The organism is Sorangium sp. KYC3313 (assembly GCF_052075895.1).
Taxonomy (GTDB): domain Bacteria; phylum Myxococcota_A; class Polyangia; order Polyangiales; family Polyangiaceae; genus Sorangium; species Sorangium cellulosum_B.
Map to the genome: position 1 here is coordinate 9,232,253 of NZ_CP197255.1, position 57,671 is coordinate 9,289,923.

41 protein-coding genes and 1 pseudogene (2 of these 42 running past the window's edge) are annotated in these 57,671 nt (G+C 70.7%); 20 read left to right on the forward strand and 22 right to left on the reverse strand.

Translation table 11 applies throughout. From position 1 onward, the window contains the following. On the reverse strand, positions 1 to 307 hold the 5' portion of the coding sequence (locus ACSRUE_RS34925) for a TetR/AcrR family transcriptional regulator (RefSeq protein ID WP_441287375.1). The gene continues 479 nt to the left of window position 1, outside the view; only the first 307 of its 786 coding nucleotides appear in the window; the start codon lies at positions 305 to 307; its stop codon lies off the left edge, out of view. A 287-nt stretch (positions 308 to 594) separates the two neighbouring features. On the opposite strand from ACSRUE_RS34925, the gene ACSRUE_RS34930 reads away from it, so the two are divergent. The 6 genes from ACSRUE_RS34930 to ACSRUE_RS34955 all read left to right on the forward strand — a co-directional run bounded on the left by ACSRUE_RS34930 (position 595) and on the right by ACSRUE_RS34955 (position 9,639). Then, a complete protein-coding gene (locus tag ACSRUE_RS34930; protein WP_441287376.1) occupies positions 595 to 843 on the forward strand; it encodes a hypothetical protein in 249 nt (82 codons plus the stop codon). Continuing rightward, positions 840 to 1,439, forward strand: a complete 600-nt coding sequence (locus ACSRUE_RS34935; protein WP_441287377.1) for a 6-bladed beta-propeller — start codon at positions 840 to 842, stop codon at positions 1,437 to 1,439. Before ACSRUE_RS34930 ends, ACSRUE_RS34935 begins: the two co-directional genes overlap by 4 nt. Next, complete coding sequence (locus ACSRUE_RS34940) at positions 1,436 to 2,308, forward strand: hypothetical protein (protein ID WP_441287378.1); 873 nt, start codon at positions 1,436 to 1,438, stop codon at positions 2,306 to 2,308. Before ACSRUE_RS34935 ends, ACSRUE_RS34940 begins: the two co-directional genes overlap by 4 nt. 278 nt (positions 2,309 to 2,586) lie before the next feature. After that, entirely contained in the window at positions 2,587 to 3,510 is a 924-nt protein-coding gene (locus ACSRUE_RS34945; protein WP_441287379.1) for a transposase, read from the forward strand. 459 nt (positions 3,511 to 3,969) lie between these two features. Beyond that, on the forward strand, positions 3,970 to 7,785 hold the full coding sequence (mfd, locus tag ACSRUE_RS34950; RefSeq protein ID WP_441287380.1) for a transcription-repair coupling factor: 3,816 nt from the start codon (positions 3,970 to 3,972) through the stop codon (positions 7,783 to 7,785). A 96-nt stretch (positions 7,786 to 7,881) separates the two neighbouring features. Next, entirely contained in the window at positions 7,882 to 9,639 is a 1,758-nt protein-coding gene (locus ACSRUE_RS34955) for a metallophosphoesterase (protein ID WP_441287381.1), read from the forward strand. A 225-nt stretch (positions 9,640 to 9,864) separates the two neighbouring features. Here the strand turns inward: ACSRUE_RS34955 and ACSRUE_RS34960 are convergent, their stop codons facing one another. Continuing rightward, complete coding sequence (locus tag ACSRUE_RS34960) at positions 9,865 to 10,131, reverse strand: hypothetical protein (protein ID WP_441287382.1); 267 nt, start codon at positions 10,129 to 10,131, stop codon at positions 9,865 to 9,867. 311 nt (positions 10,132 to 10,442) lie between these two features. On the opposite strand from ACSRUE_RS34960, the gene ACSRUE_RS34965 reads away from it, so the two are divergent. Together ACSRUE_RS34965 and ACSRUE_RS34970 are read left to right on the forward strand one after the other, a co-directional pair. Continuing rightward, entirely contained in the window at positions 10,443 to 10,886 is a 444-nt protein-coding gene (locus tag ACSRUE_RS34965) for a ferritin-like domain-containing protein (protein ID WP_441287383.1), read from the forward strand. Positions 10,887 to 10,949: 63 nt separating this feature from the next. After that, positions 10,950 to 11,777 carry a hypothetical protein gene (locus ACSRUE_RS34970; RefSeq protein ID WP_441287384.1) on the forward strand — a complete coding sequence of 276 codons (828 nt, stop codon included), beginning with the start codon at positions 10,950 to 10,952 and terminating at the stop codon, positions 11,775 to 11,777. An 87-nt stretch (positions 11,778 to 11,864) separates the two neighbouring features. On the opposite strand, the gene ACSRUE_RS34975 is transcribed toward ACSRUE_RS34970, so the two are convergent. From ACSRUE_RS34975 to ACSRUE_RS35015, 9 genes are all read right to left on the reverse strand, one after another. Next, positions 11,865 to 12,593, reverse strand: a complete 729-nt coding sequence (locus tag ACSRUE_RS34975; RefSeq protein ID WP_441287385.1) for a hypothetical protein — start codon at positions 12,591 to 12,593, stop codon at positions 11,865 to 11,867. 552 nt (positions 12,594 to 13,145) lie between these two features. Further along, positions 13,146 to 13,625, reverse strand: coding sequence for a single-stranded DNA-binding protein (locus ACSRUE_RS34980; protein ID WP_441287386.1), 480 nt, complete (start codon positions 13,623 to 13,625; stop codon positions 13,146 to 13,148). A 166-nt stretch (positions 13,626 to 13,791) separates the two neighbouring features. After that, the gene (gene recA / locus ACSRUE_RS34985) at positions 13,792 to 14,820 is read right to left on the reverse strand and encodes a recombinase RecA (RefSeq protein WP_441287387.1); all 1,029 of its coding nucleotides are present in this window, start codon (positions 14,818 to 14,820) and stop codon (positions 13,792 to 13,794) included. A gap of 170 nt (positions 14,821 to 14,990) precedes the next feature. Beyond that, positions 14,991 to 16,583 carry a YifB family Mg chelatase-like AAA ATPase gene (locus ACSRUE_RS34990; protein WP_437768549.1) on the reverse strand — a complete coding sequence of 531 codons (1,593 nt, stop codon included), beginning with the start codon at positions 16,581 to 16,583 and terminating at the stop codon, positions 14,991 to 14,993. A 493-nt stretch (positions 16,584 to 17,076) separates the two neighbouring features. Further along, complete coding sequence (locus tag ACSRUE_RS34995; RefSeq protein ID WP_441287388.1) at positions 17,077 to 19,536, reverse strand: SpoIIE family protein phosphatase; 2,460 nt, start codon at positions 19,534 to 19,536, stop codon at positions 17,077 to 17,079. A gap of 16 nt (positions 19,537 to 19,552) precedes the next feature. After that, a complete protein-coding gene (locus ACSRUE_RS35000) occupies positions 19,553 to 19,930 on the reverse strand; it encodes a hypothetical protein (protein ID WP_441287389.1) in 378 nt (125 codons plus the stop codon). Between the two features lie 436 nt (positions 19,931 to 20,366). Then, positions 20,367 to 20,951: a hypothetical protein gene (locus tag ACSRUE_RS35005; RefSeq protein ID WP_441287390.1), complete on the reverse strand. Its 585-nt coding sequence runs from the start codon at positions 20,949 to 20,951 to the stop codon at positions 20,367 to 20,369. Continuing rightward, positions 20,948 to 23,023, reverse strand: coding sequence for a hypothetical protein (locus ACSRUE_RS35010; RefSeq protein WP_441287391.1), 2,076 nt, complete (start codon positions 23,021 to 23,023; stop codon positions 20,948 to 20,950). The genes ACSRUE_RS35005 and ACSRUE_RS35010 overlap by 4 nt, the downstream gene beginning before the upstream one ends. 370 nt (positions 23,024 to 23,393) lie before the next feature. Beyond that, positions 23,394 to 23,939, reverse strand: a complete 546-nt coding sequence (locus ACSRUE_RS35015; protein WP_441287392.1) for an SPW repeat domain-containing protein — start codon at positions 23,937 to 23,939, stop codon at positions 23,394 to 23,396. A 180-nt stretch (positions 23,940 to 24,119) separates the two neighbouring features. Between ACSRUE_RS35015 and ACSRUE_RS35020 the strand changes: the two genes are divergently transcribed. Beyond that, positions 24,120 to 25,763 carry a ribonuclease J gene (locus tag ACSRUE_RS35020; protein ID WP_441287393.1) on the forward strand — a complete coding sequence of 548 codons (1,644 nt, stop codon included), beginning with the start codon at positions 24,120 to 24,122 and terminating at the stop codon, positions 25,761 to 25,763. A gap of 246 nt (positions 25,764 to 26,009) precedes the next feature. Next, positions 26,010 to 27,410, forward strand: a complete 1,401-nt coding sequence (locus tag ACSRUE_RS35025; protein ID WP_441287394.1) for a sigma-70 family RNA polymerase sigma factor — start codon at positions 26,010 to 26,012, stop codon at positions 27,408 to 27,410. Between the two features lie 37 nt (positions 27,411 to 27,447). Here ACSRUE_RS35025 and ACSRUE_RS35030 read toward each other — a convergent pair whose 3' ends face one another. From ACSRUE_RS35030 to ACSRUE_RS35045, 4 genes and pseudogenes are all read right to left on the reverse strand, one after another. Continuing rightward, on the reverse strand, positions 27,448 to 28,443 hold the full coding sequence (locus ACSRUE_RS35030; RefSeq protein WP_441287395.1) for an aldo/keto reductase: 996 nt from the start codon (positions 28,441 to 28,443) through the stop codon (positions 27,448 to 27,450). Between the two features lie 98 nt (positions 28,444 to 28,541). Next, positions 28,542 to 28,937, reverse strand: a pseudogene (locus tag ACSRUE_RS35035) (SDR family NAD(P)-dependent oxidoreductase); the annotation flags it as partial. A 363-nt stretch (positions 28,938 to 29,300) separates the two neighbouring features. Next, positions 29,301 to 29,540, reverse strand: coding sequence for a hypothetical protein (locus tag ACSRUE_RS35040; protein ID WP_441287396.1), 240 nt, complete (start codon positions 29,538 to 29,540; stop codon positions 29,301 to 29,303). Continuing rightward, entirely contained in the window at positions 29,537 to 30,778 is a 1,242-nt protein-coding gene (locus ACSRUE_RS35045) for a linalool dehydratase/isomerase domain-containing protein (protein ID WP_441287397.1), read from the reverse strand. Before ACSRUE_RS35045 ends, ACSRUE_RS35040 begins: the two co-directional genes overlap by 4 nt. Positions 30,779 to 31,132: 354 nt before the next feature. On the opposite strand from ACSRUE_RS35045, the gene ACSRUE_RS35050 reads away from it, so the two are divergent. Further along, positions 31,133 to 33,538, forward strand: a complete 2,406-nt coding sequence (locus tag ACSRUE_RS35050) for a hypothetical protein (protein WP_441287398.1) — start codon at positions 31,133 to 31,135, stop codon at positions 33,536 to 33,538. A 236-nt stretch (positions 33,539 to 33,774) separates the two neighbouring features. On the opposite strand, the gene ACSRUE_RS35055 is transcribed toward ACSRUE_RS35050, so the two are convergent. Next, complete coding sequence (locus tag ACSRUE_RS35055) at positions 33,775 to 34,605, reverse strand: hypothetical protein (protein ID WP_441287399.1); 831 nt, start codon at positions 34,603 to 34,605, stop codon at positions 33,775 to 33,777. Between the two features lie 664 nt (positions 34,606 to 35,269). On the opposite strand from ACSRUE_RS35055, the gene ACSRUE_RS35060 reads away from it, so the two are divergent. Continuing rightward, complete coding sequence (locus ACSRUE_RS35060; RefSeq protein ID WP_441287400.1) at positions 35,270 to 36,673, forward strand: hypothetical protein; 1,404 nt, start codon at positions 35,270 to 35,272, stop codon at positions 36,671 to 36,673. Between the two features lie 206 nt (positions 36,674 to 36,879). On the opposite strand, the gene ACSRUE_RS35065 is transcribed toward ACSRUE_RS35060, so the two are convergent. Continuing rightward, on the reverse strand, positions 36,880 to 37,737 hold the full coding sequence (locus tag ACSRUE_RS35065; RefSeq protein ID WP_441287401.1) for an SDR family NAD(P)-dependent oxidoreductase: 858 nt from the start codon (positions 37,735 to 37,737) through the stop codon (positions 36,880 to 36,882). A gap of 424 nt (positions 37,738 to 38,161) precedes the next feature. On the opposite strand from ACSRUE_RS35065, the gene tssI reads away from it, so the two are divergent. After that, positions 38,162 to 41,098, forward strand: a complete 2,937-nt coding sequence (gene tssI / locus ACSRUE_RS35070) for a type VI secretion system tip protein TssI/VgrG (protein WP_441287402.1) — start codon at positions 38,162 to 38,164, stop codon at positions 41,096 to 41,098. A gap of 281 nt (positions 41,099 to 41,379) precedes the next feature. Here tssI and ACSRUE_RS35075 read toward each other — a convergent pair whose 3' ends face one another. Next, a complete protein-coding gene (locus ACSRUE_RS35075) occupies positions 41,380 to 42,174 on the reverse strand; it encodes a TPM domain-containing protein (RefSeq protein WP_441287403.1) in 795 nt (264 codons plus the stop codon). Between the two features lie 269 nt (positions 42,175 to 42,443). On the opposite strand from ACSRUE_RS35075, the gene ACSRUE_RS35080 reads away from it, so the two are divergent. Genes ACSRUE_RS35080 through ACSRUE_RS35090 form a run of 3 tightly spaced genes read left to right on the forward strand, consistent with a single transcriptional unit; the run spans position 42,444 to position 45,692 of the window. Further along, positions 42,444 to 44,381: a pentapeptide repeat-containing protein gene (locus ACSRUE_RS35080; RefSeq protein WP_441287404.1), complete on the forward strand. Its 1,938-nt coding sequence runs from the start codon at positions 42,444 to 42,446 to the stop codon at positions 44,379 to 44,381. After that, positions 44,378 to 45,253, forward strand: a complete 876-nt coding sequence (locus ACSRUE_RS35085) for a DUF3540 domain-containing protein (protein ID WP_441287405.1) — start codon at positions 44,378 to 44,380, stop codon at positions 45,251 to 45,253. Before ACSRUE_RS35080 ends, ACSRUE_RS35085 begins: the two co-directional genes overlap by 4 nt. 28 nt (positions 45,254 to 45,281) lie before the next feature. Then, a complete protein-coding gene (locus ACSRUE_RS35090; protein ID WP_441287406.1) occupies positions 45,282 to 45,692 on the forward strand; it encodes a PAAR-like domain-containing protein in 411 nt (136 codons plus the stop codon). Between the two features lie 10 nt (positions 45,693 to 45,702). Here the strand turns inward: ACSRUE_RS35090 and ACSRUE_RS35095 are convergent, their stop codons facing one another. The 3 genes from ACSRUE_RS35095 to ACSRUE_RS35105 form a co-directional block, all read right to left on the reverse strand. Beyond that, positions 45,703 to 49,569: a DUF2169 domain-containing protein gene (locus ACSRUE_RS35095; RefSeq protein WP_441287407.1), complete on the reverse strand. Its 3,867-nt coding sequence runs from the start codon at positions 49,567 to 49,569 to the stop codon at positions 45,703 to 45,705. 212 nt (positions 49,570 to 49,781) lie between these two features. Continuing rightward, on the reverse strand, positions 49,782 to 51,968 hold the full coding sequence (locus ACSRUE_RS35100) for a glycoside hydrolase family 3 N-terminal domain-containing protein (RefSeq protein ID WP_441287408.1): 2,187 nt from the start codon (positions 51,966 to 51,968) through the stop codon (positions 49,782 to 49,784). A 179-nt stretch (positions 51,969 to 52,147) separates the two neighbouring features. Then, a complete protein-coding gene (locus tag ACSRUE_RS35105) occupies positions 52,148 to 53,149 on the reverse strand; it encodes a beta-ketoacyl-ACP synthase 3 (protein WP_441287409.1) in 1,002 nt (333 codons plus the stop codon). Between the two features lie 112 nt (positions 53,150 to 53,261). Here ACSRUE_RS35105 and ACSRUE_RS35110 point away from each other — a divergent pair, with 112 nt between their 5' ends. Both ACSRUE_RS35110 and ACSRUE_RS35115 read left to right on the forward strand, forming a co-directional pair. After that, positions 53,262 to 53,987, forward strand: coding sequence for a hypothetical protein (locus ACSRUE_RS35110; protein WP_437768565.1), 726 nt, complete (start codon positions 53,262 to 53,264; stop codon positions 53,985 to 53,987). Between the two features lie 229 nt (positions 53,988 to 54,216). Beyond that, on the forward strand, positions 54,217 to 54,657 hold the full coding sequence (locus ACSRUE_RS35115; RefSeq protein WP_441287410.1) for a hypothetical protein: 441 nt from the start codon (positions 54,217 to 54,219) through the stop codon (positions 54,655 to 54,657). A 124-nt stretch (positions 54,658 to 54,781) separates the two neighbouring features. Here the strand turns inward: ACSRUE_RS35115 and ACSRUE_RS35120 are convergent, their stop codons facing one another. After that, positions 54,782 to 55,153 carry a hypothetical protein gene (locus tag ACSRUE_RS35120; RefSeq protein ID WP_441287411.1) on the reverse strand — a complete coding sequence of 124 codons (372 nt, stop codon included), beginning with the start codon at positions 55,151 to 55,153 and terminating at the stop codon, positions 54,782 to 54,784. 254 nt (positions 55,154 to 55,407) lie between these two features. On the opposite strand from ACSRUE_RS35120, the gene ACSRUE_RS35125 reads away from it, so the two are divergent. Next, positions 55,408 to 57,102, forward strand: coding sequence for a hypothetical protein (locus ACSRUE_RS35125; RefSeq protein ID WP_441287412.1), 1,695 nt, complete (start codon positions 55,408 to 55,410; stop codon positions 57,100 to 57,102). A 182-nt stretch (positions 57,103 to 57,284) separates the two neighbouring features. Then, positions 57,285 to 57,671, forward strand: partial view of a DUF1565 domain-containing protein gene (locus ACSRUE_RS35130; RefSeq protein WP_441287413.1) — the 5' portion only. Its footprint extends 1,683 nt past the window's final position; only the first 387 of its 2,070 coding nucleotides appear in the window; its start codon is at positions 57,285 to 57,287; its stop codon lies off the right edge, out of view.

A 57,671-nucleotide genomic window follows, 5' to 3' on the forward strand; every position in this document is an offset into this window, starting at 1 on the left:
GCTCGGCCATCAGCCAGTACAGATCCGGATGGCGCAGCGCAAACTCGACGTAACCGACGGCAAGCGACCGCGCATCGGCGCCAGCGCGCGCCCGCGCGTCGAGGCGCTCCGCGAGCCGCCGCCATCCGAGGCCATCGACGCGAATGAGGAATCCGTCGAGCGAGCCGAAGTGATGATACAGCACCATCGTCGTCTGGCCCAGGAATGCGGCGATCTTGCGGGCCGTCAGTTCGTCCCGCGTCAGCCGTCCCTCGCAGAGCGCCATGAACACGCGCTCCACCGGCTCATCCGCATCCATCACACCCATGCCCACCATCCTGCCACGTCCGCACCTCGCCCGTTGACGCCACCAGGATAACATTGTTATCCTTGGTCATGGGATGGCTGTTTCGCAACGCAGCGTCGGTCTCCGGGGCGCAGCGCGGGGGCCGCTGGCTGGTAGGGTTGGCGCTTGCGGGGGCATGCACGTCGCGACCGCCGACGGCGGACGACGCGCCTGCGGGGCCGTACGCGGTGGTGGACGGGTGGCCGCGTGTCCCTGACGGGATGGTGTTCGGCCCAGCGCTTGATGTGGCGGTTGACGCGCGAGGGCGCGTGCTGGTGAGCCACGCGGCGGGGCGCACGTCAGGGAACGACGCGCCGATCCCCGAACCCACGATCTTGGCGTTCGATCCAGAGACGGGCGAGCTGCTCGACGCGTGGGGAGAGGGGCTTTTCTTCTATCCACACGGGATCGAGGTGGATCGCAACGGCTTCGTCTGGGTGACGGACTCCGAGCAGAACCGGGTGTTCAAGCTGACGGCGGAGGGGAATGTGGTCATGACCCTCGGCGAGGCGCCATGAAGGGCATCGGTGTGTGGATCCTCGTACTGCTCGCGGATACCGGGTGCGTGACGAGCCCCGAGCAGCTCGACCGGCCCACCAACGTGGCCTTCGGCCTGGACGGCGATATCTACGTGGCGGACGGCTACAACCATGCGCGGATCGCGCGCTTCTCCGAGGACGGCGGGTTCGTCATGGAGTGGGGCGAGAAGGGCTTCGGGCCGGGACAGCTCGACACGCCTCACGGCATCGTCACCGACGACGAGGGGCGCGTCTACGTGGCGGACCGGGAGAACGCGCGTGTTCAGGTCTTCAGCGCGAACGGCCACTACCTGGCGCAGTGGAAGAGCGCCGCGCTGGGGCGACCGTGGGCGATCGCCTTCGGACCCGACCGGCATATCTACGTTGTAGACGGCGGCGATCAGGATCCAGAGCGGCCGCGGGGGCATGTGCTGCGGATGAGCCTCGACGGGAACATCGTGGACCGGTGGAGCACATCGGGGGACGGTCCCGGGGAGATCGACTGGGGGCACGGGATCGCCGTGGGGCACGACGGCAGCGTCTACGTGACCAGCCTGAGGGGTCGCGGCGTGCAGAAGTTTCGGAGAACGAAGTGAGGACGAGAGCGCGCGGGCTCGCGCTCACGGTCACCGTGGTTGCCACGGTCGGGGCGGCGCCGAGCTGGGCACAGACGACGGGGGACATTCCGTCGCGACCTGGCGGCCGCGGCCATGTTGCGCTGTACGGCATTTTCACAGCCTCGCCGCAGGACCGGACGGTGGCTACGATTCATGTCGCGCCGCAGGTGGCGGCGGGCGTTCGCCTGAACAGCTGGCTGCTCGCAACCACGGACATCACCTCGGCCTGGACTACGTTTCGGATCGAGGGAGAGGCGCGGCGCTCGTCGTTTCGCTTCGGGAATCCGTTCGTGACCGTGCAGGCGGCGCTTCTCGAGGAGCGAAACCGCTCGATCTATGCCGGGGTCGGGGTTGCACCGCCGGTGACGACGTTCCCTGGCACCATCCCGAAGAATACGGAGGCCGAGTACAACTACGCGGTAGCTACGGCCGCGCGCGGGTTCGCGGATTACTGGATGTGGGCACCGAACGCGATCCCGATCGCGCTGTTGCTCCGCAGCCGGGCGGAGCTGTCCATGCCGGTGGTCGTTGGCGCTGAGCTGGATCCAGCCGTGCTCGTTTCCGTGAACTCCAACCCGTCTCGGCTGGCGGTCGTGGCCGCCGCTCACGCGGGCTTGCGGATGGGTCCGCTGACACCCGGAGTGCGAATGCAGATGCTCGCGCAGTCGGCACCGCTCGCAGGGCGAGATTTCTCACAGTGGACAGCAATCTTGTATGCGAATGTCGAATTCGAGCCGGTGTTCGTACGCTCCCAGGTTGCCGTCAACCTGGATGCGCCGTCCGGGCTGGCCGGGCAGCGAGGGGCGACTACGTGGGGGGTATCGCTCGGAGGCGGGGTCCACCTGTAGAACTGTCGAGCTTTTTCTTCGGTTTTGTTGCCGGCCCACGATGCATCGCCAGCATTCCCTCCATGGCCTTCGCAGCAGCCGCCGTCTACCGAGCCACATCGCGACGTCGCGCTCGACTGACGTTGCGCTCCGCACACGCTCTGCTCTGCCCCCCCGACCTGACCATTGGGTGGCGGAGGTGGCGAAGAGGGTGACGGCCGCCACCTCCTCGATCGCCCAATTCCTCAAAAATCGGCCGATTTCGAGTCTGGCACGGCGCTTGACATACCCGTCAAGGTATGAGCCAGCCTCGTGCGATCGTCCCCGGCGCGACGTATCTTCTCACCCGCCGTGTACTGCGAAGGCATTTTCTCTTCCGCCCCGATTCCGCGATCACACGGCTCGTGATCTATACCCTGGCGGTCTCGGCCCGCCGCCATGGCATCCTCGTACACGCCCTCTGCGTGATGTCCACGCACATTCATATCGTTGTCACAGACACACACGGTGAGCTCCCACGATTTTTGCAGAGATTCCATCGGCTTGTCGCTCTCGGGACCAAGATCTTGCGCGCGTGGGAGGGGCCGGTGTGGGACGATCGAGCAACGAGCGTGGTACGGCTAGCAACACGGGACGCTCTGGTGGAGAAGATCGCTTACACGCTCGCAAATCCGGTCGCTGCTGGTCTCGTACCGCATGCACATGAGTGGCCAGGAGCCAAGGTGCTCGTCGGCGACATCGGCCGCGGCGTCCTGCGCGCCCAACGCCCTGAAATATACTTCGATCCACAGAACCCCGAATGGCCAACCGACGTCGCACTTGCGATCACGCTTCCACCGTCGATCAGCGATGCCAGTGCCGACAAATTTCGTTGCGAGATCACAGAACGGATCGATCTGCACGAGAGACAGGCTCACGCTACCCTACAGCGACAAAGGCTTGGCTTCCTCGGGGCTGCGCGCGCGAGGACCATTTCTCCTTACAAGCGAGCAACGAGCATCGAGCCGCTTCGCGATCTCAATCCAACGTTCGCAGTCGGCCGCCGGCAGGCAGACGCAAAGAACGCCGCCATCGCGGCCATCCAAGCCTTTCGCATCGCATACCGACATTCGATCGATCAATGGCGCGCAGGTGTACGCGGCGTAATTTTCCCTGTGGGCACGTGGTGGATGCGCGTGTTCCACGGGGTCACCGTCAACGAGGGCGAGCCTGCGGCGGCATAGACGCAGGACCAGCACACGCCGACACAATTTATTAAGATCGGAAACCAGGAGAATCAGTTCGCCCGCCGCACAACACGATCGACGCCTGGACACGGCGTTGTCGCAAGCGACGGGCAGGACCAAGCATTCGATCTCCTCGAAGGCTCGATTCATGCGCAACAACGGACGACTCGACTGACCGGCAGGCGTACTGGTTCGCCCGCTCGGGTTCGCTCGAGGCTGCCAGGCTGGGCGTGAACAGCGCTTGATCGGTCGAAATGTCTGCGTGGAGTGGAGTCCAGAGTCGACGTTACCATCGTGACGAGAGGCGATTCGGGACCGGGACCGAGCTGGCGTGCGCGTCACGTAGCGCCCCCGCTACGACGGCCACGAGATACGCTCCCAGCACGGCGGGGTTGCGTTCCCGCGCGCGGCGCGAACCACGGTCGGGTCGAGACCGCGGGTCGAATCGCGCCGCCTATGCTAGACCGCGCTGCGCCGATGCCCCCCGAGCGCTCCCTCACTTCCACCTCGATCTCCCCGCTCAGCGCCACGGTCGCCGAGCTCTCAGGCCACGTCGACGACAGCGCCTCGAACGATACCGCTACCAGCGGCCCGCCCGCCTCCACGCCGGCCGACTTCGAGCCGCTCCCGTCGTTCGATCTCCCGGCAGACCGCCGGGTCGTCACGCCCCGTGAGCTCGCCGCAGAGCTCGCCGTGGCGCCGCCTGGCACCCGTCATGTCACAGGCGCGGCCGGCTCGGCCGGTGCCCTCGTCATCCGTCGCCTCGTCGCGGCCGCCGCCGGGCGCCGGATCATCGCCCTCACTCCCGACATCGACAGCGCCCGCGCTCTGGCGGCCGATACCTCGTTCCTGCTCGTCGATCGGGATGCCGATGACGCCGAGGCAGCCGGCTCGACCACGTTCGGCCGCGTCCTTCTCTACCTGCCGAACGAGGCCAGCCCTTACGCGGATGTCAACCCGGACCGCCGGGGCGCCCAGACCCGCCTCGCCACACTCTTCCACCTCGGCATGGACCTTCCCTGGTCGGTCCTCGTCTGCCCCATCACCGCGCTCGCCCGCAAGGTCGTACCCAGGGACGAGATCACCGAACACGCCGAGCTCGTCATCGCCGAGCAGGAGATGGATCGCGACGCGCTCTCGGCCCGCCTCGGTGCATCGGGCTACGTCCGCAGCCCCCTCGTAGAAGACCCGGGGACCTTCGCCGTCCGCGGCGCCCTCCTCGATGTCTGGGCGCCCTCCGCCGAGCTGCCGGTGCGCATCGACTTTTACGGAGACGTCGTCGCATCGATCAAGACATTCAACCCCGACGACCAGCGCACGGTCGCCGACGTGAAGGAGGTCTGGATCCCGCCGGCGCGCGAGGCGATCCTCACGCCTGCCAATGTCGAGCGGGCCCGCCAGCGGGTACGCTCCGCATGTGACGTCATCGACTTCCCCTCAACCAAGGCGCGCGCCCTGGTCGACGACGTCGCGAGCGGCCGCGCCTTCTTCGGGGCCGAAGGCTACTTGCCTGCCTTCATCGACCTCGCCTCCTTCACGTCGTACCTGCCCGACGACGCGCTCCTCCTCCTTGAGGACCCATCCTCCCTCACCGCCGCCGTGCGCAACGAGCTCGGTCGCGCTGCGACCGATCGGAGCCACAAGGACCGTGAGCCGCACTTCCCGCTGGCCTCCTTCTACGAGGACGAGGCACACGTTGCCTCGTGGCTCGGCGCGCGTGCCGTGCTTGCCCTGCACCGCACCGGGGTTGAGGGTGCTGCGGAAAACCAGAACTCGCTGGAGCGTTTCGAGGTCGTTCCTGAGGACGTCCCGTCGCTCGCGACGCGCGACCAGTCGGACCTCGAGCGCGCCATCAAGACGGCTCGCGCGTCACGCGGCAAGCACGGCGCTCTCGACCCGCTCGTTCGTCGGGTGGTCGCTTGGCAAGAAGCGGGCCTACGAGTTCTTATCGCTGCACGCGCGCAGACCCAGGTTGAGCGCCTCGTCGCCCTGCTCCGCCATCGCGACGTGCGGGTGAAGGCCAACCTCGGTCCGTTCGACCCCGCCTTCTTCGATGGCAGCAGCTCCGCGTCTCCGCGCGACACGGCCCTCGTCGTTACGGGTTCTCTTGCGCGCGGCGTCATCGCTCCTGCCGAGGGGCTCGCGCTGGTCACGGAGGAGGAAATCTTCGGTGCTCGCGCTCACCGCCGCGCCGCACGCGCTGCCGCCTCCTCCACGAAGCCGTCGCAGGCCTTCCTCGAGGACCTCCGCAACCTCGGCGTCGGCGACTACGTCGTCCACGTTGATCACGGTATCGGGCGGTACCTTGGCCTCGTCCACAAGCAGGTCGGCTCAACCACGGTCGATCTCATCGCCGTCGAGTACGCCGGCGGTGACAAGCTCTACCTCCCGGTCTACCGCCTGAACCAGATCCAGAAATTCAGCGGTGGCGAAGGCGCCCCCAAGCTCGACCGGCTCGGCGGGCAGACGTTCGCCAAGACAAAGGCGCGGGTTGAGAAGAGCGTCCGCAAGATGGCCGACGAGCTCCTCCGCCTCTACGCCGAGCGCCGCGCCGCCACGGCGGAGCCCGTTCCACCGGCGGACGACGATTACCGCGCCTTCGAAGCGACCTTCCCCTTCGACGAGACGCCCGACCAGGCCCGGGCGATCACCGAGGTTGCGGCCGACCTCGAGTCCGGCCGCCCGATGGACCGCCTCGTCTGCGGCGATGTCGGGTTCGGAAAGACCGAGGTTGCCATCCGCGCCGCCTTCCGCGCCGCAAACGCCGGCAGGCAGGTCGCCGTCCTCTGCCCAACCACGGTGCTCGCGCAGCAGCACTACCTCAGCTTCCGATCCCGGATGGCTTCCTACCCCATCGAGGTCCGCGTCATGTCCCGCTTCCAGACCAAGCAGGAGCAGGACGAGGTCTCTCGCGGCCTCCGCGACGGCAGCGTCGACGTCGTGATCGGCACCCACCGCCTCCTCTCCAAGGACGTCCACTTCAAGCGGCTCGGCCTCCTCGTCGTCGACGAGGAGCAGCGCTTCGGCGTCACCCACAAGGAGCGCATCAAGGCGCTCAAGACCAACGTCGACGTCCTCACGCTCTCGGCCACCCCCATCCCCCGCACCCTCCAGATGGCCGTCTCCGGCCTCCGCGACATGTCGATCATCACGACCCCCCCGGTCGATCGCCGCGCCATCCGCACCGTGGTGACCCGCCACGACGAGGCCGTCCTCCGTGAGGCGGTCCTCCGCGAGGTCGGCCGCGGCGGCCAGGTGTTCTACGTCTACAACCGCGTCGAGGGCCTCTACGAGCGCGCCGCCCGCCTCGCCGAGCTCGTCCCGAGCGCCCGCATCTGCGTCGCCCACGGCCAGATGAGCGAGCAGCACCTCGAGCAGGCGATGCTCGACTTCGTCGAGGGGCGCTACGACGTCCTCTGCGCCACCGCCATCATCGAGAGCGGCCTCGACATCCCCCGCGCCAACACGATCCTCATCGACCGCGCCGACATGTTCGGCCTCTCGCAGCTCTACCAGCTGCGCGGCCGCGTCGGCCGCTCCAAGGAGCGCGCCTACTGCTACCTCATCGTCCCGCCCCCGAACGCCATGACCGACGAGGCCCGCGCCCGCATCGAGGCCCTCGAGCGCCACACCGAGCTCGGCTCCGGCTTCCATATCGCCTCGCTCGACCTGGAGCTTCGCGGCTCCGGCGACCTCCTCGGCGCCGAGCAGAGCGGCACCGTCGCCCAGGTTGGCTTCGAGCTCTTCTGCCAGATGCTCGACGAGGCCGTCCACGAGCTGCGCGGCGAGCCCGTGGTCCACGACGTCGACACCGAGCTCTCCTTCGACGCCGACGCGCTTCTGCCAGAAGAGTATATTTCCGATGTAGGCATACGCCTCTCCCTCTACAAGCGGCTCGCCGGTGCCGCCTCGACCGAGGACGTGCAGGACCTCGCGGTCGAGATGGAGGATCGCTTCGGCCCGCCTCCGCTCGAGGCGCGCCGGTTCGTGCACCTCATGCGGCTCAAGACCGAGCTGCGCCGGCTGAAGGCGCTCGCATGCGAGGCGAGCGCCAAGGGCGTGACGCTGCACTTGCGCGAGGACACCCCGCTCGATCATGCCAAGGTGCTCAAGCTGGTCCAGCCGAAGGCCTCACCCTACCGACTGTCGCCCGACATGCGCCTCACCCGCCGAGCCAAGGAGGGCGAAGCCTTCACGAGCGGTCTGGAGGCGACCGACAAGCTCCTCAGCGAGCTCGCCGGCTGTCTCAAGGAGGGCAGTGATCTCGCCTAGCGTGAGCGCTCACAACGTCGTCGCGCCCCGCAGAAGCGCGCGGCCGAGGCGACGCGACGCTCCGGCGGTGATAATCTCCCTTGAGCGGAGGGACGGATGATCGATCGCCCGGATCGCGAGCGGCTCGCGGCGCTCCAGCGGAGCGTCATGACATGCTGGTACAGCCCCTTCCAGCTGGCCCGCTCCGCGCTCGACATGACCGTCTCCCGCCTGATGGGCGCGCGCGGCGATTTCCGCCTCCTCGAGGCGATCGCGGGGCCGCAGCCTCCCTTCGACTATGCCGTCCGAAACGGCGTCATGCGCGACGAGCTCTGGATCGATTACGTGGCGGACACAGGCGATGGCTTCAACCCCACCTACGCGATCGCGAGCCTCCTCGCGCGGCCGGTCCTCTCGCTGGGCGGCCGGGAGACGAGGCGCGGAGAGGTGCTCGTCATGGGCGGCGACCAGGTCTACCCCTCGGCCACGCGTCAGGCGTACTGGACGCGGCTCGTCGAGCCCTACGCGGCCGCGCTCCCGAAGGCCGATGTGACGGAGGCGCCGCACCTGTTCGCCATCCCTGGCAACCACGACTGGTACGACGGGCTGATGAGCTTCATGCGCCTCTTCGGCCAGAAACGCACGCTCGGCGCCTGGAAGACGCTCCAGTCGCGGAGCTACTTCGCGCTGAAGCTGCCCCACGGCTTCTGGCTGCTCGGCGTCGACATCCAGCTCGAGTCCGACATCGACCAGCCGCAGATCGAGTATTTCTGCAAGCTGGCGACGCACGACATGCGCGACGGAGATCGCGTGATCCTCTGCACCGCCGAGCCCGACTGGGTGAAGGGCGCCATCTACAACCCAGAGCTCCAGAGCAACCTCGCCTTCTTCGAGAAGCAGCTCGCCGACGCGCGGCCCGGGGTCGAGATCGTCGCGCGAATCGCCGGAGATCTGCACCACTATCGCCGCCACGAGTCCGCGGACGGCCGGCAAAACGTCATCGCCGGCGGCGGCGGCGCGTTCCTCCACCCGACCCACGGCGAGCCGGTCACCGTGGTCCGCTCCGGCGCGGGCGCCGACCAGCGCCCTTATGTGTTGCGCGCCTCGTTTCCGTCAGAGTCGGAGTCGCGCCGGCTCGCCTGGCGCAACCTCTCGTTCGCTCGGCACAACCTCGGCTTCTGGCCTGCCGCCGCCTTCGTCTACATGCTCTCCTCCCTGACGCTGCCCCGTCCCGGGCCGGGGGCCGTGGGGTGGGTCCTCGTCGTCGTGCTCGTGTTCATCGTCTTCACGGACACCTACAAGACCTGGTATCGCCGGTTCGCGGGCTCGCTCCACGCGCTCGCGCACCTCGGGGCGGCGCTGGGGCTCGCGCACCTCGGCGGCGCGCTGCTCGGCGTCGACGTCCGGGACCTCCCGTCCATGTGGAGCCTCCTCGGCGTGACGCTCTTCGTCGGCGCCGCCGGCGCCGTGGTCGGGTCGACGATCATGGGCGTCTATCTCCTGATCTCGCTCAACGTCGCGCAGCGGCACGGCAACGAAGCGTTCTCGGCGCTCCGGATCCAGGACTACAAGAACTTCTTGCGGATTCACGTCCACCGCGACGGCCTCACCCTCTATCCCGTCGGGTTGAGGAAGGTGCCACGCGCGTGGAAGGTGGCCGACGATCGCAAGCCGGGCGAGCCGCGCTTCGTCCCCGCCCGCGGCGCCCTGGCGCCGGAGCTCATCGAGGAGCCCATCACCATCCCGACCGCGCGGCAGCCACGCCGGACCGGCCAGCTCACGATCGACGCGGCAGGCGCCGGGCACCGCGAGTGCCCCGCGGGCGAGCGGCGGAGTCGCCCCCCCGCAGCGGGAGCTGTCGCGCCCGAGCCGTAGAGGCAGACCAGAGCCCTGGCGATCGTTCCTTCTGCCTGAGGCAGCGCGCCTCAGCCGGGACATTCTGCCTTCGCGCTGGCAGGCACAACCGCATCCGGGCGGTCGAATCGTGGAAGCGGTCGGCCGCAGGAGGCCCTCTTTCGTTCCGAGCTCGCCGCGCGCTCCTGCGCGCGCGAACGGAGGTCAGCGGGCGCAGCGAGGTTTTCTGGCGCGAGCCGGCTGCGCTCAGGGCGACGCGGCGGCGTTGGGCAGCCGCGCCGGAGCGGCCTTGGGGCAGATGTCGCGCAGCTCGCCGGGGGGCGAGAGCGGATCGGGGCCTTCCCTGGGGCAGGAGCTCGGGCCATTCGCGATGGCGTCCTGACCACGGTCCTCCGGGGTCCATTCGCGGTTGATGCTGGGCGCGTTCGCGAGCCCCTCGGCGCAAGCCGCGGAGGCGGCGAGGAGCAGCGCGAGCGCGGCGCGCAGCGAGGAGCGGCCAAGAGAGCGTTTCATAGGCACAATCCCATCTCCCCGCGGCGCCGGCGCTGGCGGCGCCGGTCCACGGAAGCTGTAGGGTTTCCCGTCTCCCGTCTCCCGACTGACTTTCACGGTCCGTGCCAGGTCGAGGTTGCCGGACCGTTCGGGATGCCGGACCGCCCGCCACGGCCGCCATCGGCAGCCTCGAGCGGCGGCCGAGCCCGGCGCGGCAACGGCGAATACATGTTCCGGTGACGACGTGCGCATGGCTTGCGCCCCCACGCAAATGCCCCAGGTGGTGGGCGGTGGGGTCCGAGCGGAGCGGGATCCCGGAAGGAGTGTCCATCATGGCGAGAGACGTCATCGAGGTGCTCAACGACCTCATCCAGCTCGATCGCGACGCGATCACCGCTTACGATCGCGCCATCGAGGCGTGCGAGCACGCTCATACCAAGCAGCGGCTCGCGAGCTTCAGGGACGATCATGCGCGCCACGTGGTGGATCTGACCGCGCATGTGACGTCGCTCGGCGGCATCGCGGCACGGACCCGCGACCTCAAGGGCAAGCTCATCGAAGGGTTCACGGCGATCACGAGCCAGGGAGACCAGAGCGCGCTCCTCGCCATGCGCGGCAACGAGGAGCTCACGAACCGGCAATACCAGGCGGCGCTGGACGAGTCGCTCACGGCCGAGGCGCGCGCGATCGTCGAGCGCAACTACACTGATGAGCAGCGACACCTCGCGTGGATCAAGGACGCGCTGTCAAGGAAGGTCTGGGAACAAGCCGCCTAGTGGGCGGTCGGCCCGCGGCGGTGGTGAGTACGATCGGAAGCAGATTCTACGGTTGGGGGTAATATGAAATCGAATCGGTCCATCCAACTCGCGCTCGCCATGGGAGCGCTCGCGGTCGCGCCGGCGCTCGCGGCAGCACAGACGGGCGGCACGGGCTCGCCGCAGCACCGCGAATCGGGCTCGCCGCAGCAACGCGAACCGGGCTCGTCGGGAGCGGCGCAGGGCGGCGCGCAGCATCAGGGCGACAAGCCCAGCCCGAGCGGCGCACAGCGCACGCAGCAGCAACAGGGGCAGGGTCAGAAGAAACAGGCGATAAATCTCCAGGAGCAGATCTCGTTCCCGGTCGAGGAAGGGTGCACCTACACGGCCTCCGTCAACGGTCGGATCGATCCCGTCGCGGCGGGCAAGTCGCAGCAGCCGTCGGGCGGCCAGACCGGCAGCGGCAACCTGGGACGGGGCGGCGGCGCGGGGGCGCAGGGCCAGACCGACGGCAGCCAGGCCCAGGCCCATGCCGGCGGCGCTCAAGGCGGCAGCCAGCCCCACGAAGGCGCCCAGGCCGGCAGGGCGCAAGCGGGCGGCCAGGCCGGGCCAGGTGCTGACTATCGCGAAGGTCAGGAGAAGGTGAAGCCCAACCTCACCGTCGCTGCCAGCGTCAGCTGCCCGAACGCGGTTGATCTCAAGATCTCGGACACGCTGAAGACGGACAAGGCCATCAGCCGCTCGGAGCTCGAGGAGATGATCTCGCGTCGAACGAGCATCGCGACCGAGAAGGGCGGCCGCTTCTGCATGTACGTGCCGCAGTTCGAACTGACGCGCGAGAAGCTGAGCGGAAAAGGCATCGCCCAGCTCTGCCGCGTGCCCGCGGCGGCCGAGAAGGGCGGAACGCCGTAAACGCCGAAGGAGGGAGGCGGCGATCCTGAGGGCGCGCGCCCTCAGGATCGCCAGACGATCGCGCCGCTGCGCCGGAGGCGCGCCGGCTCAGGGGGTCGGCGTGGGCAGCGGGCAGGTCGTCAGCTCGCCGATGACGAAGGGCCGCGCCGGGACGGTCGTGCTCGCGATCGGGTAAAAATTGCTGCTTGAAACCGAGGTGACGCTCCATGTGTGACCCACGAAGTTTCCGGCAAGATCGGTATAGATGCGCATGTAGCCCGTTCCCGGCCCTGCGACGAAGTCGCTGCACGTGCTCGTCCACCGGCTGTCACGCCAGGTGGTGCTGCATCCATGGACCGAACTGGTGGAGTCGGCGATCGGCAGCGCCCACTGCAGCGTGTCCGAGTAGATCGGGTTGATGGCCGTCGTGAGCTGCTGCGCCGGGCCCGTGACGATCACGGTGTGCCCGCCGTATGCGGTCTGTACGCCGCCTGCCACCGTCTTGTTGATGACGAGCACGTCACCCGCAGCGACGCCGGAGATGTTCGACCTCAGCGAGACGATGGCCCCGGGCTTGGTGAACTCGGTATAGTACTTCTCCGAGCTCGGGCTCGTCGAACCCCAGTAGTAGGACATATTGGCCGCGTCGTTCACCGCGTCCACGATCGGGTCTGGATCGGACCAGAACTCCTCTTTCTGAACGTTCGTGAAGAAGACAGCCCCGACCGCCGATGGCGTACCGGCAGCGATGAAGTCGAGCGCTCCGCTGGACAGCAGGGAGCACGCGTCGGCCGGCGCAGCGCCGAGCGCGACGACAGAAGCAGCAGCAGACACCATCAGAAAGCGAACCGCATTGCTGAGCATGAAGTACCTCGGTTGACGGTTACCACGTTGCCGTTCCGCAGGCCGAGCAGATTCGGTTGAGGAGGTCGATCGTGTACAGCAAGAGAATCGCACCTGGTCGCGTCGAGCCTAGCATCCACTGTTTACTTCCAAAGCACGGCATTCGTCAACACACTTCGAGCACGTTATCCATCGATTCAATCACTTTTCTGTGTTCATGTAGGACACGAGAGTTCTTCAGACGGCACTGCCGGATACTGTCCACCGTGTGATGGTGACCTGAAGTCATCGAATCAGTCATCTCGCGGCTGACGCTGCGCGCCAGCGTCCACGAAGGGCTACCTCGTGATACATCGCCCTGGAAACTGGCCTGAGTGGAATCCAGCAACACGCCAAGCGCTGAGCGCGGGGGGGCTCGATGGGGTCGCGACGGCGACCGCAGGAGGGGAATGTCGCGAACCGGGTGAGACGGCGCATGCTGGGGGACGCCGCGAGGCGGCTCGATACAAGCCGCCTCGCCCCGCGCGCCCGTCCGGACGGAGCGCCTCAGTACGGCATCTCATCCAGCGCGGGCACCTCCGGGGGCCGTCCCCGCGCGCCGTTCTTCCCGAGCCGCGCCGTGGTCGGCACGCTCGCCCCGGGCAGCGTCGGATCGCCGTCGTCGTCCGGACCCGGCGCGAGCTCCGTCGACGCGGCCCGCCGCCCCGCGAAGCGGAGATCCCGCGCGATCACCTCGGTGCGGTAGCGCTTGATCCCGTCCTTCTCGTAGCTCGACGTGCGAAGCCCGCCCTCGATGAGCACGCCGTCCCCCTTCGTCAGCACCTTGGCCAGCGCCTCGGCGCGCGGCCCCCAGAACACGATGCTGTGCCACTCGGTGCGCTCCTTGGGCTCCTTGTTCCTGTCCACGAACGACTCGTTCGTCGCCATGCGCAGGTGAAGCACCGGGGTGCCATTGCCCGTGTAGCGCAGCTCCGGATCCGCGCCGAGATTGCCCATGAGGATCACCTTGTTCAGTCCTTCGTTCATGACATGCTCCAGTTCGCTTCTGTGTTGTCGTCTGCTGTCGTTCTCTTGTCCGTGTCGTCTCTGCCGTCGCTCACCGTCCGCCGCCCTGCGCCTCGCGCGAGGCGCGGCGTCGTCGCGTTGCGAGAGCGGCCGCGTCGGCGGCGGCGAGCCGCCAGCCGCCCCGAGATCAGGAATCCATCGCCGCGCCGCCTCCGGGCCGCCCCGGCGCCGCCGCGTCGACGGCGGCGCGGAGCGACGAGGCGAGCGTCGGCTTGCCGAGCAGCGCCTCGCGGGCGCGCTCCCTCCCCTGCCCGATGTGCTCGCCCGCGAACGACAGGTGCGCGCCGCTCTTCTCCACGACCCCGAGCTGGCAGGCGAAGTCGATGAGATCCGCCGCGCCGTCGATGCCCGCTCCCCACCGGATGTCGAACTCGGCTTCTCTGAACGGAGGAGCCATCTTGTTCTTGACCACCTTGACGCGCGTCCTGCTTCCAATGGCCTCGTCGCTCACCTTCACCGGCCCTACCCGGCGCACGTCGAGCCGCACGCTCGCGTAGAACTTGAGCGCATTGCCGCCGGTCGTCACCTCGGGATTGCCGAAAACGACGCCGATCTTCTGCCGGAGCTGGTTGATGAAGATGAGCGTGGTGTCGGTGCGGTGGCATATGCCCGTGAGCTTCCGCAGCGCCTGGCTCATCAGCCGCGCCTGGAGGCCCATGTGCGAATCGCCCATGTCCCCCTCGATCTCGGCCTTGGGCGTGAGAGCAGCCACCGAGTCGACGACGATCACGTCAACGGCGCTCGAGCGCGCGAGCATCTCGACGATCTCGAGCGCCTGCTCGCCGTTGTCCGGCTGCGAGACGAGCAGCCTGTCGATATCGACGCCGAGCGAGCGCGCGTACGTGACGTCGAACGCGTGCTCGGCGTCGATGAACGCGGCGACGCCGCCCGCGCGCTGCGCCTCCCGCATCGCGTGCAACGTGAGCGTGGTCTTCCCCGACGACTCCGGGCCATAGATCTCCACGATGCGCCCGCGCGGGTATCCCCCGATCCCCAGCGCCGCGTCGAGCGACAGGGAACCGGTCCGGATCAGGCCGATGTCCCGGGTCTCGTTCTCGTCGTTCAATGACATGATCGCCCCCTTCCCGAACTGCTTCTCGATGGTGCCGACGACGGTCTTCACGGTGCGGAGCTTCTCAGCGATTTCGGTCATCATCTCGGTCTCTCCTCTTCGACGTGCGTTCGTTGCTTGTTGCGGTTCAAATGCTGCGTGTTGAACGTGCGCGCCCCCGAGCGCGCGGACAGTCGATCCAGCGCGGCCGTCGGGGCGGCCGCGATCGCGCCCGCATCGCTGCGGGCGCGGTGGTCCTTGGCCCTGCGGCGAGCTCAGGCGCCCGCGGCGGTGCTGGCGGGCGCCGGCCCGCAGGCGGCCTCGCGGTCGAACAGCCGCGCGCCGATCGCCTCTGCCACGTGCGCTGCCCGCACGGCAGAGCTCCTGTCCATGTCGGCGAGCGTGCGGGCGACCCGCAGCACCTTGGTGTACGCCCGCGCCGAGAGGCCGAGCCGCTCCACGGCCGACGCGAGCACGCGCGCGCCGGTCGCGTCCGGCATGGCGACGCGCGCGAGATCGCGCGGGCCGAGCTCGGCGTTGTGCGTCGCCCCGACCTCCCCCGCCTCGAAGCGCGCGCGCTGCGCGGCCCGGGCCTCGACCACGCGCGCCCGCACCGCCGCGGAGCTCTCGGGCGCGTCGAGCGACGACCGGCCGTCGGCGAGCGGCGCGCACAGGTGAGCGACATCGACGGGCGGCAAGGAGATGTGAAGATCGATGCGATCGAGCAGCGGCCCGCTCAGCCGCGCGCGGTAGGCGCGGACGCGATCGAGGGAGCAGGCGCAGCGATTGCCGCGGTCGCCATGGAAGCCGCACGGACAGGGGTTGATGGCGGCCACCAGGATCGGACGCGCCGGGAACACGACGCGGGCGCGGGCGCGGCAAAGGGCGACCGTGCCCTCCTCGAGCGGCTCGCGGAGCGCCTCGAGGACGCCGCGGCGGAACTCGAGCAGCTCGTCGAGGAACAGGCACCCATGGTGGGCCAGGGAGACCTCGCCGGGGCGGATGGGATCCCCGCCGCCGACGAGGCCCGCGGCGCTCACGGTATGATGCGGGGCGCGGAACGGGCGAATCGCGACGAGGCCCCTGTCCGGGGAGAGCAGCCCGGCGACGGAGTGGATCGCGGTGATATCGAGCGCCTCGTCGTAGGACGTCGGCGGCAAGACCGTCGGCAGGCGCCGAGCAAGCATGGTCTTTCCGCTGCCTGGCGGGCCGACCATGATCAGGTTGTGTCCCCCGGAAGCGGCAATCTCGAGGGCGCGGCGCGCCCCGTGCTGGCCGCGGACCTCAGCGAGGTCCGCCGCTGAAGCGCTCTGCTCTGCGTCGTTCGCGGCCATGGTCCCCGCGCCCGGAAGGGGCTTGTTGCCGCGGAGGTGCGCGACGACCTGGCCGAGGTGCTCCGCGATGAGGACGTCGATACCAGCCACGCTCGCCGCTTCGCGCGCGTTGCCCTGGGGCACGATCGCGCGCGTGACCCCCTGCGCCGCCGCGCCGCGCAGCGCCGGCAGGACGCCGCGCACGGGGCGCACCGCGCCGCTCAACGACAGCTCGCCGAGCAGGCCAATCCGGTCGAGCCCCCCGGCGGGCACCTTGCCGAGCGCCGCGAGCGCGGCGATCGCGATGGCGAGGTCGTACGCGCCGCCGCTCTTCTTGAGGTCTGCCGGGGCGAGGTTCACGGTGATCACATATTCGTCAAGCTCGATGCCCAGTTGCTGGAGCGCGGCGCGGACGCGCACGCGGCTCTCGCGGACGCTCGCCTCGGCGAGGCCCACCATCTGGAAGAACGACGGACCGCGGCCCGAGTCGACCTCCACCCGGATGGGGTGCGCGTCGAGCCCGAGCAGAGAGAACGTGAGCGCCGTGGCCTGCATGCCAGAGCCCTTTCGCGAAAGGCGTGCCAGGCGGAGAGGGCGGCGAACTCAGGGAATTTCGCGGCGGGAGGGGTGGCGGACGCGGCGGACGGGGTGGCGGCCGCCAGAGGGAGCCGCCGGAATCGAGAGGATCACCGGCAGGTGCCCGGTGAGCCAGCATTGCCACCGCGACAGGCTCCTGGCGCCCACCGCACCTCATTACACGCGCTCCGGCTATCTCGTCATGAGCGAGGTGTTCGCGTCGAAGCCAGCCAGCACGACCCGCCGATCCCCCGCCAAGACGCGCTCGCGCGCGCCGGACCGTGGACCGCGGGCACAGAACGCGGCGAGGTCCCAGAAACCAGGGCGCTCGCGGTAACTGCGCGCGGCCTTCTCCTTCGCCCGCTCGCCGGCAGCAGCACCGGCCGTGCCCCGCGCAGCGAGGAGCTCCACCGGCGCGACGGGTCCACCACGAAGAACGAGCCCGGCCAGAGCGAGCGCCGCCCCGCCCCAGCTACTCGGGCGCGCGATACCGCGCCACGACGATCGTGATGTCGTCGTCGGGGCTCGGGCACCACCCCTCGACCGCATCGAGGATCCGGTCGCGAATCACGCCGACAGGCTCCGTCTGGACAGCCTCGATGACGGCGCAGAGCCGCTCCAGCCCGAACTGCTCGTGATGGGCGTTCCGCGCCTCGGTCACGCCGTCGCTGTAGAGCACGAGCACGTCCCCATCCCCAAGGTAGAGCTCGGCGTCCCGCGTCAGCGCGCCGATCTCGGGCAGCGCGCCGATCCAGACGCCTGAGCTCGGAATGCACCCGCAGCGCCGCGTCCGCGCCGAGCACACGACCAGGTCGTCGTGCGCGCCCGCGAACGTCACGCGCCCGTTGCGCTCGTACCGGAGCAAGAGGAGCGTCGCGTGCTCGTCGCGCTCCAGACGATCGCGGACGTTCTTGTAGATCGCCTTGTTGAGCGCCGTGATGACCTTCGCCGGGCTCGCGGCCGGGTCGTTGCACGTGAGCGCCGATACCATGCTCTGGATCATCAGCATGATGAGACCCGCCGCGAGCCCGTGCCCCGCGACGTCGCCGATCCCCAGCCACCCGCCCCCGTTCGCCGGGATCACATCGTAGTAATCACCGCCGACCTCGGCCGCCGGCTTCATGACCGCGCAGAGGTCGAGCCCCTCGATCGAGAGCTGCTTCGGCACCAGCGTGGTCTGAATGCGCGCCGCGACCTGGCTCTCCTGACGGACCCGCTCCTGCTCCAGCCGCTCGCGCAGCTCCACCTCCCGGACGACCTGCCGGTGCAGCGCCGCGGCCTTGACCGCGGAGCCGAGCTGGAGGCGCAGCACCTCGTACATCATCCCGCTGGCGCGGTGGTCGAGCACCGCGACGCCGAACCTCTCCTCGTCGCCGAACGCAACCGGAAGCACGATCCTGCTGATGCGCTCGTCCGCGTCCAGGAAGCCCGGGGGCGCGAGGAGGTGCGCCGGGAAGCTCACGGCCGGCACCTCCACCTCGCGGCCGTCCTCCATCACGAACAGCGGCTTCATGGTGGCGTGCTGAGCGTCGTCGTACAGCGACACGGCGACGTCCGAGAACCGCATCCTCGGCAGCTCCGACGCCAGCAACCCCTTGAGCACGGGCAGGCTCAAGCACGCGGAGAAGCCCCGCGCGCCGTAGGTGACATCGATCGCGGCGAGCTCGACGTTCAGCCGCTGCTCCCCCTCGACGTGCACGCACTCGCTCCCGATCAGGATGCGCGCAGCGTGCCAGAGCTGCTCCAGCGCTGCGTCGCCGCCCACGGGCGACCCCTGTACCCGCGATCGCAGGAGCGATATCACCGCCTGGAACTCCTCGAGGAGCACGCCCTCGCGCCTCGCCCCGTCGAGGAGCGCCTGGAGCGCGCGCAGGAAGCGCCCCTCGTCGCCCGCGAGCTCCGCCTCCATCGCGGCGAGCAGGTCGCCCGCCCAGTCGTCGAGGGCGCCCCTCGGGATCGCCACGCTGCTGGCGAGCGCGCGCTCCAGCGACGCCCGCTGATCCGCGATGGGGCGCGGAAAGCCGCGCACCGAGGGGACCGGCTGAAGGAACGTGTCGCCCGCGCGGTACCCGCAGCCGCAGGACTCGCGCTGCGTGAGCTCCACACGCGCGAGCTGCAGCGCCTCGACAGCCTCACCGTCGATCATGCGGAGGACCGTGCTCACGGCCATCCCCCCGAGCCGCTCGATCGGCTGGCGCACCGTCGTCAACGACGGCTTCGTGAAGCGAGCGATGCCGACGTCATCGAACCCGCAAACGAGGACGTCTTCCGGGATGCGGCGTCCCTCGGCCTTGAGCACCTCGATCGCCCCGAGCGCCATCCTGTCGTTGGCCGCCACCACGGCGTCGAACGCCACCCCGCGCGCCAGGAGCTCGCGCATCGCCGCGCGCCCCGTCGGGATCGTGAACCCACCGAACACGAGGAGGCGCTCGTCGCAAGGGAGCGCCCGCGCCGCAAGCGCCCTCCGGTACCCGCCGGCGCGCAGCGCGGCCTCCTCGCTGCTGCTCGGGCCGCCGATGTACGCGATGCGCCGGCACCCGTGCTCGTCCGCCATGTGCCCGACCGATATCTCGCTCCCGAGGGCGTTGTCGACCATCAGGCTAGGCACACCGTCGATCGCGGTCCCGATGCTGCACACCGGCAGCGGCGCGAAGGACCGGCAGAACGATCGCATGACCTCCATGCCGCCGTAAGGGGAGAGCGTCGACGAGGCGACGATGACGCCGTCGGCGGTCTCAGGACCGATGAGGTGATAGAAGGTGCCCCGGTCGGCCACCTCCGGCCGGCGAGCCATGGCCGGGTCGCTGAACGCCGTCAGCAGGTTGACGTCGTGCGCCGCGGCGCCGCGCTCGATCCCGGCGCGCAGCTCGGACTGGTAGTCGCCAACGACATTGTCGATCAGAAACGCGAGCGTCCGACGCTGCCTCGTCATGGCCTCGGGCTCTCGATCAGGCGTCCGCGATCGAGACCAGCTCCGGGCAGATGCGATCCAGGGGCTTCAGGCTCCGACGCTGCCATGTCCGCTGCGCGTCCGTGACGAACCGTATCCTGCATTTGAGGCCATGGCCTATCAGGCGGCAGATGAAGCCGACGAACGCCTTGAGGCAGCTCGAGCTCATGAAGCGCACGTCGCGCACGTCGAACTCGACGGTGCTCACCGAGAGGCGCATCACCTCGCCCTCCAGCGCCTTGACGTACCTGCTGAGCGGCAGAGATGCCGCCATGTCCCCCGTGCCGGTGAGCTTGACGCTGAGGGTGTCGTCCCTCAAGGCTGGCTCGATCCCGAAGCTGTCGGTGACGACAGGATCCACGCTCAAGCAGCTCATCTCTCTCCATCTCTCGACCGAGCGCGCGACGACCGCCGGATCGTTCCTCTGGATGCTGCAGCCGACGGCCGGTGCGATGGTCGATGCGAGCTTTCCATACTACGACGTAGTCACGCCGGATCCAATCCCTTCCCGCAAGCCGCGCGGTTTGCTCTCGCCACGCGCGCCACGCGCCACGCGCCACGCGCCACGCGCCACGCGTGAGTGCGGGGAGCAGGAGGAAGGCGCACACGGTGCGGCGTCGCGCGGTGAGCACCGCAACATTTCGCGAACAGGCTCTCGATGCAGAGCGCGCCCGCTCGATCGCGGCATCCCGGCTCGGAGCGCGGGATGCCTCCGAATTCGTGTGGGTGTCGTCCGGGCGCGTGGCGCCTCGCAGGGCAGGCGCAGGGCAGCGCGTCGACCGTCGCGCGTCGCGCGTCGCGCCGGCGTGGTTTCAGAGCACGCTGACGAGCGGCCCGGCGTCGCCTTCGAGCCATTGCTCGGAGATCATGACGCTCGTCGAGAGCCCGGTCTGGAAGCGGTATCCTTCCTCGATCGAGAGGATCTCGATGACCCTCCTGTCGCCGATCCGGACGGGGAAGATCACCGAGACGCTCGACGGAAAGGGGCCGTCCTCGTCGGCCCTGTGCTGGCCGACCGAGACAGACTCGCCTCCGGCCCCGGCGCCGAGCGACCTCACGGCGACCACCGACGGAACGCTGCAATCGATCCGCAGCCACTCGCGCTGCCGGCGCGCCTTGCACGCGCCGCCCCTCGCGACGCGCGCGAGCGACACCTGCTCCGCGGCGTCCCACTCGGCCGCTGCCGGCCGCGCAGTCCGCTCGGGCGGCGGGGGCGTCGCCTCGAGCGCGCGCTTCCGCGGCGCCTCCGCGCCTCCTCCCGCGTCCGCCGGACCTCCCGCGGCTCCCGCCTGCGGCCCGGCCGCCGCGCCTCCCGCCGGGGCGAGCACCGACTCCGCCGCCTGCGCCGGCGCGAGCGCGCCGAGCAGGACCATCCCGATCACCGCTCTCTTCTTCATAACGTCCTCAAGAAGGCGGCGAGCGCCGCCTTGTCATTCCTCGACATGTGGCTGGTGCGACCCATCCGGTCCTGGTTTTCGTCGATGAGCTCTTCGAGCGTCTTCGCGGATCCATCGTGGTAATAGGGCGCCGTCCCGCCGACGAAGCGCAGCGAGGGCGTCTTGAACACCTGGCCCGCCTTCTCCTCCGCGAACCCGGGCCGCGCCGCGAACCCGGGCATCGGGTAGCCCATGCGGTCGGTGTGCTCCGTCTCGGGCACGTGGCAGCGAGCGCACTGCGCCGTGTCGCTCATGAAGAGGGCGCGGCCATGCTCTTCCTGCGGCGTGAGCCTCCGCGCCTCCCTGGGCGGCGGTACGAGGCCCGCGCGCAGGAACGCGGCCAGGTGGCGCGCCCTCAGGGCGAGCTCGCCGTTGCCCAGACCACCGGGCCCCCACCGGTGAAGGCCGAACCCCTCGCGGAGGCGCTCCGCCAGGTTCTCGCTCTGGGCGTTCCAGCCATAAGGCCCCTCGGCCGACACGCGGCCCGCGAGCATGGGAGTCTGCCGGGGCACACCGCCGCGCGGCGCCACGTCGGCCGGCTGGTTCTCGGCGGATCCGAGGAAATTGACGCTCTCGCCGCCGATGTCCATCACGTGGGCCTCGTGCCACACATGGCCGTCGTCGCGCCCGTCCGGATGGCAGCCAGCGCACCCGAGGCCGCCGCTCGTGCCCCAGTCGACCGCGTTGTAGAAGAGCTTCCGGCCGAGGGCGGCCTGCTGCGGGACCGGCGCGTCGGCCAGCGCGATGTACGGTACGGGGCTCGGCTCGAACGGAGCGTCGTCGCGGTGCTCGTCGAGGCGGACGATCGCGAGGGCGTCCGTGGAACGGCAAACCACCCACGCCATGGACTCGTCCGCGGACAGCGCGACGCCGCTGGGCGCGCCGCACAGGGTCGCCACGTAGATGTCGGGGCCCGCATGGCGGCCGAGATCGTAGGTGCGGAGCGGGCGGAGCGCCGGATCGACCGCGAGCGCGTCGAGCTCCACCAGGGCGTCGGTGCCCTCGCTGGCGACGAGCAGCGTGCGGGTGCTCTTCCGGTACACGAGCGCGCGCGGCTGGACGAACGGGGCGAGCGAGGTGTTGGGGAGCTCCAGCTCCGCGTCGTCGAACGCGGCATCGTCGAGCGCGCTCGCCCGCCAGAGCGGCGCGCCCTGGCGGCGCCGGGGCGCGAGGGGCGCCTCGTCGTTCGTCATGAGGACGTCGACCGTCGAGGCGCCGAACCACGCCTGCTCGCCGAGCGCGCCGAGCGCGTGGCGCGCGACGAAGAGGCGGCGGCCATCCGGCGAGAGCGCGGCCGCGTAGCCGAGCGACGCGGAGAGCGACCTGCCATGAGGAGCGCGGAAAGGCGACGGAGGGAGGGCGACCGGCCGGGCCTCGGGAGCGCCACCCAGCGCGATCCGGGTGAGCGAGGCGGACGTGAGGTGCGTGACGTACGCGGCCGCGCCGTCCTCGCGGATCACGACGCCGCGGGGCTCGCGCGGGACATCGATGGCCCATGTCGCGGTCGCGGTCGCGAGGTCGACCGCGGAGACCTTGCCCGCCCATGCGCTGGTGACGAGCGCCGTGCGCTCATCGGGCGTGATCGCGAGCCCCCAGGCGTCGGCCGGCAGGGGCACGCGGGCCGCTTCCACGAGCCCCGCCGTGGGATCGGGCCGCAAGATAAGGAGGAGCCCGGGATCGCGGATCGTGACGAGCACGCGGTCCGCGAGCGCGACCACCTGCGCCGGCCGCCCCGGCATGGCGATCTCGACAGGCGGCGTGCTCACGTCGACAGGGAGCGGGATGCGCCGGAGGACGGCGTGGTCCTCGTCGGCCAGATAGAGGGCGTCGTCCTGCGGCGCGCGCGCGAGCGCGCTGCCGACCCGCGTGACGGCCTGGAGCTTCTGCTGCGGCGGCGGAGAGGGCGGCGGAGCCGGCGCCGCCGTCCCGGCAACCTCGGCGCTGCGCTCGACGGCCGGCGTCTCTCTGGAAGGGCGCGAGCAAGCCGCGGCGAGGAGCGCGGCCAGGAGGAGGGTTGATGGTCGGTGCTTCATCGGTCGCCCGTGCCAACGACGGCGCCTGGCGTTCGTATTCCTCGGCACCGTCGGTCCCGATCCTCCGCGCGTCGGCCACCGCTGCGCGGGAGGCGTCGCGGCGCCTGCGACAGCCCTCCCCTCTTTTCTTGGCGATCTTGGCGCCATGGCGGTTTCTCTGCTGATCCGGGGCAACTTCCCGCAGTAAAGCAAGAGAACCTCTCAGCCTCGCTGCTGCGGTGTGTGTGACGTGCGCTGTGGTACGGTCATCGCGAATCCCGTGGGTGGGAATTAGCGGCTCGCGTGGAGCCTTCGGGAGCGTCGGTGGGACCGAGGGTGGGGGTGACTCGGCACATGGGAAGGTGCCGGTGCTGGCCGGCTGCGCGCGCGGCTACGCCCGCCGCGGCCGGCGCCCGGCGCCCCTCACCGCGCGATAGTCCGTGAGAAGCGACCCCAGGATCGTGACCGCCCCCGCGGCGACGTGGATGACCGCGGCGAGCGGGTCGCGCTTCGCGTAGCCGAGCGCGAACGGCGCCGCGATCGCCGACACGCCGAAGGCATGGTCGATGACCTCGTGCGCCTCGATCGGTATCCGCTTTGCCAGGCTCAGCCGGTAGTCGGTGAGCAGGGAGACGAAAATGACCGACGCGCCGAGCGCGACGCCCGCGATCCTCGCGGCCTTCGTCCGCGCGGAGAGCCCGGCCAGCGCGACGATGAGCCCGTTCGAGTAATCGAGGGCGGAGTGCACGTCCTCGGGGACGATCCGCGCGAGGGGCGCGGCGCCGAGGAGCGGCCTCGAGGGGATCGTCGTCGTCGTCCGCCGCGCCTCCCGCGCGCTCGGGGCGAGCGAGGCGAGCTCCGCGGTCGGTACGTCGTCCGGCGGCAGGTAGGTCGTCGGCAGCTCGTATGCGCCCAGCGAAGCGTTGGATTGTGCCATGAGGTCCTCCCGCTCTGCGCAGAGGCAATCCGCAGACCGGGGACAGGCCTCCTGCGCGGCGCGGGGCCAGATCCCTTGAGCTCGGCCCCCCCCGCCCGCGCCTCACGCAGGTCGGTCCGCGCGCGCCGCGCGCCCCACGGAGGCCTCTGTTCGTGCGATCCGCGATGCTAGGCTGCGCCCATGGGAGTCCGGATTATTCCTCTCGGCGGCCTCGGCGAGGTCGGGATGAACGCGATGCTGATCGAGGAGGAAGGCCGCCGCGTGCTCGTCGACTGCGGCGTCATGTTCCCCAACGACCAGGTGCTCGGCGTCGAGGTCGCGATCCCCGACCTCAGCTACATCCGCGAGGCGGGCGGGGTCGACGCGGTGCTGCTCACGCACGGCCACGAGGATCACATCGGCGGGCTGCCGTCGCTGCTGCGCGAGTTCCCCGTCCCCGTGTACGGGACGCGCTTCACGCTCCGGCTGGTGCGCGAGCGCCTCGCCGAGCACGGCATCGACGTGCCGCTCCGCGAGGTCGAGCCGCAACAGCACGTCGTGGCCGGGCCGTTCCGCGCCGAGCCCCTCCGCGTGACCCACTCCATCCCCGACGCGGTCGGCTACGCCATCGAGACGGGCGAGGGGATCCTCATCCACACGGGCGACTACAAGATCGATCTCACCCCCGTCGCCGGCGAGCGGCTCGATCTCGGCCGCTTCGCCGAGTACGGCCGCGCCGGCGTGGCGGCGCTCCTCTCGGACTCGACCAACTCGGAGCGCGACGGCTGGTCGGTCAGCGAGACCGCGGTGGCCGAAGGGTTCACCCGGCGGTTTCGCGAGGCGAAGGGGCGCATCCTCGTCGCGCTGTTCGCCTCCAACGTCCACCGGGTCCAGAGCGTCCTCGACCTCGCCGCCCAGCTCGGCCGCAAGGTGGTGCTCGCCGGGCGCAGCCTCGCGACCAACACGCGGATCGCCCAGGAGATCGGCATCCTGCGCGTCCCGCCCGGCGTGCTCGTCGACGACGCCACGGCGGCCTCGCTCCCGCCCGATCGCCTCGTCGTGCTCGCTTCGGGCGCGCAGGGCGAGCCGAACAGCGCCCTCGCGCGCATGGCCATGGGCGACCACCACCGGCTGCGGGTCGATCCGGGCGACACGGTGATCTTCTCTTCCCGCGCGATCCCCGGCAACGAGATCGCCGTCAGCCAGCTCGCCAACCGCCTGGCGAAGCGCGGCGCCGTGGTGCTCGATCGCGGCCTCGATCCCATCCATGCGAGCGGCCACGCGCAGGCCGAGGAGCAGAAGGTCCTCCTCGACGCCGTCCGGCCGGAGCACTTCGTCCCCATCCACGGCGAGTACCGGATGCTGCTCGCCCACGCGCGCACGGCGCTCCGGATGGGCGTGCCGGCGTCGGGGGTCTTCGTCGTCGAGGACGGCGACTCGCTGATCCTCGAGAACGGCCGGATGCGCCTCGGCGAGACGGTGAAGAGCGGGCGGGTGTGGCTCGACGCGCGCGGCGGGCTCGACGTCTCCGAGCTGGTGCTCCGCGAGCGCGAGCAGATCTCGGATCAGGGGCTCGTGATGATCTTGGTGGTGGCCGACCGCAAGACGGGCGAGATCTTGCGCGGCCCCGATCTCCTCGGGCGCGGCGTGGCGCACTTCGAGGAGGGCGGCACGCTGTACGCCGCCGCGCTCGACAGCGCGCGCGACGCGCTCGCTGCGCTGTCGCCCGCGGCGCGCACGCTGGGGCCGGCGCTGGAGGACGCGCTCAGCCGCGGCGTGCGGCGGGTGTTCCGGCGCGAGGCCTCGCGGCGCCCCGCCGTGCTCCCGCTGGCCGTGTTGCTGTGAGGTCCAGCACGTCTCGGTCAGGCGGCCCGCGCGGCCCAGGCGCCTGGCCGCGCTGACAGGCGAGCTGGAGCGAGCGCGGCTGTCGCCGGCGCTGGATCACGCGGACCGGCGGAGCCCCTTTGTTCTGTCGCCGCATGACCGGAGTCGCTTCATGGTCCATCCTGGGGGGTTGCCCTCAGGCCGCGTGTTCCGGCGAGCGCCCGGGCCGATCACCGCGCGACGCGGCATCATGGTGGAGCAGGCGAGATGAACGAGAGTCCCACGAGCTCGCGCCTTCTGGGCGAGGCGGAGACGACGATCATGGAGGGAAGGGGCGCTGTCGCCGAGACGCGGGCCGAGGAGCCGGTCGGCCCGGTCGGCGCCGATACCCGCCCTCCCCCGTCGTCGCGGCGTGGAGCGCCCGCCAGCCGGCGGGCCGCCCCGCCGTCGCGGCCGAGCGAGGACGTCGCCGCGGTCTATCTCCAGGAGATCTCTGGAAGCGCGCCGCTGAGCCGCGAGCTCGAGGTGGAGCTCGGCCGTCGTATCGAGTCGGCGGAGCGCGCGATGATCGAGGCCTGGGTCGCGTCGCCCGTCGCGCTGCGGGCGCTCGCGACGCTGGCGGACGACGTGCGGGCGGGGCGGGTGGACATGAGCGATCTGCTGCTGAACGCGGACGGAGGCGACGCGCCGAGCGACGCGACGTCCGTGAGGATGGCGCGGCTGCTCGGGCTCGCGCGGTCCCTGGCGGAGGCCGGGCGGACGGAGGCGAGCGGGCAGCGAGCGCGCGCCGCGCTCTCGGCCGGGCTCTCCGACGTGCGCCTGGGCCCCCTGGTGGAGGCGCGGATCGAGCGCGCGCTGAGCGCGGCGATCCCCGCGGTCGACAGGCTCGGGCGCCAGGCGATCGAGGGGACGCTCTCGGCGATGCGCGCCGCCTGCCGGGCGGCGGCCGAGGCGAGGGCCGAGATGGTCCGCGCGAACCTGCGGCTCGTGGCGGCGGCGGCCCGGCAGCTCCGGCACCGCGGCGTGCCGCTGCTCGACCTCATCCAGGAGGGCAACCTCGGGCTGATCCGCGCGGCGGAGAAGTTCGATTACCGGCGCGGCTATCGGTTCAGCACCTATGCGATGTGGTGGATCAAGCAGGCGCTCTCTCGCGCGTTGCTCTATCAGGGCCAGGTCATCCGGGTGCCGGTCCACATCGCCGAGACCCGGCGCCGGGCGCTGCAGGCGCGGCGGGAGATCGAGCAGGAGCACGCGCGCGAGGCGGCGCCCGAGGAGATCGCCGAGCGGAGCGGGCTGTCGATGGAGAAGCTCCAGACGCTGCGGGAGATGGCGCTGCCGCCGGTGTACCTCGACGCTCCGGTGGGGGACGACGACGGCGCGCGCCAGGGCGACTTCTTCGCGAGCGAGGGCGCCGCGCCGGACGAGCTCTTGGTCCACCGCCGCCTGCACGCGCAGGTCTCTGCGCTGCTCGAGTCGCTGACGCCGCGCGAGCGCGACGTGCTGCGGCTCCGGTTCGGCCTCGACGGCGGGCAGCCGCACACGCTCGCCGAGATCGGCGGCATGTTCTCGGTGAGCCGGGAGCGCGTCCGGCAGATCGAGGAGAGCGCGCTGAGCAAGCTGCGGACACTGTCGCGGAGGCAGGTGCTGGAGACGCCGCTCGGGGGCTGACCGGCGCTGCCGCCGCGCCGGCGCCTCGACCCCGGGCTCAGCGCGGCGAGTCGCCGTGGCGGAACTCCGCGGTCGCCTCGTCGAGCCGGGCCTTGAGCTGCGGATCGAGCTCGAGCGCGGCCGCGGCGAGCGTGGCGTCCAGCTGGTCGGGCCGGCTGGCGCCGATGATGGCCGACGTGACGGCCGGGTTGGCGAGCACCCACGCCACGGCGACGGTCGTGAGCGACTGGCCTGCTTCGGCGACGATGCCCGCGAGCTTCTCGACGGTCGCGAACGCGCGCTCGTTCCAGTAGCGCTGCTGGTAGATGGACGCCGCCGCGCCGAGCGTGAAGCGGGTGCCCGCCGTCGGCTCGCCGCGGCGGTGCTTGCCCGTGAGGAACCCGCCGGCGAGCGGGTTGTACGGGATGACGCCGAGGCCCTCCTCCTGCGCGAGCGGGAGCAGCTCGCGCTCGATCTCCCGGAACAGCAGCGCATAACGCGGCTGCACGGACACGAACCGCGCGAGCCCGCGCACGTCGGCGCGGCCGAGCGCGCGCGCCAGGCGATAGGCCAGGTAGTTGGATACGCCGATGTACCGCGCCTTGCCCGAGCGAACGACGATGTCGAGGGCCTCGAGCGTCTCGTCGATCGGGGTGTCACGATCGTCGGAGTGGAGCTGGTAGAGATCCACGTAATCGGTGCCGAGCCGGCGCAGGGAGGCGTCGATCGCGTCCAGGATGTGCTTGCGGGAGGCGCCCTGATCCCACGCGTTCGGGCCGACGCGGCCGACGCACTTGGTGGCGAGGATGAAGCGGTCTCGCTTGCCCTTGAGCCAGCGGCCGACGATCTCCTCGGTGCGCCCGGCGGCCTCCAAACCGCCGCCCAGCGGGTACACGTCGGCCGTGTCGAGGAAGTTGACGCCGGCGGCAGCGGCTTTGTCCAGGATGGCGCGGGAGGTCTCCTCGTCCGTCTGGAAACCGAACGTCATCGTGCCCAGGCACAGGCGAGAAACGGTGAGGCCGGTGCGGCCGAGTCGGGTCGTCGGGATGCTCATGATCTTCCGTTGTTGCTCTGGAGTTGTTGGCTCGAGGCGTCGAGCTGGCGCCCTCGTCTTCAGCTCCCGCGCGTCGCGCGGGTCCGTCGGTTCAGGGCTCAATAATAGATCGGCCCGACGCTGCCACCGCCGGCGACGACGGCATCGCCGTTGATCGCGACGCTCCTCGGCGAGGCGAGGAACCCGACGACCCACGCGACCTCGCGGGCGTCGACGATCCGGCCGATGCTCACCGAGGCGGCGAGGTCCTTCTCGGCCTCGGGCCGGGCGCGCTCGGTGCGCGTCGCGCCGGGGTGCACGACCGTGACGTCGATCCCCTTCGGGCCGAGCTCGTCCGCGAGGTTCTTCGTGATCGCCGCCACGCCGACGTTGCGCAGCGTGGCGACCGGGCGGCCGGCCTTGCGCACGGCCAGCCCGCCGATGTTGATGATGCGGCCCCAGCCGTTCGCGATGAGGTGCGGCGCGACGGCGCGCGCGGTCCGCAGGTAGCCCACGCCGGTACCGCGGCTGCCGCCGGTGACGATGGCCCGCTTGCCGGTGAGTTCGAGATCCACGATCAGCTCCTTCCATCGGCAGACACGAGGTCGTGTGTCCTCTCGCGCCGAGGGAGCCGCGGCTAAGCACGTTTCATTCCACCCTGCGCTTGCCCCGTGTTCGCAGAGGGGATGGCGCGCGCGCCGGCACGCCGGGCGGCGTGTCTGCTTCGCAGGCAGCAGCCTGCTGGCGCCGTGCTGCGGGTGGAGCAGCTCGCCCATCGCCGAGGCGCGCGGGGCGCGCGAGGGCGCCCTGCGCGAGCCCGCCGAGGCGGCGCAGGCGGCCGCTCAGCGCGGCGGCCGAGCCGCCCGAGAGGGCGCGGGTCACCGCGACCGGAGCCGGTCGACGACCGCGAGCACGCCCGCCGCGATCGCGAGGATCGGCGCGAAGACCACGCCGCCGAACCACGCCAGCGCGTAGGCGAGGCCGAGCAACGGATCGCCCCCGCCGGCGGGCGGGGGCGTGCCGCTCAGCACGGACACATGCTCGCGCAGGCCGAGCATGTGGCAGGCAACGAAGGCCGCGATGAGCATCGCAGCGCCGAGGGCCAGCTGTCGGCTCACGGGGCACCTCCCGCGCCGGCGATCCGCTCCCAGAGCGGGCCGAAGCTCAGCGCGTAGAGCAGCGCCGCGTCGCCGACCTGGTTGCTCGCGGCGTACCGCAGCCGGCCGCCCTCGCGGATGGGGAACGCGGCCAGGTCGAGCGACGTCAGCAGCCCTCCGAGGTACGGCGCGTCGCCGAAGGCCGCGGCGCCGAGCAGCGCGAGGCCGCTCGATCCGGCGCTCGCCCCGACGAGCGGCACGATCGGACCCGAGTCCACGTCCTCCGGGCCGGCCCACGAGCGGGGCCACTCGCGCGCCCAGCCGAAGCCGAGGAGCTCCGCCCCGAGCTCGCGGCGCGCCCGCGCGTACTGATCGCGCGCGAAATCGGGGTCGATCAGGAGCAGCGCGTGCGCGACAAGCCAGAGGGACGACCCCTCCGGGCCGTCCAGGATCCTGCCGTCGTGGGTGTAGCTCGACACGAGCAGCCCCGTCTTCGGGTCCAGGAGCCGGGCGCGCGCCGCCGCGAGCCAGCGGCGGCCGAGATCGAGGCCGCGGCGCTCGCCGTGCAGCGCGTCGGCCATGCGCATCGCGGAGAGGGCGAGCGTGTTGCAGAAGGTCCAGCACTCGTCGGGGTAGCTCTCGCCCGACAGCACGGGGCTCCGTTCCATGCGGGACCGCATCTCGGCGACGCGCGCGTCGAGCTCGGCCTCGTGGTCGGCGCGGCGCGCGACCAGGGCGCGCGCGCCCAGCATGAGCGCGATCTCGCCGTCCACGAAGAGGCTGCGCGCAGGCTGCTGCACGAACGGCCGCCGCGCGGCGTACGGCATCATGAAGTGCAGCATCCCCCGCTCGCGCTCGATCGCGAGGGTCTCGTCGACGATCCGGTCGATGACGGCGAGGTGGCGCGCCTCGGCGCCCGGATCCCGCAGCGCGGCGTTGGCGAGGCCGAGGACGAGGAAGGTCCGTCCCATGAAGTCCCACTCGGCGTTCGCGGCCCGCATCCGCGCGAGCGCCGCGTCCTGCACGGCGCTGTCCTCCTCCCAGAGCGAGAGCTGATGCGCGAGCAGCGCCTGGCCACGCGGCGAGAGCGCGCCCGAGGCGCGGTGCTCGCCCGGCTCGCTCCGGAAGAAGAGGTGGAGGCACGGGAACCATACGGCCGTGGCGACCAGCAGCGACAGCGCGGCGGCGCCGAGCCGGCGCAGGCGGCCCGCCGCCGCAGGGCGAACCACGACGCCGGCGGTGGAGGAGACGTCGGTCATGGGACGGAGCGTGGCGCGGCGCCGTGGCCGGGCTGCGCGCGAGATGTGGCGGATCGGAGGAGGCTCCGGGGATTTTCTCACCGGATGGCCGATCTCGTACACGAACGTGACGATTGGGTCGACGAGACGAAGCGTCGGACCACTCCCACGACGGCGCCGACGTCTACCTCGCCTCCCGTTCGCGGTGAGACAAGGACGCCACGTCATTCCATCCGACCTTCACCTACGCGAACATGCCCCCACGGCCGACGTGTGTCCTGCCGCGTGACCGGATCACGCAAACGAGGAGCCGATCGCCAGAGCGTCGCACACAGGCGCTTGAGCCTCTGATATTCCAAGCGTGAGGGAGCATACATGACGAGCCACGCTGGATTCACAATCAACTTCAGGGCCACGGCGGGGTCGCTGGTCCTTGGTATCGCGCTGCTCGCGGGAGGCTGCGCGGAGGAGGCCGCGACCGACGGGGCGACGAGGGCATCGAGCGACCGCCTCGCCGCGGGCACGAGCGGGGCGAGGGTGGATCTGAAGAAGCACGGGTCCTGGAGCGCGCGCCGCCGGTGGCAATCACGGGGCGTGGGCGGCGGGGGCGCCCTCTATTCGCCGTCCATCAACCCGCACGACGGCCGCGAAATCTTCATGGCCAGCGACATGAAGGGCGTCTATCGCACGAGGGATTTCGGCAGGAGCTGGACGACCCTGCACTTTCACAAGCTCCAGGGCGGCGTCCTCTCACAATTCCGCTTCACGGCCGATCCTGACGTCCTCTATGGGGTGAGCTACAGGCTGTCCACGAACGGCATCCAGGACGTGGCCACGCTGGCCAAGAGCACCGACGGGGGGGCCACGTGGGACGCCGAGATCACGACGCCCGGGCGGCCTGGAGACGGCCACTACCTGTTCGTCGACCGGCGGGGCACGCGGCGGCTGCTCTTCTCGGATTCCACGGAGCTCTACTTCTCGCGTGACGGCGGCCGCACCTTCCGCTCGGTTCACGCGACGACCTGGCCGGGCGGCCTTCTGGTCGGCGGCGTTTACTGGGATGGGCGCGACATCTATGTTGGCACGAGCGACGGACTGCTCGTCTCGCACGACAACGGGGGCACCTTCGCCGTCGACACGTCGATCGGCGGCATACCGGCGGGCGAGAAGATCGTCTCGTTTGCCGGCTCCGGGCACGGCAGGAAGACGACCTTCCTCGCGGTCACGTTCTCCGCGATGGACAGCGAAGGCAACGCCCTCGTCACCGCGGACACGACCGGCGGGGAGCTGGACGCGTACGCTGGCCTCTACCGGCTGAAGCTCGGCGGGAGGCGCTGGGAAGCCGCGACGTCCGGGCTCGGACCGGCCGACAAGCTCGCCTTCGTGGCGATGCCCGACGACGACGCCCGCGTCGCGTACGTCGCCGGCGGCGATCGCGAGAAGCTCTCACCCATCGTCCTCCGCACGGTGAACGGCGGAGAGACCTGGCAGCACGCGCTCCGCACCGACCACAACGCCAACATCGACACCGGATGGAGCGGGTTCGGAGGAGACATGGACTGGGAGTTCGGCGAGTACGCGCTCGGCCTCTCGGTGTCGCCCAAGGATCCCGACCGCGTGGCCCTCACGGATCTCGGCTTCGTCCACGTCAGCGAGGATGGGGGCAGGACCTTTCAGCAGGCCTACGTGAAACCAGCGGATGAGAACCCGAGGGGAGCAGACACGCCCCAATCCGGCGTCTACCGCACGAGCGGCGTCGAGCAGACGTCGGGCTGGTGGCTGACGTTCTACGACGAGGACACGAGGTTCGCGTCGCTCACGGACATCCGCAGCGCCTTCAGCGAGGATGGCGGCGAGTCCTGGTCTCGCGACGGCGCGAACGGCCTGTCCCTGAACACCACCTATCACGTGGTCCGGCATCCGTACACGGGGGCGCTCTACGCCGCGACCGGGAGCGTTCATGACATCTACCAGAGCCCCTACCTGCGCGACGCGCGCCTCGACGGCACGCCGAGCCGCCCGGCCAGAGGGGGAATCATGGTGTCCGCCGACAAGGGCGCCACATGGTCGCTCTTCGCCGATCTCGGCCGTCCCGTCGTCTGGCTGGCGCTCGATCCGAACGATCCGGACCAGCTCTACGCGAGCGCGGTCAACAGCCTGACGGGAGGGATCTATCACCTCGATCTGAGCGCGCCGGGGGCGGCGCCCGCCGCGCTCCCCGCCCCGCCGCGCACGCAGGGTCACCCGTACAACGTCCATGTGCTGAAGGACGGAAGCATCGTCGCCACCTACTCTGGCCATCAGCCCGGCAACACCCGGACGTTCACCGACAGGTCCGGCGTGTTCCTCCTCCAGCCTGGAGCTTCGGCATGGGAGGACCGCTCCTCGCCCGAGATGCACTACTGGACCAAGGACATCGTCATCGATCCGAACGACAGCACCGAGAGCACCTGGTACACCGCGGTCTTCAGCCACGACGAGCGCTTTTACGGGGGGCTGTACCGGACCAGGGATCGCGGCGCTACATGGCATCGCATCAGCGATCGATATCGCGTCGAGTCGTGCGCCATCGACCCGAACAACGCGAACCGTATGTACATGACGACGGAGCGGGACGGGCTCTGGCTGACCGATAACCTCGACGAGGAGACGCCGACCTTCGTCCTGGACGAGGGCTATCCATTTCACCACCCGGTGCGGGTGTTCTGGAACCCGTACCGCGTGGAAGAGGCGTGGACGGTCAGCTTCGGCGGGGGCATGCGCTCCACGATCGACCGCTGATCGCATCCGAGCACCGAGGACGCCGTCCGACCGACGTCATCCGGAGCTCGACAGGGCGCTCACGAGATTCGCATACGGCGGTGGTGGCTGACCTTCAACAGGAGGGCGGGACGCCGGCCTCCCGCCTGGAGGGAGCGCTCTGGATCAGAGCAGTCCGATCGGGATGGCGAGGCGAGCGGCCAGGATCCTGAGGGGCGCTCGCTTCCAGGAGCTCGAAGCGGAGGGGCACGTGAGCCTCATCGTGAATCAGATGGAGGAGATCCCGAGGCGCCTGGCTGCGGACGCCCGATCGCGCCGGGTGGATCCACGGGGGTGTCCCGCCGGAAGAGCCTCCTCATGACGGCGCGGGTCATGGCGAGGAGGTTCTCGCTGGTGAAGCGGAACCAGAAGGCGGCGTAGCAGCCGTTCGTGCGGAAGCCGGGGTTGGCCGCGGCGTAGCGCCGCGCGGCCGGGCGCTCGAAGTAGCGCGGCGGATACCGGCTCACCGTCTCCTCGGTCATGAAGATGTTGACGCGGACGAGGCCGCTCTCGTCGTCGACGTGGTAGTTGCTCTCCCTGGCGAGCCTGAAGAACGCCTCCCGCACCGCCTCGTCCTCCGCGGCGCCCCGGCGCTTCGGATCGAAGAGCTCGTAGCGCGCGAGCGCCTCGGTGATGGAGACGAACCCGAAGAGGCTGGCGATCGAGAGCCGGTAGAGGCGGGTCCGCGGCGCGCGGCGCTTCGTCTCGAGCAAGAACAGGAGGCCCGAGGCGAGGTGCAGCCCGCGGGTCCGGAAGTCGGGCGAGATCCTGAGCTTCCCGCCTACGATGGCCCGGCTGCGGGGCAAGGCGAGCGGCGCCGTCTTCCAGAACTGGAAGCCGACGATCGCGCCCGTGTCGGCGCGGCGGAAGACATGCACGACATCGTTGGTCCTCGCGTGCACGCAGAAGTGCCCGAAGTCCTCGGCCATGAGCGCGTTCGCGAGGGCGTGGAGCTCGCGCAGCCGCGGCTCGGTGAAGTCGCGCCGCTCGACGGTCTCGAGGCGGACGGCGGGGCGCAGCGGGGAAAGGCGAAGAAGGACGTTCAACATGGAGGGCTCCGATGGCTCCGGGATGACCCGACTCCGCGGCGGGTGAACGCCGCTCTCAGGGAGCGCGCCCCTCGGCGCGGTAACCCATGTACTTCAGGAAGCCGCGCGTCTCCTGGGTCCAGTTCTTCGGCCGGCCGGCGTAGGACGGCACGGCGGCTCACCTCGGCCCCGGCGGCGTCGAAGACGCGGAGATGTGCGGCGTCGAGGAGCGCGCCGGGCGGGAACGGCACGCCGAGCGAGACCGTGCCGCCGCGCAGCGCGCCGCGGTCGGCCGTGACGGTGACAGGCACGTGGCCTCGCTGCGCGGCGGGCTTGCTCCCGGAGATCGCCGCGCCGTCCGGCGCGCGAGGGTTGCTGGTCGGGCTCGCGGGGCACCCCGCGAGGAGAAGGACGGGCAGGCCGCGCAGGAGGAGCGCCAGCGCGAAGGGACCATGGCGCGTTCGCTTGCGGTCGTGTTGGATCGACATCGGCCGGGCGTCGCCTACGGTAGCCGGGATGCCGCGAGAGCGTACGGAATTCGCTCTTCTCTGGTCCTTCGCCAGGCTCGCGGTCGTCGGTCTCGTGGGCTGCGCCCCGACCCGGCCCCCCGCGGCGCCGCGGCCGAGGCCGTCGCGAGCCCCGGCCGACCGGGCACCTCGCCAGGACGGCAAGCGACAACGGGGGCGTGACCGCACCCACGCTGCCGATTGGAGCGACGGTGCCGCTCGGCGTGGCCGCGCTCGCTTGCAGCTCGGCCGATCGGGACGAGAGGGCAGAGCACGTCGCCTCCGCCGAGGACGAACTGCCCAGCCGCGCGCGATTCAGCAACTTCGACGCCGCCATAGAACGAAATACGCGCAACTTGCTCCAGCGGGGACAGGAGATTTTCCGATTCGACACCTTCGGCGACGAGGAGTTCTGGGGCGGCAAGCTCCGGTTGCACGAGAGCATCGCCAACGTGACGCCGGCTCAGGCGCTGGGGCTCGGGCTGAAGGTGGACGGGGACGCGCTCCCGTCGCGGCTGCGAGAAAAGATCGCGCGCGGCCAGGTCAACCTCGACGATCCCGCCGTCACGCTGAGCCTCTTGCAGCTCGATGCGATCCTCGGGGTGACGGGCTTTTTCGACGACAGCGGCAACCTGATCTCTATCGGGCTCCAGTGCGCGCTCTGTCACTCCACGGTCAACGACTCCGTGCGTCCAGGCATCGGCTCACGCCTCGACGGCTGGGCCAACCGCGACCTGGACGTCGGCGCCATCATCGCTACGGCCCCGACGCTCCAGCCGATCGTCGCCCTGCTGCCGAAGGCGCCCGCGGGCGTCGACGAGGAAGGCGTGAGGAAAGTTCTGCGCAGCTGGGGGCCGGGCAAGTACGACGCCCAGTTGCTCCTCGACGGGAAGGCGTTCCAGCCTGGACCTGACAAAAAGACCGCCGCGACCTTGCTCCCCAACGCGTTCGATATGGGCGGAGTCAACGAGCACACCTGGACGGGCAACTGGGGCTCGGTGCCCTATTGGAACGCGTACGTCGCCGTGACCCAGCTCCATGGGAAGGGTAATTTCTTCGATCCCAGGCTCAACGATAAAGACAAGTACCCGAACGCCGCGGCCACCGGGATCTGGAATGTGATCGTGGATCCGAAGAAAGATCTCGTCACGTCGAAGCTCCCGGCGTTGCACTTCTATCAACTCGCGCTCCCGGCGCCGAAGCCGGAGCCCGGGCTCGATTTCGACAGGGAGGCCGCCGAGCGCGGCGCGAAGCTGTTCACCGGCGACGCGAGGTGCACCGACTGCCACAACAAGCCGCTCTGGACCGACGCTGGCTGGAACCTGCACACCCCCGAGGAGATGAAGATCGACGCCTTCCAGGCGAACCGCGCGCCCGGCAACTCGTACAAGACGATGAACCTGGCCGCCCTCTTCGTCCGAGAGCTAGGGCTGTTCATGAAGCCGAAGAACAAGGGTCGCTTCTACCACGATGGCCGCTTCGAGACGCTGCTGGACGTCGTGCGCAGCTACAACGAGCGCTTCGATCTGAGGCTCGACTCCAGCCAGAAGCGTGACCTCGTGGAATACCTGAAGTCGCTCTAGTCAGACAGGCCGGGGTAGACCGCCCCCGGACGAGCGCAGGCAGCGTCGCGCGCTATCGCGACGGCCTGCAGGCGCAGGTAGCGCCAGGTTGACTGCGCCGCTGGCGCTGCCCAGGCTCACCTGTCTCGCGTCGAGCTTGGTCACCGCCGCGAACGCCTCCGCCGCGTCGGCCTCGGTGGTGCGCGCCTCGAACGGCTGCACATCGTCTATCCCCCGGCCCCGTACAGGGCGCGCAGCGCCCGCGTGGCCTCGTCGGCGGCGACGTTCACCGGGTCGACCAGCGCCGCGTCCGCGCCGAACGTCGTGCGCAGCGGCCGCTGGCCGTGCGGCATCTCCAGCAGCCTCAGCAGCACGCCCGCGAGCTCTTCCGGAGGCGGCCCCTTCATGGTCTTGACCATCTCGAGCGTGGCGCGCGCCACGCCCCCGAGCGCCCCGTACTCGGCGGCGCGCGCCGTGTCGTCGTCCAGCCACATGTTGTCGAAGATCTTCGTCCGGACCATGCCCGGCTCCAGGATCACGACGTCGATCCCGAAGGACGCGAGCTCGTGCTTGTAGCCCTCGGCCATCATCTCCATCGCGGCCTTGGCCGCGGAGTAGAGCACCGTGGTCGGCAGGACGACGCGCCCGACGACGCTGGACGTGAAGGCGAGCACCCCGGTCTTTCGCCGGCGCATGTGCGGCAGCACGGCGCGACAGACGCGCTGCGTCCCGAAGACGTGCGTCTCGAAGAGCTGCCGCAGCCGATCGACGCTGCTGCACTCGGTCAGCCCCATCAGGCAGCTGCCCGCGTTGTTCAGGAGCACATCGATCTTCCCCGTCTTCTCCACCACCGTCGCCACCGCCGCGGCCACGGAGGCGTCGTCCGACACGTCGAGCGCGACCACCTCGATGGGGATCCCCGCGGTCGCCAGGCCGGCCACCTCGTCGCGCGCCGCCCGGTTCCTGCCATCGGGATCGCGCATGCCCGCGAAGGCCACATAGCCGTTCCTCGCGAGCGTCTCCGCCACGCTCCGGCCGATCCCCGTGCTCGCGCCCGTCACCAGCGCCACCCGCTTTGCCGTCATCGGTCCTTGCCTCCTCGGGCGCCGAGGCCTCACCCGACGCTCGTTGCCCCATCGACGGTGATACACGACCCGGAGAAAATTGAAATTCTGGACGGAGGTGTGCGGTACCATCCAGCCAGGATTCAACTTCAAACCGAAGGCGTCAGCGGTCGCCGTCGACACGCCCTACGCCACGGCGAATCCGGCGCTGAGCAGGTCCTATGGCCGGTACGACGAGCCGAGCGCGTCCGGCAGATCGAGGAGAACGCATTGAGCAAGCTCCGGATGCCGTCGCGAACGCAGGCGCGCGAGGTGCCATTGGAGGGCTGAGGGGCTTCCGCGAGCGGCACCGAGCGCGGCGACGCGGCGGTGCACCGCTGCACGAGCAGCTTGAAAGAGAGCTCGCCGCGGGCGATGGTAGCGTCTCTTCACCCGAGGGACGCTCATGAAGGACATCCTCTCTGCTCGCCTGGAATCGCGTGCTTTCTCGGCCGACGCGGTCGAGCTCCACGACCTCACCGGCCGCGAGGTCATCTCGCAGCCGTTCGAGTTCCAGCTCCACGTCGTCTGCAAGAGCCCCGAGGGGCTCGACGAGGAGGCGCTCCTCGCCGAGCCCGCCGCGCTCGTGTTCCTGAGGGGCGACCGCGAGGAGCGGCGGCTCTTCGGCGTCATCTCCGTGGTCCGGGACGCGCTCCACACGGAGACACTGCACATGGCGTACACGCTCACCTTCGTGCCGCGCGCATTCCGGCTGACGCTCACGGAGACGTCGGAGATCTTCATGGATCTCTCGGTCCCGGAGATCATCAAGAAAAAGCTCGAGCGGGCCGGTCTCCACGAGGGCGACGACTTCGAGCTCCGCCTGGTCTCGACGTACCCGCCGCGCGAGTACGTCGTGCAGTACAAGGAGACCGACCTCCAGTTCGTCTCGCGCCTGGCCGAGCACCTCGGCATCTCGTTCTTCTTCGAGCACCGCGACGGCCGCGACGTCGTGGTCTTCTCCGACACGAACAGCGGCTTTCAGCCGGTCGCCGGCGACGGACGCGCGCACTTCTACCCGCGCGGTGATCGCATCGGCGTCCACCGCCTGGAGGGCACGACGCGCACCGTCCCGAGCCGGTACGTGGTGAAGGACTACAATTACCGCACACCGCACGTGCCGCTCATGGCGGCCGCGACCGTCTCGGAGGCGTCCGGCGGCGACATCATCGAGTACGGCGCGCATTTCAAGACCCCCGACGAGGGCGAGCGAATCGCGGTCATCCGCGCGGAGGAGCTGCGCGCCGGCCGCAAGGTGTTCGAGGGGGCCAGCGACGTGCAGGCCCTCGGCGCCGGCGCGAAGCTCACGCTCGAGGGACACCCGCGCGGCGACATCGAGTTGCTGCTCGTCGAGGTGCGCCACCGGCTCCAGCAGGCGACGCTCAACGCGGGGACCGGCGAGGAGCGCGCCTACCAGAACGACTTCCGGGCGATCCCCTACGCGACCACGTACCGCCCGCCGCGCGTGACGCCGAAGCCGAAGGTGCACGGCGTCATCACCGGCGTCATCGACGCCGCGGAGAAGGGCCAGTACGCCGAGGTCGACGAGAGCGGCCGCTACCGCGTGCGCTTCCTGTTCGACACCAGCAGCGCCGAGGACGGCAAGGCATCGAGGCTGATCCGCATGGCTCAGCCGCACGCGGGCGCCGGCCACGGGTTCCACTTCCCGCTCCGCAGCGGGGTGGAGGTGATCCTCACGTTCATCGACGGCGATCCGGACCGGCCCATCATCGCCGGCGCCGTGCCGAACCCGCAGACGCCCAGCACGGTCGACGCGAAGAACGCGCGCAGGAACGTCATCCGGACCGGCGGCGGCAACGAGATCAACATCGACGACAATGAGGGGGAAGAGCGCATCAAGCTCTCGACGCCGTACGGGGGCACGTCATTTCAACTCGGCTCGCCGAACACGCCAGAGGCGGGAGCCGCCATTGCCACCAACGAGGCGTTCACGGCGCTTGGCACGGCCGGCGTCAACACGCTGACCTCCATAAACACGGTAATCACCGAGGCAGCGTCAGTCCTGGCGTCTACAAATATCACTCAGTTCGCGATCCCCGGACCGAGCATCGCAAAGGCACTCGCAGACAAGGGACAGAAGCTCTTTGATGGAATCACGGGCATCGCCAAGAGCGCGCTTGATCTACCCAAGAAATGGCATGCAGCGCAGCAGGCGCCAGTGAAGGAACAAGCTGTCGTCGCGGAGGAGTACGCCAAGAGGCAGCTAGCCTACGCCCAGCTGATGACACCTTACCCCAAAGAGAATCCACCCCTCACGAAGAATCCGGACGGCTCACAAAGGCCGATGACAAAAGAGGAATGGGAGGCACAGCTACCGGAGTACGCCGACGCTCGAAGAGCCGCAGAAGACGCCGCCAAGATAAAAAAAGCCGTGGATGATTTGACTCTTCAGCACAACGACAGCGAAGAGCTGCTCAGAAAAGTCGGCCTAGGCCTGGAGGGAACTTCGATAGCAAGCGGGCTTTACAAGGCATACAACGACGGCAAAAAAGCAAGACAAGACCTCCTTAACCACGCCGCGCAAAAGGCCGGAAAGGCAGCTGATGCTGCGAGCGTCGTCACGGCAAAGAGCATGGCGTCCGCCGCCACCGCCTTTGCCAGCGTTCCACGGATCGCCGGAACGGTCCCCGCGATGGGGCAACCCTATTTTCTAGGCGGTGGCGCCAATTCGGCCGTGCTGATCGGCGGGGCCGACGCTTTTGTCGGTGGCACCGCATGCGCTGCGCTGTCCTCCGGCGGGAACGCCATCGTGTCCGCGGGCGCGGTCGCCATGCTGAAATCAGCAGGTAAAGTCTCTGTTGCAGGCGCGGCCGCTACGCTCATCACCGGCAACAAAATCGACCTTCTCGCCCGTGACTACATATCCAAGGCAACGGGCACCTGCAAGACACACAGCGGCGGAGCCATGCGAGTCACAACAGCATCGTCGCTTACCATAAGCTCCATCGGCAGCGCTCGATTCAAGTCAAAAGCGACCCTCGACCTACAGGCCACTGGGGACACGAGCATCAAGACATCGGGCAATCTACAAGAAAATGGGGCCAATATCGACATCAGAGCCGCCGGCGACGCAAAAGTCCACGGGGGGAAGTTCGCGGAAGTAATGGGCGGCGAATGGGGAATGAGCGCAAGACCTGGCAACGTCATGGTTGGATCGAAAACCGACGGACTGCTGGTCAAAGGCGGAACGGTTTCGGTCAAGAACGCAGGATCGCAATGCACCCTCGGCGCCAGCTCAGCCAAACTGACAAAGGGCAGCACCAGTGTTGCATGCTATTCCTCAAAGGTGACGATCAGCGGCGGCAGGATCGATCTGGGCTAACGCGTGCGCACGGGAGCCGCCCGAACAGGAGCCGGTTGCGCCTCCTCCCGCCGCATATTCGTCCTCGTCATGGCCGCATTGCCAACAACAGAGATCCACGACGCGGCAGTTCACATCGGTAATCATGAAGGACGATGAACAGCTCTGGCGATCGGCTGCAAATCGTCAGGGGCTCGCCGTTCAACGTCCGCCACCGACCTCCCACCACCCGATATCTCAACGAGCTACGCCGCACAGCAGACAACACAGAAATATCTCAGCCACAACGCGCGACGGTTAGATCAATACGAACCGGTCGCTCCTCCGACCGGGGGATCATCACCGTCGCTGGAGCCGCCTCGATGCTGTGCATCGCCAGGAGTTCCGGCGCTTCGCGTCCATGCTCTATGCCGATGAGTGTTCCACCGGTCTGTTCCTTCCGTGCGGCTGTTGCCCCTAGGAAGAAATCGCCTCGGCAGAGCAACAACCAGTAGGATGGGAATACCTATAATCGCGGCAAGAAGGTACAAACCGGTCATGGAACGGCGCTTCCGCTCTTCGCTTCGCGCCTCGCGGTCGGCACGCAGCGGCTCCAGGATGGCCTCAGTGCCGGCGGCGATAGCCTCGCGAAGCCTCTTCGCCTGGAGCAGCGGCGCGATCTTGGTCTCGATGACGGCCGCGGCCACCTGGTCCGTCAAGACGACCCTGGCGATCGCATTCGTACGAATACAGACCTTACGTTCTTCCTCAGCGATCAGCAGAAGGACACCGCCATCAGCACCGGCTTTTCCGATCCGATACTGCTGAAAGGCCGCATCCGCGACACTTTCGATGGTCCTGCCTTCACCTCCAAGTGAGCGGAGGACGAGTGTCACGACCTCGGGCCCTCCACTCTGGCGTTCGCGGTTGAGCCGAAGGCTGATCTCTGCACGCTCGGCCTCCGTCAGCGTGCCCGTAGCGTCCATCACGTAGCCGTTCAGCGGCGGGATGGTGGTCGCCCTTACCGATTCGGAGACCAGAAGCACCGCAAGCGAGAGCGCCAACCATGCGAGCCATGCGACGGGACGAATACGTGCTCCACAGAGGAATCGTTTCATGTCGAGGCACTCCTGCACGCTCCAGCAGATCGTACCCCGAGTCGGGCGTAGGCCGCCACCTCATGCTCGTGAGCGGCTCCGCTCTTCCCCGAGCAGCTCGCCCTCCTGCAGCCGTGGGCCATGGCGAGGTCCGCTGATCATCGCTCTCCTCCCCTCCCCCGCTCCCGCGCCCCTGCACGGCCCCTCCGAGACGACTCCGACGAACCCGTGCCAGGCTGCACGCTACCTCGGTGACACCCCCCGCGCGATGGCCTAGCCTCGCCCGGACCATGCCCGCGGAGCGCCACCACGGATCGGCCCCGACGCCTGCCGAGCTCTTGCAGAAGAGCCAGCGCGGCGAGCTCGCCGGCAGCCGCATCTCGGGCGCCATCGCCCCCGGCATCGATCTCCGCGGCGCCGATCTCTCGAAGGCCCTCTGGCAGGACGTCGATCTGCGCGGCGCCACCCTCGCCGGCGCCACGCTCTCCGGCGTCATCTTCCGCAACGTGAACCTCGAGGGCGCCGACCTCACCGACGCCGACCTCACCGGCGCCCTCCTCGGCGGCCCTCCCGGCGAGGCCTGCCGCCTCGCAGGCGCCGATCTGCGCGACGCTGTCCTCACCGGCGCTTCCCTTCACCAGGTCGACCTCACCGGCGCCAAGCTCTCCGGCGCCCTGCTCGAGCGAGCCGATCTCCGCGCCACGCGCCTCCACAAGGCCGAGCTCCTCGACGCGGTCCTCTCCGGCGCGCGCCTCCAGCGCTGCGACGCCCAGGGCGCCCGCCTCGACCGCGCCGCCGCCGACGGCGCTGACCTCTCCTCCGCCGACCTCACCGGCGCCTCGCTCCGCGACGTCGATCTCCGCGCCGCCACGACGACTGGCCTCCTCCTCGGCGGCGCCGATCTCCTGCGCGCCGCCGCCGCCGGACTCGACTTCTCCGCCTCGGGCCCCCCGGCGTCCCTCGCGGGCGCCGAGCTCCACGCCTCCCGGCTCACCGCGATCGATCTCCGCCGCACCGCCCTCGAGGGCGCGCGCCTCGTCCAGTGCGACCTCGCCCGGGCCGACCTCTCCGGCGCGAGCTGCGACGGGCTCGTCCTCGACGGCTCCTCGCTCCGGGGCGCCCAGCTCCAGCGCTGGCGGGCCCGCGGCGCCTCGCTCGCCGGGGCGGACCTCACCGGCGCCTCCCTCGACGGCGCCGATCTCCGCAACGCCAACCTCGCCGGCGCCACCCTCGACGGGGCCTCCCTCGCCGGCGCGAAGCTCGAGGGCTGCTCGCTCGAGGGCGTCCGCCTCGAGGGCGTCGACCTGCGCGGCCTCGACCTCGCCGGCGTGTCCCTCGGCAAGGCGGCTCTCCGCGGCCTCTCGTGGGCCGGCGTGAACCTCTCCGGCGCCGATCTCGCCGAGGCCGACCTGCGCGGCGCCGACCTCGCGGGCGCCGACCTCTCGGACGCGGACCTCTCCGGCGCCTGCCTCGCCGGCGCGAAGCTCGGCGGCGCCACCTTCCGCGGGGCGCAGCTCGCCGACGTCGACCTCACCGAGGCCGATCTCTCCGACGCAGATCTCTCGGAAGCCGCCCTGTCCACCGCCGCCGTCGCCGGGGCCGACCTCCGCCGGACACGGCTCTTCGCGGCCGACCTCTCCGGCGCCGATCTCCGGACCATGCAGCTCGCCGGCGCGGTGATCGAGCAATCGCTCCTCTGCGACGCGAACGGCGAGGGCGCCGATCTCCGCGGCTGCGTCCTGACGAATGCCACGCTGTCGGGCGCGAACCTCCGCGGCGCCAACCTCACCTCGGTGGAGGCCCCTCAGCTCAACCTCGAAGGCGCCGATCTGAAGGGCGCGAAGCTCGCGGGCCTGCGCGCCCCCGCCGCGAACCTCAGGAGGGCGATCCTCGACGGCGCCGATCTCTCCCGCGCCGACCTCTCCGACGCCGCGCTCAACGACGCCGTGCTGCGCCGCGCCCACCTGCGCGAGGCCAGCCTCGGCGCGGCGAGGCTCCCGGGCGCGGACCTGCGCGACGCGGTGATGGCGAACGCCGATCTCTCGCTGGCCGACCTCTCGCACGCACGCCTCGAGCGCGCTCACCTCGCGAACGCCAACCTCGAGGGCGCCGACCTGCACCGGGCCAGGCTCGATGACGCCGAGCTGCTCGGGGCGCGCACCCGCAACATGAAGAACACCGACCCTGACCGCGCGCGCGCGGAAGACTTCCGGACGGAGACCCGATGAACGCGAACGACGCTGTCGCCCTGGAACACGAGCCCTCCCCGGGCGGCGTTCTCGAGGCCACCCTCGTCGACCAGGAAGACGCCGCGCGCGCCGTCGTGCGCCTCGTCCGGCCCGGCGCCCCCGGCGTCGAGGGCGCCACGGCGCGCGCGCGGCTCGCCGTGCCCGGCTACCAGGCCACCCCCGGCGACCGGGTGCTCGTCTCAAAACACGCAACCACATCGGATTTTTACATCGTCGGCATCCTCCTCGCCGCCCGAGGGCCCGTGATCCACACGGCCGAGGGGGCCACGGCGTCGGCCGAGGGGAGCACGATCGCGATCCGGGACGCGTCGGGCGCTGTCGCCGTCACGTACGACGCCGCGACGGGCGCGGCGCGCGTCGCGGCCCCCGCGGGCGACCTGACGCTCGCGGCGCCGCGGGGGAAGGTCGTCGTGGAGGCGGCCACGGACGTGGAGCTCCGCGCGCGGCGCGATGTCCGGCACCGGGCGGGGCGGCGCGTGGCGAGCGAGGTCGGCGAGGGCGGCGAGCCGGGGCTCGTGGTGGAGCGGGCGGCCGTGCGCGTGTCCGCGGCGGCGGTCGACGTCACCTCGGAGAGGGCGTCGCTCCACGCGACCGAGGCGACCGTGCTCGCCGAGCGGATCGCCACGACCGCCGCGCAGATCGCCGCCACCGCCGGTCGGATGGAGATCCAGGCCGAGCGGCTGATCGAGCGGGCCAGGGACGCTTACCGCGACGTCGACGGGCTGCTCCAGACCCGGGCGAGGCGCGCGCGCTCGCTCATCCGCGAGGCGTATCAGCTCGTCAGCGAGCGGACATCGATGGTCTCGAAGAAGGAGACCTCGATCGACGGCGAGCGCGTGCTGCTCGGATGAGCCAGCGTGGAAGTGGAGGGATCCCGAGATGAAGATGCCCGCAGCGACGAAGGCCGGCGGCATGTGCTTCGCCATGCCGGACGTGTGCAAGGTGCCAGCCCCGCCGGCGCCCCCCGTGCCGACGCCGTTCCCGAACATCGGGACGCTGAACGGCTGCGAGTCGACCGTCTCCAAGGTGCTCGTCCAGAAGAAGGAGACCGTGACCGAGGCATCGAAGATGCCGAGCAGCAAGGGCGATGAGGCCGGCACGCTCGGCGGGATGGTCTCGAACGTGAACCGAGGGCAGGTGACCTTCAAGCGCGCGAGCTCGAAGGTCTACGCCAAGGGGAAGAAGATCGTCTATCACACCGCGATGTCGGCCCATAACGGGTCGAACGCGAACATGCCCGCCGGCGCCCACGTCGCGCCTTCACAGATGAAGGTGTTCGTGGCGGTGTGATCTGTTCCGCTCATCGCTCCTCCAGCTTGGTCCCTGCCGTGAACGCCTCCGCGAGGTGGAACTCGGCCGTGCGCGCCTTCCAGGTCTCCGCCTGATACAGGTTGGCGCCGCGCAGGTCGGCCCCCTCGAGATCGGCGCTGTCGAAGGCGGCGCGCATCAGGTTCGCGTGGCGCAGGCGCGCGCCGCGGAGCCGCGCCTTGCGGAAGCGGGCGTCGACAAGGACGGCGCCCTCGAAGGTGGCCCGGTCGAGCGTCGCCCGGGTGAAGCTCGCCTCCGGGAGCGCCGCGCCCGCGAAGACGCCCTCGGTGAGGTCGGCGCCCTCCCACACGGAGCCCGGGCCCCGCGCGCGACGGAACGACCCGTTCCGGAGGACCACGTCGTCGGCGCGGAGGTCGGCGAGCGAGGCCCCGTCCAGGGTGACGCGCGATCCTGTAGCACCGTAAATTTTCACATCATCGAGCGTCGCGTCGCGGAAGCTCGCCTCGTCGAGGGCGGCCTGCATCATCTCGGCGCCGGTGAGGTCCGCGCGATCGAAGCAGGCCCTCGTGAGCGTGGCCCCCGCGAAGCTGGCGCCGGGCGCCCGGGCCCCCTCGAAGACGGCGTCCTCGCAGCGCGCCGCCCCCGCGGCCGCGAGCTCCAGGACGGCGCCGGCGAAGCGCGCGGCCTTGACGCTCGCGCCGGTGAGGTCGGCCCGGGTGAGGTCGGCTCCCTCGAAGCGCGCGCCCTCGGCGTCGGCCTCCGCGAGCACGGCCTCGACGAGCCGCGCGCCGTCCAGGCGGGCGCCCCGGAGGTTCGCCCGCTTCAGGATGGCGCCGCCCAGGTCGGCCCCGGCGAGGTCGGCGCCGGACAGGTCGATGCCGGTCAGGTCCATGCCGGCGAGCGGCTCGCCGAGGCGAAGGAGCTCGAGGAGGGCGTCGCGGCCGGCGGTCGGCGGCGCCGCCACGGGATCGCCGGGAGCCGCCTCTCCTCGCGGGGCCACGTCGCCTTCCGCCTGCGCCGGCGCCGCGGCAGCCTCCGCCGCCGCGCCGCTCCCGGCCGCCGTGCGCCGCCGCGCGCGCGCCTGGGCGAGCGCCTCGGCGATGCGCGCCTCGAGGGCCGATTCACCCTCCTCGGCCGCGGTGTCGTTCGCCGCCCCCTCCTCGCCTGCCGCCGGCGCCTCGGCCGCCTCACGCGCCGCGAGCTCCGCGAAGAAGCGCGCCCGCGCGTCGCGCCTCGCCGCCGGCTCGCGCTTCGCCCCGCCCTGCGCCATCGGCTCGCTCAGGACGAACAGCGACGCGATCTCGGAAGCGTCCTCGTCGGCCACGTCGAGCAGGCCCCGCCAGACCAGCACGAGCCGGAGCGCGTCGGCGTCGAACCACACGGTGTCGAGCCGCATCGGGACCTCGGAGAACCCGCCGCCGGCCTTCTCCGTCGCCTGCTTGAACGCGCGGACCCGCAGCTCGGGCAGCCGCCCGCGGACGACCTCGCCGTCCGGGCGCACCGACCAGAGCTCGAACGGCTCGTCCCCCCGGGGATAGGCGATCTGCTGCTCCGCGGGCGCGGCGTTGAAGAAGGTCCAGTCGAAGTCGTCGGGAAAGAACGGCCAGCGCGTCTTCCTCCAGCGCTCGCCGTAGGACCCGATCTTCTCGAGGCGATCGCTCCACGTCGCCGCGATCGGCGCGAAGCACGCCGGAGAGGGCCTGTCGCCCGCCGAGCGGATCACCCGATCCGGCAGCTCGAGCGACGGGAGCGCGCCGCCTGCCCGCGCGCCGTACCCGGTCCCGACGGGGTTCGGGCCGAACCCGGCGCCTCCGAAGGCGCTCTCGAAGCGGAGCGGGATGCGGTCCCACGGCCCGGGCGCGGTGGGCGCGCCGAGCGCGTCCCAGCGGCGCGGGCCGACGGCCGCGACGGAGCGGTCGAGCGCGTCGCCGAGGCGCAGCCGGACGAGCGCCGCGGCGTCGCCGTCGCTGGCGCGGTGCGCGTGCCCGACCAGCAGGACGTCGGCTCTCGGCTTGAAGATCGCGAAATCGGACGGGTAGCGGAGGCTCTTCGCGGGGTCGTCGTCGACGTGGACGTCGCCGCCGGGGAGCTCCTGATCGGCCGCGATCGCCGCCGGCGCCCCGGGCACGAGGTCGAAGGTGCCCTTGACCACGACGGTGAGCGAGTCCCTCGGCGGCCGGGCCTGCCAGGGGATGGTGAAGGCGGCGAACGGGGTGAGGTTCAGGATCGGGACGTGCTCGGTGGTCCTCGCGGGCGGCGGCAGGTCGGGCGAGCCGGCGAGATCTTCGCTGGTCGGCTTCGACGGCTCCGGCTCGGGCAGCGGCAACGTGGCCGTGGGCAGCGGCGCGCCGGCGTGCGCCGCGATGTGCGCGGCCATGGCGGGGAAGGCCTGCCGGAGGGCCTCCAGCGAGACCTCGGCGGGGGCCCGCGCGGGCTCGGCCTGCTCCGCGGGCCGCGGCGGCGCGATCGGGAACGGCGCGTCCTCCTGGCGCGCGCCGCGCAGCACGTCCTGGAGATTGAACTCGCGCGTGTCCGCGAGCACCGGCGGCTGCCCGGACACCGGCGGCGCCGGCGCGCCCGCGCCTCCGGCCGCCTCCCCGGCGCCGGGACCCGCCTGCGAGGCCTCCGCGGCAACGGCGCCGGGCGGCGCCGGGTCGAACGCGCGGAGGGCCTCGGCGAAGGCAGCGGGGTCGAGGGGGCGCGTCTGCGTCAGATCGAGCGACGGGCGCGCCGCCTCCGCGCCCGCGCTGCGCGCGGCCCACTCCTCGGCGCTCATGCCGCGGACGACCGACGGATCCGGCTCGGGAATCGGGAGCGGCGGCCGCGCGCCCGCAGGCGGCCTCACGCCCTCCGGCAGCGGCGCTGTCGTCGCGCCGACCGGCGGCGCGGCCGCGGCGGCGGGCTCCGGCGCAGGCCACGCCGCGCGCTCGTCGAGGGGCGCCAGCGTCACCAGGATCCTGCCGCGCTCGACGGCCTCCAGGGCACGCTCGGCGACGGCCAGGGACGCGCGCCACGTCAGGGTGCACCGGAGCGCGTCGGCGTCGATCCAGAGCGTGTCGCAGCGCACGGTGAGCTCGACGCCGGCGGGGTCGGCGAGCCGCGGCGCGCGGAGGAGCACGCGCGCCGTCACGCCGGGCAGACGAGAGCGCACCTGGGCGGCCGTGGGGTGGAGGCCTTCGAGCAGGATCCATTCGTCCCCGCGCAGGTAGCGTATCTGCTGGTCGCGCAGGGCCGCGTTGAAGTAGCCCCAGTCCATGGCGATCGGGAGCTCCGGGACAGGCAGCAGGAGCTTCGCCGGATCCCACGCGCCGAGCGCGCGCCGCCGCTGCGGCCACGCGCTCGAGATGGGCCCGAGGCCGTCGGGGGCGTCGGGCGCAGCGGGGTTGACGATGCTCGGCAGCCGGAGGTCGGCGGGATCGGCCCCCCTTCCGACAGGGTTCTCGGGGCAGCGCGCGCCGCCGAAGGCGAGCTCGTAGCGCACGGGCAGCCTGGAGAACGGGGCCGGCGCCGTCGCCTGGCCGGTCGCGGGATCGCGCTGCCGCTCGCCCACGACCTGGAGCCGCTTGTCGACCGCGGGCGCCTGCCCGTGCGCGTGGAAGACGGCGAGGCGCACCCACCGGTGGCTCACGCGCTGGCCGGGCGGGGCGTACGCGCTGCCGGTGAGCAGGACGTCGGCGCGGGGTTTGTGGGGCACGGTATCCGAGGCGACATAGAGGCTCCGGCCCGCGTTCTGCTCGTGGAAGACGTCGTCGAAGAGCGGCAGCGGCGCGGCCAGCGCGGCGACGCCGTCGGGCGAGAGCTGGAAGGTCGCCTTCACGGCGACGGTCACACAGGGTCCGTTCGCCGTTCGCCAGAGCAACGCCGACGCGGCCAGGGGGGACAGGGAGATGAGCTGCATGAACGGCCCGGCACACTAGCCGAGAGCGCCGCCGGATGCGCCCCCCTCGGCGACGCGGGCTGCTCCGCGCTTCGACCTGCGTGGGGTGAGGAGCCGTGTTCTTCAGAAGATAGGATGAGAGACGAACCTGGGCGACCCGGCGCGAGATCCCTGGAGCTCCTCGCGCGCTGGCGGTCCTCGTCTCCCGTGTCTCCCGTGTCTCTGCCGTCGCGTCACGCCACGGCGAAGCCGGCGCTGAGCAGGTCCTGCGGCCGGGACGACGAGCCGATGTGGACACGGAAATCCCCCGGCTCCACCGCGCGGCGCCCCTCCGCGTCGACCAGGGACAGCTCCGCCACGGGCAGGTCGAAGCGCACCTTGCGCGCCTCCCCCGCGCCCAGGCTCACGCGGCGGAAGGCCTTCAGCTCCTTCTGCGCCCACGTCGACGACGTCACCAGATCTTCGATGTACAGCTGGATGATCTCGACGCCATCGCGCCCGCCGGCGTTGGTGATCGTCACCTCGAACGACGCCGTGCCGCCTCGCTCCGCGCTCGGCGTCAGGACCTTCAGATCGCCGTAGGTGAAGCGCGTGTAGCTCAGGCCGAAGCCGAAGGCGAACGCCGGCTCCTGCGTCAGGTCGGCGTAGCGACTCCCGTGCTGGCCGCGGGCCTGGTTGTAGAATATCGGCTGCTGGCCCACGTGGTAAGGGAACGAGATCGTCAGCTTGCCAGAGGGGTTGATCGTCCCGAACACCGCCTCGGCCACGGCCCGCCCGCCCATCATCCCCGGGTTGAACGCCTCGAGGATCGCCGCCGCGCCGAGCGCCGAGCGCGGGAGGACCAGCGGCTTGCTGTTGACGAGGACAACGACCGTGGGAACGCCGGTCCTGGCGATCGCGTCCGAGAGGGCCCTCTGTCCGCCCATGAGCTCGAGGGTCGCCGTGCTCTTCGTCTCGCCGATGAGCTCGATCCTGTCCCCCAGGACCAGCACCACCGCGTCTGCGCCCCGGGCCAGCTCGACCGCCGCAGGAATGCCCGACTCGTCCTCGCTGAGAACCGAGCAGCCCGCGGCATAGACCACCTCGCACCCCGGGGGCGCGAGCTCCCGTATCCCATCCACGATCGTGACGATGCTCGAGCGGGGGTGCTGCGGCCCGTTGCCGCCGCTCATCTGGCCCGAGCCGAGCGACCAGTCGCCCAGCTGGGCGATCGTGTCGTCCGCGCTCGGGCCGATCACCGCGATCCGCCGCAAGGGCCTCGACGCCGCCGCCTCCGCGAGCGGCAGGAGGCCGTCGTTCTTGAGCAGCACGAGAGACGCCCGCGCGACCTCCAGGTTCAGGTCCCGGTGGGCCGCGCATCCGATGATCTCCTGGATGCGCTGCTCGCTGCTGTACCCGGGGTCCTCGAAGAGCCCCAGGGAGAACTTGAGCGAGAGGACGCGCCGCACGACCGCGTCGATCTCGGCCTCGGCGAGGAGCCCGCGGCGCACCGCCTCCTGGGCGCCCTCGTAGAACTGCGGTGTCGCCATCATCAGATCGTTGCCGCTCCGGACCGCCACCGTGGCCGCCTCGGCCATGTCCTTGCAGACCTTCTGATCGAGCACGAGATTGCCCACGTTGTTCCAGTCGGTCACGAGGATCCCCTCGAACCCCCACTCCTCCTTGAGGACCTCCGTCAGGAGCCAGCGGTTGGCGGTGGCCGGGACCCCGTCCATGGACTGATATCCAGTCATGAAGGCCATGCAGCCGCTCCTCGCGGCCCGCTCGAAGGGCGGCAGGAAATACGAGCGCAGGTAGCGCCGCGAGATGTTCGCCTCCGACGCGTCGCGGCCGCCCAGCGTCTCCGAGTACCCCGCGTAGTGCTTGGCGGTCGCCAGCACCGCGTCCGGATCGTCCAGGCCCTTGCCCTGATAGCCCTTGATCATCGCGCAGGCGAGCTCGCCGATCAGATAGGGATCCTCGCCGAAGGTCTCCCCGACCCTGCCCCAGCGGAGATCGCGTGTGAGGCACAGAACGGGAGAGAACGTCCACTTGAGTCCCGTGGCCCGCATCTCGGCGGCGGTCACCCGCGCGACCTGCTCCAGGAGCCCCGTATCCCAGCTGCAGGCCATGGCGAGCTGCGTGGGGAAGATCGTGGCGCCCGCCCAGAAGGAATGGCCATGGATCCCGTCGTCGGCCATCAGCACCGGAATGCCAAGGCGGGTGTCCAGCGCGCGCCGGATCGCCGTGTCAGCGTCCTTCCCGTTGCAGTGCAGGAGGCTGCCGACCTTCATCCGCCCGATCGCGTCCTCCAGATCTCCCTGGGCGTCGAGCTGCATGAGCTGCCCCACCTTCTCGTCCAGGGTCATCCGACTCAAGAGGTCTTCCACCCGCTTTCCCACGGGCTGCTTGGCATCTTTGTAGAGAGGAGCGTCGTTCATGGGTTCTCCTGCACGATGGGGAGCGCACGGCGACAAGTCCACCGTCGCGCTCGTCGCCTTCGTCGCGAGCGCGGCGGCGGGGGAGTTCGCCCACCGCCACCGAGCGCAGCGCGCGGGCTCCCTCGAGGGCCGTGTGCCCGCCGGGCCGCCCGCCGCCAGAGACCCCGGCCCTCGTCGCCTCAGACGCGGAGCACGGCGCTGCCCCACGTGAGGCCGCCGCCGAGCGCGCACAGCAGCACGTGATTTCCGGGCAGGATCCGGCCATCGCGGAGCGCCGCGTCGAGCGCCATGACGACCGAGCCCGCGCAGGTCCCGGCCGCGCTGGCGGCGCCGTCGACCGCGCCGAGGACGCGCTCGGGCGAGCACCCGAGGCGCTCGGCGAGGAGGGCGACGAGGTGCGGGTCGGCGTGGTGCGGGATCACCCAGTCGACGTCCGCGGGCGCAAGCCCGGCGGCCTCGACGGTCGAGAGGGCGTGGGCCCCGAGGTGCTCCTCCGCAGCCTGCCGCAGCTCGGGCTGCTTCACGCGCAGGTAGTGCCGCCGGTCGGCGAGCCGCTCCACGGTGAGCGGCTCCGCGGAACCTCCGCCGGGCACCTGGAGCACATCGGCCCTCTTCCCGTCGGCGCGCAAGCCGACGCTCAGGATCCCCCGACCGTCGCCGGTCGCCGGCCCGACCACCACCGCGCCGGCGCCGTCGCCGAACAGCTGGGCCGAGGCCCTGTCCCGCGGATCCAGGCGGCGGGAGAGCAGGTCGGCGCCGATGACGAGCACGTGCTTCATGGTCCCCGCCGTCACGAACTGGTTCGCCACCGACAGCCCGTAGAGGAAGCCCGTCAGCGACGCGGAGAGGTCGAACGACGGGATGTGCTCGGCGCCGAGCTTCTGCTGCACGTGCACCGCGGTCGCCGGCATCGGCGCGTCGCCGCTCGAGGTGGCGAGGATGATCATCTCGAGCTCGCGCGGCCCGACCCCGGCCGCCTCGAGGGCCGCCTTCGCCGCCCGCGCCGCCAGGTCGCTCGTCCGCTCGCCGGGCGCGACGCGGCGCCGCTCGTCGCCAGGGTCGCCCGCCGCGCCGTCCGCCGGCGGCGCGCCCGCCTGCGCCTCGCTCGTCGGGACGGCGAGCGGCAGGGAGCGGCCTGTGCCGAGGATGCGCGCGCGTGGATTTCTGGCATCGAACGTCATCGCGGCCGCAGCCTACATCAAGGGCTGCTCGTTGGGACGGGCGATCGTGCCCTGCCGCTCGGTCCACGGAATGCTTGAGTCGCGGGCGCGCTCCGGTACATAAAGCGCCTCGATGGCTACGAGCTCCGAAGACAGAGACCGCCCCGACACGGACGAAGCGCCTCCCGGCGAAACCGACGCGCAGGACACCCGCAGCGACGAGGACGGCGATGGCCGCGCCGACGCCGCGGCGCCGGCCAGAGCCTCGCGTCCTGCAAAGCAGGCTGGCGCAGCGCGGCGCCCGGCCGGCAAGAAGCCCGGCGCGCGGCCTCGCGCCGCCGCCCAACCGCAGGGCGGCTCGCTCGGCAAGAGCATGATCCTGTTCCTCATCATCATCGGCGGCCTCGCCGCGGCCTTCGCCTATTTCGGGCGTGAGCCTGCGGCCGGCACGTCCGGCCCCAAGTGGAAACCCGGGGACAAGTCCCAGGTCGAGGTCACCCTCGTGTCCACCGACATCAAGGATCTCGCCTGCTGGTCGGCCGAGGAGATCAGCGGCCGGCACTGCGCGTTCGAGTCGCCCACCAAGGGTTGGTCCAAGGGCGATGCGGACGACAAAAAGCTGCTCCGTCCTTACACGACCACGGACCGCGTCCAGTTCCTCGCCGCCGGCCTCTGGAGCGAGCCCGCGCTCACCTCAGGCAAGCTGCCGTCCGCACGGTTCGCGGTGAAGTGCACCTACACCGTCGAAGGCAGGATGAAGCGGCCCGGCATCCGTTGGTCCAGCGAGGGCGCATGGCTCGACAGGACCGATGACTGGTACACGGGGCTCCTGTCGGACTGCAAGCTCATCACCCCCTGATGTCGCAGGCGCCGCTGCGTTCATCGTCGTGACGCGCGTGAAGCGGCGTACGACGCAGTGCATACAGCCGGCGCTGCGCCGTGTGCCATGCCCCCCTCGTGTGGCCGCGCCCCTCCGTGGTAGTGTGATTTTCGGCTTGGAGGTGCTCATGCCCTGTCATCGGGTGATCGCGTTGCTGTTGTGGGCCGCATTGTTCGCCGTCGCTGGATGTGAAGCTGACCCGGGCACCGTGAACGTTCTGCCGATCTATGTCACCGCATCGAGCTCCTCCAGCGGGGGCACGGGCGGAGAAGGCGGAGCGACCTCCACCGTCGCGACGACGAGCACGGGGGGCGAGGGCGGCATGGGCGGCGAGGGCGGCACCATGTGCACGTGCGAGCCCGGGCTCTCGTGCTGTGGATCGGAGTGCGTCGACCTGGCCGGCGATCCGCGCAATTGCGGGTCGTGCGGCACGACCTGCACCGAGACTCAGGTCTGCATCCAGGGCGAGTGCGCGGATGCGTGCGCCCCCGGCTTCGGCTGCGAAGAAGGCCTCTGCTGCGGCGTGCGATGCTGCGACGCCGGCGAGATCTGCTGCGACTACGGCGACAGCGCCGGCGCGCCCGACCTTCACTGTCAGGCGACGGTGAACGGCACCTGCCCCCTCGCCTGCAGCGGCTGCGAGAACTGACGGACGTCGATAGCGGCGCGCGGCGCACCAGGCAGCGCCGCTCGCCGGCGCATTGCGCGCGCCGCGCCTCGTGCTCACGACCGGCAGCGCGTCGCGCGCAGCGCGCCGCGCACGCCACGTCGGCTCACGCCTTCTCGAAGATCTTGCCCGGGTACTTTCGCTCGAAGTGCCCGACCACGCCCCGGCCGATCGCCTCGATCGTGAGCCCTGCGATGCCCATCTTGATGGCCGGCCCGATCAGGGGGACGAAGCCGACCGCCCGGGTGGCCAGGAATTTCAGGCCTTGCCCGAGGATCGCGAAGCTACCGCCGGCGGCGGTCGTCACCACGGATCCCATGTTCTCGCCGTAGATCTCGCCGACCATCGCCATCATGTGCGTCTCGATCGCGACGAGCCCGGCGGAGGTCGAGATCGGGAGCGGAAGCGCGGCGAACGCCGCCCCGCCGATCGCGTAGCGGTGAACCCAGCGGAGAGCTTCATCCCTGCACATCGTCATGTCCCGAGGTTGCCGCAAGTCGCGCCGTCCGTCCATCGAGCACCTCGCTGACGGCGCCGATGCGTCGGTGGCCCGGCCACGCCCGGGTCTTCTGTGCGCTGCCTTCCCGTGCCGCGGGAACCGCGCGTGCATGGCCCTCGCTCGGCTCGACCTCCGCGATCGCGCCGGAGGGCGGCGCCCGAGGCAAAGCGACCCCGCGAGGGGATGTTGGACCGTCGGAACCCGTGGCGATCCGGGCTCCAGGGAGGTTGCCCATGACAGCTCGACGCCCGCTCTTCAGCCTGCCCCTGCTCTGCGCCTGCGCCGCCTTCGCGGCGTGCGGCGCGGAGCCACGCCCCGCCTCGCCCGGAGCGGAGCCGCCGACCGGCCCTGCGCCTGCGGAGGCGCCCGACGCCGAGCGCGTCCCTCTGTTCGAGGACATCGGCGCTCTCCATCACCCCGTGACGACGTCATCGCAGCTCGCGCAACGCTATTTCGATCAGGGGTTGCGGCTCGTCTACGCGTTCAACCACGACGAGGCGCGGAAGGCATTCCGGGAGGCCGCCCGCCTCGATCCGGGCCTCGCCATGGCCCGCTGGGGCATCGCGCTCACGCTCGGCCCCAACATCAACCAGCCGGCCGACGCGGCGCGGGAGCGGGCCGCCCTCGAGGCCGTGGAGGAGGCGCGCGCGCTCGCCGCGTCCGCCAGCGAGCGCGAGCGCGCGTACATCGACGCGCTCGCGGAGCGCCACGCTTCAACGCCGGGCCGCGACCGCGCGGACCTCGACCGCGCCTACGCGAGCGCGATGCGCGAGCTCGCCCGTCGCTTCCCCGACGACCTCGACGCGGGTGTCCTCTTCGCCGAGGCGCTCATGGATCTGCGCCCGTGGGATCTCTGGACGAAGGACGGCCGGCCACAGCCCGGGACCGAGGAGATCGTCTCCACGCTGGAGGGCGTCCTCCGGCGAGATCCCGAGCACCTCGGCGCGAATCACTACTATATCCACGCGGTCGAAGCGTCGCGCGCGCCGGAGCGGGCGTTGCCGAGCGCCGAGCGGCTCGGCGGTCTGGCCCCTGGCGCTGGGCACCTCGTTCACATGCCGTCGCACATCTTCGTGCGCGTCGGTCGCTATGCGGACGCCTCTGACGCGAACGAGCAGGCGGTGCTGGCCGATCGCCGGTACATCCGCGAGCGGCGGCCGGAGGGCATCTATCCGATGATGTACTTCCCGCACAACCTCCATTTCCTCTCGGTCTCGGCGAGCATGGAGGGGCGCAGCGCCGTCGCCGTGCGCGCCGCGCGAGAGCTGGCCGCGGCGGTGCCCGACCACAACGTCCGACACATGCCGATGCTCGAGATGTTCCGCCCTGCGCTGCTGTTCGCGCTCGTCCGGTTCGGACGGTGGGACGACGTCCTCGCGGAGCCGGCGCCGCCGCCCGGGCTGCGGTACACGGCGGGGATATGGCGCTATGCGCGCGGCCGCGCGCTCGCCGCGACGGGGCGCCATGACGATGCCGCGCGCGAGGCGGCGGTGCTCCGGGCGATGGCGTCCGAGAGCCGGGAGGACGCGACGATCGGCAGGAACCGCGCGAAGGACCTGCTCGAGATCGCCTCCCTCGTGCTCGAGGGCCAGATCGCGTCGGAGCGCGGCGACACCGGCGCCGCTGCTCGCATGCTCGAGGACGCCGCGCGCATCGAGGACGAGCTGCGCTATTTCGAGCCGCCGGACTGGCCCGAGCCGGTCCGCCACACGCTCGGCGCGGTGCTCCTCACGGCGGGCCGCGCGCGCGACGCGGAGGCGACGTACCGGGAGGACCTGCGCCAGAACCCGCAGAATGGCTGGTCGCTGTGCGGGCTCGAGCGCAGCCTCCGCGCACAGGGCAGGGAAGAGGAAGCGGACGCCGCACACGCGCGCTTCAAGCGCGCCTGGGCGCGAGCCGACGTGCGGCTGTCCGGGTCACGCCCGTGAATGTCCGGTCTCGAGCGGCTGGAGACGGCGAGAGAGGCGCGCATTGCCGGCGTGCGCATCGGACCATCTGCTAGGTTGGTGGGGTGTTGCGCGCAAAGCTTGGACACTCGGCGCCCTGGTGTCTTTTTTCTCTCGCTTCCAGCCTGTGCGCGGTCTCGCTCTTCGGCTGCGAGAGCACCGACATGCCGCCGTATACCCACCTCCCCGGGGAAGGCGGCGGCGACCCGGGGTGTGCGCCGGGGCAGATCAGCGGCGCCAGCGGATGTATGCAGGTGGGCATTCGGGGCTGCGCCGATGCCTTCATCGACGAGGACGGCTTCTGCCGCCCCGCGCTCGCGAAGTGCTCGCCCGGGACGATCCCGAAGCACGACGAGGGCTGCATCGACGTCGGGATCCCCGGCTGTGCGGCGGAGTTCGTGGAGGGCGGCGCCTGCCATCCCACCATGGCCAGGTGCCCGGAGGGGACATTCGCGGTCCCGCAGAAGGGCTGTGTTTCCATCGACGGCCCGGACGGCTGCGGCTCGGCGCCGTGGGGCGAGATCGTCGAGACGCCCGGCGATCTCCACGTC

Bases quoted from the DNA above. Each gene is read 5' to 3' on its own strand.
- recA (WP_441287387.1), bottom strand. From the start codon at position 14,820: ATGATGACCGAAATCGCTGAGAAGCTCCGCACCGTGAAGACCGTCGTC.
- ACSRUE_RS35000 (WP_441287389.1), bottom strand. From the start codon at position 19,930: ATGAGCTGCTTGAGCGTGGATCCTGTCGTCACCGACAGCTTCGGGATC.
- ACSRUE_RS34965 (WP_441287383.1), top strand. From the start codon at position 10,443: ATGGCGAGAGACGTCATCGAGGTGCTCAACGACCTCATCCAGCTCGAT.
- ACSRUE_RS35005 (WP_441287390.1), bottom strand. From the start codon at position 20,951: ATGAAGAAGAGAGCGGTGATCGGGATGGTCCTGCTCGGCGCGCTCGCG.
- ACSRUE_RS34975 (WP_441287385.1), bottom strand. From the start codon at position 12,593: ATGGTGTCTGCTGCTGCTTCTGTCGTCGCGCTCGGCGCTGCGCCGGCC.
- ACSRUE_RS35100 (WP_441287408.1), bottom strand. From the start codon at position 51,968: ATGAACGACGCTCCTCTCTACAAAGATGCCAAGCAGCCCGTGGGAAAG.
- tssI (WP_441287402.1), top strand. From the start codon at position 38,162: ATGAAGGACATCCTCTCTGCTCGCCTGGAATCGCGTGCTTTCTCGGCC.
- ACSRUE_RS35025 (WP_441287394.1), top strand. From the start codon at position 26,010: ATGAACGAGAGTCCCACGAGCTCGCGCCTTCTGGGCGAGGCGGAGACG.
- ACSRUE_RS35120 (WP_441287411.1), bottom strand. From the start codon at position 55,153: ATGACGATGTGCAGGGATGAAGCTCTCCGCTGGGTTCACCGCTACGCG.
- ACSRUE_RS34945 (WP_441287379.1), top strand. From the start codon at position 2,587: ATGAGCCAGCCTCGTGCGATCGTCCCCGGCGCGACGTATCTTCTCACC.
- ACSRUE_RS34970 (WP_441287384.1), top strand. From the start codon at position 10,950: ATGAAATCGAATCGGTCCATCCAACTCGCGCTCGCCATGGGAGCGCTC.
- mfd (WP_441287380.1), top strand. From the start codon at position 3,970: ATGCTAGACCGCGCTGCGCCGATGCCCCCCGAGCGCTCCCTCACTTCC.
- ACSRUE_RS35125 (WP_441287412.1), top strand. From the start codon at position 55,408: ATGACAGCTCGACGCCCGCTCTTCAGCCTGCCCCTGCTCTGCGCCTGC.
- ACSRUE_RS35020 (WP_441287393.1), top strand. From the start codon at position 24,120: ATGGGAGTCCGGATTATTCCTCTCGGCGGCCTCGGCGAGGTCGGGATG.
- ACSRUE_RS34990 (WP_437768549.1), bottom strand. From the start codon at position 16,583: ATGCAGGCCACGGCGCTCACGTTCTCTCTGCTCGGGCTCGACGCGCAC.
- ACSRUE_RS35110 (WP_437768565.1), top strand. From the start codon at position 53,262: ATGGCTACGAGCTCCGAAGACAGAGACCGCCCCGACACGGACGAAGCG.
- ACSRUE_RS34955 (WP_441287381.1), top strand. From the start codon at position 7,882: ATGATCGATCGCCCGGATCGCGAGCGGCTCGCGGCGCTCCAGCGGAGC.
- ACSRUE_RS35075 (WP_441287403.1), bottom strand. From the start codon at position 42,174: ATGAAACGATTCCTCTGTGGAGCACGTATTCGTCCCGTCGCATGGCTC.
- ACSRUE_RS35085 (WP_441287405.1), top strand. From the start codon at position 44,378: ATGAACGCGAACGACGCTGTCGCCCTGGAACACGAGCCCTCCCCGGGC.
- ACSRUE_RS34960 (WP_441287382.1), bottom strand. From the start codon at position 10,131: ATGAAACGCTCTCTTGGCCGCTCCTCGCTGCGCGCCGCGCTCGCGCTG.
- ACSRUE_RS35015 (WP_441287392.1), bottom strand. From the start codon at position 23,939: ATGGCACAATCCAACGCTTCGCTGGGCGCATACGAGCTGCCGACGACC.
- ACSRUE_RS35050 (WP_441287398.1), top strand. From the start codon at position 31,133: ATGACGAGCCACGCTGGATTCACAATCAACTTCAGGGCCACGGCGGGG.
- ACSRUE_RS35090 (WP_441287406.1), top strand. From the start codon at position 45,282: ATGAAGATGCCCGCAGCGACGAAGGCCGGCGGCATGTGCTTCGCCATG.
- ACSRUE_RS35065 (WP_441287401.1), bottom strand. From the start codon at position 37,737: ATGACGGCAAAGCGGGTGGCGCTGGTGACGGGCGCGAGCACGGGGATC.
- ACSRUE_RS35095 (WP_441287407.1), bottom strand. From the start codon at position 49,569: ATGCAGCTCATCTCCCTGTCCCCCCTGGCCGCGTCGGCGTTGCTCTGG.
- ACSRUE_RS34980 (WP_441287386.1), bottom strand. From the start codon at position 13,625: ATGAACGAAGGACTGAACAAGGTGATCCTCATGGGCAATCTCGGCGCG.
- ACSRUE_RS35030 (WP_441287395.1), bottom strand. From the start codon at position 28,443: ATGAGCATCCCGACGACCCGACTCGGCCGCACCGGCCTCACCGTTTCT.
- ACSRUE_RS35055 (WP_441287399.1), bottom strand. From the start codon at position 34,605: ATGTTGAACGTCCTTCTTCGCCTTTCCCCGCTGCGCCCCGCCGTCCGC.
- ACSRUE_RS35080 (WP_441287404.1), top strand. From the start codon at position 42,444: ATGCCCGCGGAGCGCCACCACGGATCGGCCCCGACGCCTGCCGAGCTC.
- ACSRUE_RS35105 (WP_441287409.1), bottom strand. From the start codon at position 53,149: ATGACGTTCGATGCCAGAAATCCACGCGCGCGCATCCTCGGCACAGGC.
- ACSRUE_RS34995 (WP_441287388.1), bottom strand. From the start codon at position 19,536: ATGACGAGGCAGCGTCGGACGCTCGCGTTTCTGATCGACAATGTCGTT.
- ACSRUE_RS35010 (WP_441287391.1), bottom strand. From the start codon at position 23,023: ATGAAGCACCGACCATCAACCCTCCTCCTGGCCGCGCTCCTCGCCGCG.
- ACSRUE_RS35045 (WP_441287397.1), bottom strand. From the start codon at position 30,778: ATGACCGACGTCTCCTCCACCGCCGGCGTCGTGGTTCGCCCTGCGGCG.
- ACSRUE_RS34935 (WP_441287377.1), top strand. From the start codon at position 840: ATGAAGGGCATCGGTGTGTGGATCCTCGTACTGCTCGCGGATACCGGG.